Raw genomic sequence first — 52,673 nt, forward strand, 5'->3', positions numbered from 1 at the left:
TGGGACCGCTTGAGGCCCTTCGCCGAGGAGGGGCTCATCTACCACGAGGCCAGCGTCATGGCGGGCACCCCCGCCCTCTCCTTCCTGGAGACCTTGAGGGGAAGCGAGCTCTTGGAGCTGCACGGGATCCTGAACGGCACCACCCTCTACATCCTCCAGGAGATGGAGAAGGGCCGGACCTACGCCGAGGCCCTTACCGAGGCCCAGCGCCTGGGCTACGCCGAGGCCGACCCCACCTTGGACGTAGAAGGGATAGACGCCGCCCACAAGCTCACCCTCCTCGCCCGGCTCCTGGTGGACCCCGCCTTCCCCTTCGGGGAGGTGGAGGCCCGGGGGATCGCCCGCCTCACCCCGGAGGCCCTGAAGGAGGCGGAGGCCCGGGGAGAGAGGGTCCGCCTGGTGGCGAGCCTCTTCGGGGAAGGAGGGAGGTGGCGGGCCCGGGTGGCCCCGGTGCGGCTTCCCCAGGACCACCCCCTGGCGAGGGCGCAGGGGAACGCCCTCCACGTGCGGGCGAGGCCCTTGGGGGAGGCCTTCGTGGCGGGGCCCGGGGCGGGGGGCGGGGCCACGGCCAGCGGCCTCTTCGCCGACCTCCTCCGCTTCCTCTCCGGGGCCCCGGGGCACCTGCCCGCTCCCCGGGCGAGGCCCCCTTTGGAGGAGGGAAGCCCCTGGCCGGGGGTAGAATGAGGCCGTGCCCCTTTTGGACCTCCTGCGCCCCGTGAGCGATGAGGAACTCCGCCTCCTTTCTGAGCGGAACCCCGGCTGGCAGTTTGAGCGCCTGGCCGACGGGAGGCTAGCCGTGTCCCCTACAGGTGGCGAGAGCGGGCGCATCAGCGCCGCCGTTCTCGGGCAGCTTTACCGCTGGAACGAGGCGCGGGGCTTAGGGGTGGTCTTTGACGCCTCCACGGGGTTCAAGCTCCCCGACGGCGCGGTCCTCTCCCCGGACGCCGCCTTCCTCCGGGGCGAAAGGTGGCGGGCCCTCTCCCCGGAGGAGCGGGAAGGGTTTCCTCCCTTAGCCCCGGAGGCGGTCTTTGAGGTACGCTCCCGGAGCCAAAGCCTGGAGGAGCTGCGGGAGAAGGGGGCTTGGTACCTGAAAAACGGGGTGCGCCTCGTGGTCCTTTTGGACCCTTACGCCCACGGGGTGGAGGTCTTCCGCCCGGGGGGGGTGGAGCGCCACCGGGGGCCGGAACGGGTGCCTTTGGACCCCGAGCTTCCCGGCTTCGTCCTGGAAACCCGGGGCCTTTTCCTCCCTTGACGGCGGGGCCTGGGAGCCGGAGCATAGGGCCATGCGGCTGCCCCTCATAGAGCGCTACCGCAACCTCCTCCCGGTCTCGGAGAGAACACCGGTCATAAGCCTCCTGGAGGGCTCCACCCCCCTCATCCCCCTGAAGGGCCCCGAGGAGGCGAGGAGGTGGGGCATCCGCCTCTACGCCAAGTACGAGGGCCTGAACCCCACGGGGAGCTTCAAGGACCGGGGGATGACCCTGGCCGTCTCCAAGGCGGTGGAGGCGGGGGCGAAGGCCATCGCCTGCGCCAGCACCGGGAACACCGCCGCCTCCGCCGCCGCCTACGCCGCAAGGGCCGGGATCCGGGCCATCGTGGTCCTCCCGGCGGGGTACGTGGCCCTGGGCAAGGTGGCCCAGAGCCTGGTGCACGGGGCCAGGATCGTCCAGGTGGAGGGGAGCTTTGACGACGCCCTCCGCCTCACCCGAAAGCTCACGGAGGCCTACCCCGTGGCCCTGGTGAACTCGGTGAACCCCCATCGCCTGGAGGGCCAGAAGACCCTGGCCTTTGAGGTGGTGGACGAACTGGGCGATGCCCCGCACTACCACGCCCTTCCCGTGGGGAACGCCGGGAACATCACCGCCCACTGGATGGGGTACAAGGAGTACTTCGCCCTGGGGAGGGCCACAAGGCTTCCCAAGATGCTGGGCTTCCAGGCGGCGGGGGCGGCGCCCCTCGTCCTCGGGCGCCCGGTGGAACGGCCCGAGACCTTGGCCACCGCCATCCGCATCGGCAACCCGGCCAGCTGGCAGGGGGCCATTCGGGCCAAGGAGGAGTCGGGGGGGCTCATAGAGGCGGTGACGGACGAGGAGATCCTCGAGGCCTACCGCTACCTGGCCCGGGAGGAAGGGATCTTTTGCGAGCCCGCCAGCGCCGCCGCCATGGCCGGGGTCCTCAGGCTCCTCCGGGAGGAGAGGCTTGGGCCGGAGAGCACCGTGGTCCTCACCCTCACGGGCCACGGCCTCAAGGACCCGGCCACCGCCGAGCGGGTTGCCGAGATGGTCCCGCCGGTTCCGGCAAGCCTGGAGAGGGTGGCCGAGGCCGCCGGGCTTTTGTGATAGCCTTGGGGCATGGCAGAGGCCAAGCGCACCCGCAAAAAGGTTCCCGAGCCCTTCCCCGGGGCCTACTACCTGGCCGGGGCCATCACCATCGCCCTCATGCTCCTCTTCCTGGCCCTGGGGGCGAGCCTCTCCCCGGGGGTGGCGGGGTTTCTGGTGGCCTTCGTCCTGGGCCTCACCGTGAGTCCCAGGTACGTGCCCTTCTTCCTCCTGGCCGGGGTCTTCTCGGCGGCCATGGGCTTTTTGGGGCGGGAGCCCCAGGTGGCCTGGGGGGGCGTGGCCTTGGTCCTTTCCCAGCTCCTGGTGGCCCGCTTCGTGAAGGCGTGATGGACCCCAACCGCCTGGCCCAGGCCCTCTCCCTCCTCGGGGTGGCGGGGTACGTGTACTTCCTCTGGCTTCGCCCCCACCAGGAGGGCATCGCCTTGGCCTTGGGCCTGGCCCTGGGGGGGGCGGGCCTGGCCTACGGGGAGAGGCCCTTCCCCGTGCCCCTCTTCCTGGGGCTCTTGGCCCTTTACCTCCTCCTGCAGGTCTTCTTCGGCTACCCCCTCCACGCCCTTCTGGGAGGGGCCTTGGGCCTCGGGCTACCCTACCTGGCCTACCGCCTGCGGAAGCCCGCCAGGTAAAGGAGGGCCCCCAGGAGCAGGCCTTCCCCCATGGCGGGGAGGTAGAGGACGAACTCCTTTAGGTCCAGGCGCAGGTAGAGGAGAAGGGGCCAGGGAGTGAGGGCCCAGGCGAGGCCCGGCCTGCCGTAGCCCGCCGCCAGGAAGAGGCCCGCCCCCAGGCCCCGAAGATAGGCCAGCCACCCGGAGCCCCACTGGTTTTGGTAAACGAACCAGAGAAAGTTGATCCACACCCCCAGGACCCAGAGGGGAAGGCGCCTTTCCAGCCGGAAGGCCAGGGCCATGAGGAGGGGGAAGACCAGGGCCTCAAGCACGGGCCGCCTCCGGGCTTTGGGCCTCGAGGTAGGCCACCAGCACCTCCAGGGCCTTTTCCACCGCCTCGTCCAGGTCCTCCCCGGGGATGACCGGGGTCCCCTCCTCCTGGGCCAGGAGGAGAAGGTGGTCTTGGATGAGGCGGATCTCGGGGAAGTGCCTCAGGTACTTTTCCTGGGGGCGGGCGTGGCCCGTTTCCCGGTCGCGCAGGAGGAAGCGGTCCCGGTGGAGCTTCTCGTCGTGGAGGACCACCAGCATGGGCACGGTAAGGACCCTCTCCCGGTGGGGATGGTCCAGGTAACGGGGCACCACGTGAACCCCCTCCAGGACTATGGAGGTGCCCTCCAGGGCGCTTCGTTCCTGGATGGCCCTGAGGCCCACCGCCACCCGGGCCACCTGGTCCAGGAACCCCCTTAGGACCCGGGCCTCGTGGCCTTCCTCGGTGAGGAGGTCCGGGGTGAGGGCCTTCCAGGCCTCAAAGGTGGAGAGGTGGAGGGTGGGGAGGAGGTCCCGGGAGAGGCTGGCCCGGAAGACCTCCCGCACCGCGTCCGAGGGGACGATGTGGGTGATGCCCAGCCTGTAGGCCAGGGCCGAGGCGAGGACGCTTTTCCCCACCCCCGTGACCCCCCCGATGAGGATGTGGACCGGCCGGGCGCTCCTCCGGAGGCTCCGCAAGAGGAGGTAGCGGCGGGCCGCCTCCTCCCCCACCTCCTTGAGGAGGGCCTGGTATACCCGTTCCCTGAGCTCCGTGCGCCCCACCACCCGCCTTCCCTCCTGGCGCAAGGCCCGTTCCATCTCCCGGGCCAGGCGGTAGGCCTGCTCCGGGGAGAGGCCGATGCCCATGAGGGACTGGGCCAGGATGCCCTTGGAAAAGGGCATGCGGGGCTCGCCGCCCTCCTCCTCTACGAAGAGTTCCCCGGCGAAGGCCTGGCGCTCTAGGTAGCGCTGGCCGGCACCCTTGCCCTTGGCCCGGGCCACCTCCTCCGCCACCACCTGTTCCAGGCGACGGGCGGAGATCCTCCGCACCCCCTCCTCCCTCAGGCGGCGCTCCACCGCCTTGGCCAGGGCGTGGGCCTCCTTTAGGGGAAGCCCGGCCTCCTCCAGGCTCTGGGCCAGGAGCCCCTTGGAAAAGGGCCTCTGCCGCCTTCCCCGCAGGACGAGGATCTCTTCAAAGGGAAGGGTCTGCCGCGAGAGCCTTTCCGCCATCCCCTGGCCCAGGGCCTTGGCCACCTCCTCCAGGAAGACCTGCCGCAAGGCCTTGGGCCCCACCTCCTTGCGCCCTTCCTCCTTGAGGCGCTCCTCCACGGTGTGGGCCACGGCCTGGGCGGCCTCCAGGGACACCCCTAAAGGCAGGAGGGCCTCCACCAAAAGCCCCTTGGAAAGGGGCCAGCGGCCCCGCCTTAAGCGCACGAAGACCTCGCCCATTGCCTGGCATCATAGCATTTCCCGCTGGGAAAGGGCTTTCCTTGACAGGGCTTCCTTCCCGTGCTACCATACCTTACGGCTTGGCGCCGTAGCCAAGGGGTAAGGCAGAGGTCTGCAAAACCTCCATTCGCCGGTTCGAATCCGGCCGGCGCCTCCAAAGGCAAGGGCGCGTAGCTCAGGTGGCCAGAGCACTACCTTGACACGGTAGGGGTCGGTGGTTCAAGTCCACTCGCGCCCACCAGGAAGCCCCGGGAACCCCCGGGGTTTTGCCCCTTCTGGCCGGGGCCCCGGGGCGGAGCCCCCTTAGCCTTGAGCCACCTCTATCCGGATCTCCCCCGCTTCGGCCTGGAACCCCAGGGTCTTGTGGGTGCCATCGCAGAAGGGCTTCCTCTGGGAACCGCCGCAGCGGCAAAGGGCCAGGTTGCCCTTAGGAAGGGGAATCTCTTCCCCGTTGAGGCGCACCTTGGCCCCCGGGGGGAGCTCCACCACGTAGGGCCCGTTTTCCCGAAAGCGGATCCGCATGCCCCCAGTCTATCGTAGACTGGACCCATGCGGGGTGTGGCGGTGGGGCTGGAAAGGGCAGGCCGCCCGATCCCGCTCTGGGTTGCTGGAGGCGTGATGCCACCCCATGCTGGCTTGGGCCAGCAGGGGGGCCCCTAGGCGGGCTTCCCCAAGCCGGCGGGGTGAGGGAAAGGGGGAGAAGGGGTATTGGGCTTGCTTCCCCTCGAGGCCGCCTTTAGAGAGCGCCTGGAGCGGCTTGCCCCCAGGGACCCCTTGGTCCTGGCCGTCTCGGGGGGCGGGGACTCGGTGGCCCTGGCCTACCTGGTCCGGCGGGCCGGGAGAGGGGGGGTGGTGGCCCACCTGGACCACGGCCTCCGCCCTGAAAGCCCCGAGGACCTGGCCTTCGTGCGGGCCTTGGCGGAGAAGCTGGGCTTTCCCTTCTTCGCCGAGCGGGTGGAGGTGGGAAGGATCGCCGGGAGGCGGGGGGAGAACCTGGAGGCCTTGGCCCGGGAGGTGCGTTACGCCTTTCTCCACCGGGTGGCCCGGGAAGTGGGGGCCAAGGCCATCCTCACCGCCCACACCCTGGACGACCAGGCGGAAACCCTTCTCCTCAAGCTCCTCCAGGGCACGGCCAGGGGTCTTGGCATCCGGGAGAAGGAGGGGCTCGTGGTCCGCCCCCTCCTTCCCTTTCCCCGGGAGGACCTGAGGGCTTACCTGCGGGCCCTGGGAGAGGCCTGGCGGGAGGACCCCAGTAACCGGGACCTCTCCCTGGACCGGAACTACCTGCGCCTCGTGGTCTTCCCCCTCCTCCTGGAGCGCTTTCCCCGGGCCCGGGAGGCCTTCTTCCGCTTCGCCCAGGTGCGGGAGGCCGAGGACCCCCTCCTGGAGCGGGAAGCCCAGGCCCGCCTCCTCCCCGATGCCCGCTTCTTCGTCCCCGCCTACCGGGCGGCCCCCCTCCTCCACGCCCCCCAGGCCCTGCGCCACCGGGCGTTGCGCCAGGTGCTGGAGGCCTTGGACCTCCGCCCCGAACACCGGCTGGTCCTCCTCCTAGAGGAGGCCTTGAGGGGAAAGGCGGGCACCCTCCCAGGCGGGCACACCGCCCGCAGGCAGGGGGGGACGCTCTTCCTCATCCCTCCCACCCCCAAGGTGCCCCTTCCCCCGGGCTTCCGCCGGGCGGCGCCCGGGGACTACCTGGCCCTGCCCTTTGGAAGGAAGCGGCTGGTGGAGTTCCTGGCGGAGAAGGGGGTGCCTAAGGAGCTCAGGCCCCTCTGGCCCGTGCGGGGGGAGGGGAGGCAGGTGGAGGAGGTCTTGGGGCTCTTCCCGCCCTCCGAGGCCGAGGGCCTCATGGGGCTCGCCCTGGAGGAGGCCAGGCGGGCCTTTGCGGAGGGCGAGGTGCCCGTGGGGGCCGTTCTGGTGGTGGGGGGGGAGGTCCACGCCGCCCACAACCGGGTGGAGGCCACCGGGGACCCCACGGCCCATGCGGAGATGCTCCTCCTCCGGAACCTGGGCCGGGGGGCGCGGGGCGGGAGGCTTTATGTCACCCTGGAGCCCTGCCGCATGTGCCACCACGCCCTTCTCGAGGCCGGGGTGGAGGTGGTCTACGGGACGGAGAACCTCAAGGAAGGGGCCCTCACCCGCTTCGGGGACGGGCGGAGGATGGCGGGTGGTGTTCGGGAAGGGGAGTGTGCTAAGCTCTTAAGGGACTTCTTCTCCCGGCTCAGGGAGGGGTGCCGGAGCGGTTGAACGGGCCGGTCTCGAAAACCGGTAGGCCCTAAGAGGGGCCTCGCGGGTTCGAATCCCGCCCCCTCCGCCAAAGGGCGGCCTGCGGGCCGCTTTTCCTTTCGCCCCAAGCGCCCACGCCAGGGCGGGGTACCTAGACCAGCTGGTACCCCCACCTCCCCCCCAGGACCCCCAAGGCCTCCAGGGCCTCCTCCACCCCCGCCCGCTCCCGGGGGAGGCCCTGGAGGAGGAGGTAGAGGAGGCCCGCAAGCTCCCCCAGGAGGACGAAGCCGTAGCGCTTCCTCTCCTCCTCCCAGAGGGCTTCCATGCGCAGGCGGGCCATGCGCCAGGGCACGGGGAGGAAGTGGCCCTCGGGGGCCTCGGCCTCGGGAAGGCAGAGGTGGGGGCTTCCCGCCGTGAGGAGGCCCCGGCAGGCCAGGGGCCTCCGGGGGTAGACCCCGCATAGGCCCCCTTCCAGGAGGGGGCAGGGGGTGCGGGTCCGGAAGTGGCGGCCGGGAAACCCGGGGTCGTCCTTGCCTTCCTGCAAAAGGGCAAGCCGCCTCGGGCCTTCCTCCAGGAGGCGGGCCTTCTGGGCGGGGGTGAGGTGGGGGAGGAGGGCCAGGGCCTCGAGGCGGGAGAGGGTGACCCAGCCGAAGCAGCAGGCGAAGCACCCCGCCCGGCAGGAGGGCCGCACCCCCTTTTTCTCCAGGTAATCGGCGAGGTCCCGGTCAAAGGCCTGGTGGGTTTCCTCTACCCTCATCGGCGCTCTCGGTAACCCCCCGCCTGGGGCCGAAGGGGCAGGCGCGGACGGCCACATGGGGGCAGAAGCGCTGGTAACGGGCCGCCTGTGCCGCCAAGCCCCGGGGGAGGCCGCAGGCGGGGCAGGCTTTTGGGGGCCTTCGCCGAAGGAGGAAGGGAAGGGGAGGGAGGACCAGGCCTTCCATACCCTACCCAGTCTAGGGGTTGGGGTAGCATAGGGGCATGCCCGCGCCCTTTTTGGAACCCTTGGTGCCGGGGGTGCCCCCGGCGGTCTCGGCCTGGGTCCAGGGCCTGAAGGAGGTGGCCCTGCACCTGGAAAAGTGGGCCTTTGACCTCCCCGAGGAAGGCTTCTGGTGGCGGCCCAAGGAGGGGGTGAACCCCATCGGCGGCCTGGTGCGCCACATCGCGGGAAGCTCCCTGCGCCTCGGCTCCTACGCCCTCCCCCTCCACCTCCCCGAGTGGGCGAGGCGGGGGAGGGAGTGGGAGCTTTTGGGCGGGGCCGAGCCCAAAGAGGTGGTGGTGGCCCGCTTCCGGGAGGCTTGGGAGGCCCTCTTCCCCGCCCTCCAGGGCCTGAAGGAGGAGGACCTGGGGAAGCCGGTTCCCGTGGGGAGCCAGGGGGTGGAGGCCCCCCGGGCCCATGTGCTCCACCACCTGGTGGAGCACGCCCAGCACCACGCCGGGCAGGTGATCTACGCCCGGAAGCTCCTGGGGAACTTTGCCCCTACCTCCAGGGAATAAGATGGGGATATGGAACGCGTGGGCATGCGCGCCGCGCCCCGGGTGAGCCTCGAGGCCCTGAGGGCGGCCCTGGGCGGGATGAAGCTCTCCGAGACCAAGGTCTACCTCATCACCGACTGGCAGGACCGAAGGGACCGGGCCCGCTACGCCCTCCTCCTCCACGGGGGCAAGAAGGACGTCCTGGTGCCTGACGCCTTTGGCCCCGCCTTCCCCGGCGGGGAGGAGGCCCTTTCCGAGCTGGTGGGCCTTCTCCTGGAGCGGGGGGCCCGGAGGTTTTACGAGGCCGTGGTCTCCCCCGGGGAGCTCACCGCCCTCCTTGGCTACCCTTCGGAGGAGGTGCTTAGGCGGGTGCAGGCCGTGGCCAACCCCACGGACCCCGGGATCTACCTCAAGCGGGCGGCCTAGGCGTAGCGGGCCTTAAGCCGCGCCGCCTCCTCCGCGAGAAGGGGGAGGCGGCTTAGGTCCACCCCGGTGGCGAGGCCCTTCCTTTCCAGGTGGGGGAGGACCGTCTCGGTGGGGAGGTTCCCCACCAGCTCGTCCCCCGCGAAGGGGCACCCCCCCACCCCCGCCAGGGCCCCCTCCAGCCAGGTGACGCCCGCCTCCAGCACCGCCTCCACCTTCTCCAAGACCCCCTCGGGCCTGGCGTGGAGGTGGGCCCCTAGGCCCTCGGGGCCAAAGCGCTCCACCGCGGCCTTCAGGACCTCGAGGATGCGCCTTGCGTCCGCCACCCCGTAGGTGTCGGCCAGGGCGATCTCCCTCACGCCCAGGTCCCGCAGCCTGGCCATGGCCTCCAGAACCCCCTCCACGCTCCAGGGGTCCCCGTAGGGGTTGCCGAAGGCCATGGAGAGGTAGACCACGAGGCCGAGCTTCCCCTGGGTCTCCTCCACCATCTCCGCTACCAGGGGCCAGGACTCCTCTATGGAGCGGTTCGTGTTCTTGCGCTGGAAGGTTTCGGAGAGGGAAAAGGGGTAGCCCACGTGGGTGAGGTTGGGGGCGGAAAGGGCCCTCTCCAGGCCCCGCTCGTTGGCCACGATGGCGAGGTAGGTGCGCTCCCCCGGGGGTGGGAGGGCCTTAAGCACCTCCTCGGCGTCCGCCATCTGGGGCACCCACCTGGGGGAGACGAAGCTCGTGAGGTCCAGGTGGCGGAAGCCCGCTCCCAAAAGCTCCCTCAAAAAGGCCACCTTCTCCTCGGTGGGGATGAAGCGGGAAAACCCTTGCCAGGCGTCCCTGGGGCACTCCACCCATCTGGCCTCGGCCACCTCGCCCTCCTACACCTGGAAGACCCCCACCCGGAAGGGCTCCCGCTCGGGGTTCAGGGCGCAGGCCTCCAGGGCCTTGATGAGCCACTTCCGGGTCTCGTGGGGGAAGATCACCCCGTCCACCCAGAGCCTGGCGGCGGCGTACCGGGGGTCCAGGGTCTCCTCGTAGCGGCCCTTGATGCGCTCGTAGAGCTCCTTTAACTCCTCATCCGAGGGTTCCTTACCCTCCCGCCTGAGCTTTTCCACCTCCAGCTCCAGAAGGGTCTTCGCCGCCTGGGCCCCGCCCATCACGGCGTACTTGGCGCTGGGCCAGGCGAAGAGGAACCGGGGGGCGTAGGCCTTGCCCGAAAGGGCGTAGTTTCCCGCCCCGAAGGAACCCCCCAGGATCAGGGTGATCTTGGGCACCACCGAGTTGCTGACGGCGTTCACCAGCTTCGCTCCCCGCCTGATGATCCCCGCCTGCTCCGACTCCTTCCCCACCATAAAGCCCGTCACGTCCTGGAGGAAGAGAAGGGGAATATTCATCTGGTTCACCTCCAGGATGAACCGGGCGGCCTTGTCGGCGGCCTCGGCGTAGATGACCCCGCCCACCTCAATCCGCCCTCGCTTCTTGAGGACGAGGCGCTGGTTGCCCACAATGCCCACCGGGTACCCCCCGATGCGGGCGAAGCCCGTGACCAGGGTCTCCCCATAGCCCCCCTTGTACTCCAGGAACTCCGAGCCGTCCACCAGGCGGGCAATCACCTCCCGGAGGTCGTAGGGGCGGCTTCCGTCCGGGGAGACCAGGCCGTAGAGGTCCTCCACGGGGTAGAGGGGCTCCTTGGGCTCCTTGCGCCCCTCCGCCCAGGGGGCGGGGCGGGGGGGTGGGTAGAGGGCGGCGAGCTCTCTTATGCGCTCCAGGGCCGCCTCGTCCGTGGGCTCGTAAAAGTCCACGGTCCCGGAGACCTCGTAGTGCATCCTCGCTCCCCCCAGCTCCTCCGAGGAGACCTCCTGGCCGATGGCCGCCTTCACCAGGGCGGGGCCCGCCAGGTAGAGCCCGCTCCCCTCGGTCATGAGGAGGACGTCGGTCATCACCGGCAGGTAGGCCCCCCCGGCCACGCAGTTCCCCATAATGGCCGAGATCTGGGGGATCCCCAGGGCGGACATGCGGGCGTTCAGGTAGAAGATGCGGCCGAAGTCGTCCTGGTCGGGGAAGACCTCGTCCTGAAGGGGCAGGAAGACCCCGGCGGAGTCCACCAGGTAGACCGTGGGGATGCGGTTCTCCAGGGCGATGGTCTGGGCCCGGATGACCTTCTTGGCGGTGATGGGGAAGAAGGCCCCCGCTTTCACCGTGGCGTCGTTGGCGATGATCATCCAGTCCCGCCCCTGGATGCGGCCGATTCCCGCGACCACCCCTCCCGCCGGGGCCCCGCCCCACTCCTCGTACATCCCCCAGCCGGCGAAGGCCATGAGCTCGTAGAACTCCGTCCCCGGGTCTATGAGCCTCTGGATGCGTTCCCTTGCGGTGAGGCGGCCCTTCTGGTGCTGGCGCTCAATGGCCCTGGGGCCCCCTCCCTGGCGGACCTTCTCCAGGCTCTCCTTGAAGTCCCGCACCAGGGCCACCCAGGCGTCCTTGTTGGCCTTGAAGGTGGGGCTTTCCCGGTCCTCGGGGCGGAGGGCGGTTTCCAGCATGCCCCGATTATAACGCTTTTATGCCTACTGGTGGAAAAGCGTGGAGGGCCGGGGCGGGCAGGGCGCCTTGGGCTGGGCCCGGGCCTGGCGCCTGGCCTCCCGGTCCACCCTTTCGTTTTCCGGGTGGCCGGCGTGCCCCTCCACGAAGTGGAGGTGCACCCGGTGGGGGGCCATGGCCTGCAGGAGGGCCTCCCAGAGGTCGCGGTTCTTCACCGGCCTGCCCTCCGCCGTCCGCCAGCCCCTCTTCTGCCAGCCTTCCAGCCAGCCCTCGGTGAAGGCCTTCTTCAGGTACTGGCTGTCGGTGTAGAGGTCTACCTGGCAGGGCTCCTTGAGGGCTTTCAGGCCCTCTATGGCCGCCTTCAGCTCCATGCGGTTGTTGGTGGTGCAGAGCTCCCCGCCGGAGAGGAGCTTCTCGTGGGCACCGTGGCGCAAAAGGGCCGCCCAGCCCCCGGGGCCGGGGTTTCCCAGGCAGGCCCCGTCGGTGAAGAGCTCCACCCGCTTCATGCCAAGGAGAGGGAAGCCCTGGATCAGGGAAGCCTGCGGGCCTCCCTGGACAGGAGGGCCATGCTTAGGGCGATGAGGAGGAAGGCGAGGAGGGCCTGCAAGGGAATGGGGAACTGGGGGATGTATTCCGCGCTGCAGGGCACCGGGGGCTTGCAGGCCAGGGTGAAGAGGTGGGGAAACCTCTGCTCCAGGAGGTGGAGGGTGCTGATGCTCCCGCCCACCAGGGAAAGGGCCAGGCTGTAGGGCCAGACGCCGAAGTCCTGCCGCCAGAGGGCCATGGCCAGCAGGACCGCCTGGGGATACATGAAGATCCGCTGGTACCAGCAGAGCTCGCAGGGCAGGAAAAGCCGCACCTCCGAGTAGTAGAGGCTTCCTAAGGTGGCCACCAGGGCCACCACCCAGGCGAAGGCGAGGAGGAGGGAGGCGCGCTTCATGGGGAGGAGCATACCTCTAAACTGGAGGCCATGGAGGAGGAGGCGCCCCGGGAGCTCCAAGAGGGAGAGGACTTCTACTGGGAGGAGGGGCGGGTGGTCTTCACCGAGGCCTACCACCGCAAGCGGGGCTACTGCTGCGGCTTTGGGTGCCGCCACTGCCCCTGGAGGGGGGAGGAGAAGGGTTAAGCGCCCCGCAACGAGGTGCTTAGGCCTCCAGCAGGGCCTCCACGAAGGCCTCGGGATCGAAGGGCTGGAGGTCCTCCGCCCCTTCCCCTACCCCCACGAAGCGGATGGGCACCCGGAGGGTGCGCACCATGGGGACCAGCACCCCTCCCTTGGCCGTGCCGTCCAGCTTGGTGACGATGACCCCGGTGAGGCCCAAGGCCTCGTGGAAGCGCCTGGCCTGCTCCAGGCCGTTTTGGCCGGTGACGGCGTCCAGCACCAGCCACACCTCCCCGGGCTCCCCGGGATCGGCCTTGGCGATGGCCCGCTTCACCTTCTTCAGCTCCTCCATAAGGCCCTGCTTGGTGTGCAGGCGCCCGGCGGTGTCCACCAGGAGGAGGTCAAAGCCCCGTGCCTTCCGGGCCTGGGCGGCGTCAAAGGCCAGGGCGGCGGGGTCGGCGCCTTCCGCCCCCTGGATCACGGGGATCCCCAGGCGCTTTCCCCACTCGGCGAGCTGGGCGCTGCCGGCGGCGCGGAAGGTGTCCCCGGCGCAGAGGAGCACCTTCTTGCCCAGGCCCTGGTAGTAACGGCCCAGCTTGGCCAGGGTGGTGGTCTTGCCCACCCCGTTCACCCCCACCACCAGGACCACGTGGCCCTTGGGTTCCACGGCCTTGGGCCTTTGCGGGTTGAAGCCCAGCTTCCTCAGGCTGGCCCGCCGCTCGTCCGGCTCCAGCATCTGGACGAGCTTTTCCTTCACCGCTTCCTTTAGGTCCTTGCGGCCCGAGGCCCGCACCTCCTCTAAGAGCTCCTCCGTGGCCTCGAGGCCCACGTCGGCGGCGAGGAGGGCCACCTCCAGCTCCTCCAGCACCGCCTCGGGGTTGGCCCCCCAGGGGATGCCCTTGAGGAAGCGCTCCCGGGTCTTGGCAAGGCCCGCCTTTAGGCGCTCAAAGAAACCGGCCATGTTCCTTTAGCGGAAGTTCACCCCCAGGGCCAGGCGCCAGACCTTGGGGAACTGGGCGAAGCCGTAGACGTAGGTGCCCTCGGCGAAGAGGCCGGTGTAGGGGTCCAGAAGCCCTTCCAGCCCTAGGGTGAAGCCCACCCCCAGGGTGGGCGTGGGCCCCACCAGGCCGCTCAGGCCCCCGCCGAAGTAGGGGAGGGTCCCGGCCAGGGTGGGGTCGTACTGGCCCAGGTCCGGCTTGAAGAGGAGGCTGGCCTCCAGGACCACCCCGGGGGCTGCCGGGGAGAGCTCCGCCAGGAGGCGGCCCGAGAGGTTCTGCCGCAGGCGGTTTTCCACCCCGGCCCCGAAGGTGAGGCCCAAGCCTTCCCCGTAGCCAAAGCGCATCCCTATGGCGCTTTGGGCGCTAGCCAGGCCCAGAAAAAGGGCGAGGGCGAGAAGAAGCCTCTTCATCCCTCTAAGTATACGGAAGCTTGCGGCCTCTTTCACGAGAGGACCCTTGCCAGGCGGGAAAGCACCCGGGCCTTCCCCAAGAGGGCCAGGATCTCAAAGAGGCCCGGGGTCTCCAGGCTCCCCGTGAGGGCCGCCCGCAGGGGCTGGGCCACCTGGGAAAGCTTCAGCCCTCTCTCCTCTGCGAATCCCCTAAGGAGGACCTCCAGGGCGGTTTCCGTCCACTCCTCCTGCCTTTCCAAGAGGGGCTTGAGCTCGAGGAGTAGGGGAAGCCCCTCGGCGAGCTTCGCCCGGGCCTTTTCGGAAAAAGGGTAGTCCTCGGTGAAGAGGTAGGGGGCCTTCTCGGGAAGCTCCTTCAGGGTGTCCAACCGGGGGCGCATGAGCTCCACTGCCCGCCTTAGGTAGGCCTCGCTTTCCCAGGAAAGCCCCGCCTCCCGGAGGAAAGGCTTGACCCTCTCGGCCACCTCCTCCAGGGAGAGCACCTCCCGGAGGTACTTCCCGTTCATCCAGCGGAGCTTCTCCAGGTCAAAGACGGGGCCCCCGAGGGAGACCCTCTCCCAGGTGAAGGCGGCGATGAACTCCTCCAGGGTGAAGATCTCCCGCCCATCGGGCATGGAGAAGCCCATGAGGCAGAGGTAGTTCCGCAAGGCCTCGGGCAAGAACCCCTCCGCCTTGTACCACTCCAGGGAGGTGTGGCTCTTGCGCTTGGAGATCTTGGTCTTGTCGGGGTTGCGCAGGAGGGGCATGTGGTAGAAGCGGGGCACCTCCCAGCCGAAGGCCCGGTAGAGGAGGACGTGGATGGGGGTGGAGACCAGCCACTCCTCGGCCCGGATCACGTGGGTGACCCCCATGAGGTGGTCGTCCACCACGTTGGCCAGGTGGTAGGTGGGGTAGCCGTCGGACTTCAGGAGGACCACGTCGGGGATCTCCCCGTTGTCGTAGGCCACCACCCCCCTGAGCTCGTCCTTGACCTCGGTGGTGCCCGGGCGGGGGACCTTCAGGCGGATCACGTGGGGCTCCCCCCGCCTCGCCCTTTCCTCGGCCTCCTCGGGGGGGATGTTCCGGGCCCTCCCGTCGTAGCCGCCCTTCTCCTTCCGGATTCTCTCCAGCTCCTCTGGGGTCTCAAAGGCCCGGTAGGCCCACCCCCGCCTCAAGAGCTCCTCGGCGTGCGCCCGATAGATGGGAAGCCGTTCCGACTGGCGGTAAGGCCCGTGGGGGCCGCCGATGTCGGGCCCCTCGTCGTAGGTGAGGCCGAGCCACCTGAGTGCGGCGAGGATCCTCTCCTCGGCCCCGGGGACGTAGCGCGCCCGGTCGGTGTCCTCAATGCGCACGAGAAAGCGGCCCCCGTTTTTCCTGGCCCAGACGTAGTTGAAGAGGGCGATGTAGGCCGTGCCCACGTGGGGGTCCCCCGTGGGGCTCGGGGCGATGCGGGTCACCACCATACCGTGCCCATTATCTCACCCGGGCCTAAAGGTTGGGCCTTAGGCTTGAGGGTAATGGACGGGGAGCTCTTGGCCCAAGGACTCCGCAAGCGCTTCGGCCCCAAGGAGGTGGTGCGGGGGGTGGACCTTCACCTGAGGCGGGGCGAGATCGTGGCCCTCTTCGGCCCTAACGGGGCGGGGAAGACCACCACCTTCTACATGGTGGTGGGCTTCATAAAGCCCACGGCGGGGCGGATCTTCCTCAAAGGCCAGGAGATCGGCCGCCTGCCCATGTACAAAAGGGCCCGCCTGGGCCTAGGCTACCTCCCCCAGGAGCCCAGCGCCTTCCGGCGCATGACCGTGCTGGAGAACCTCCTGGCCATCCTGGAATTCCAGCCCCTCTCCAAAAGGGAGCGGTTGGAGAAGGCCAAGGCCCTCCTGGAAGAGCTCGCCATCTACCACCTAAAAGACCGCATGGCCTACGCCCTCTCCGGGGGGGAAAGGCGGCGGCTGGAGATGGCCCGGGCCCTGGCCACCGACCCCGACTTCATCCTTCTGGACGAGCCCTTCACCGGGGTGGACCCGAAGAACGTCAAGGAGATCCAGAAGGTCATCGCCGAGCTCCGGGAGAGGCGGGGGGTGGGGGTGTTCATCACCGACCACGCCGTGCGGGAGACCTTGGCCATCACCGACCGGGTCTACGTGATGTACGACGGCCAGATCCTCTTCCACGGGGACCCCGGGACCTTCGCTAAGGACCAGGGGGTGAGGCGGCACTACCTGGGCGAGGACTACGAGCTGTGACCTTCTGGGCGCTTCTTGTCCTCATTCTCCTCCTTTCCGCCTGGGTGGCCTACCTGGGGGACAGGGTGGCCAAGTGGGCGGGGAAGCGCCACTACCGCCTCTTCGGCCTAAGGCCCCGGCAGACGGCCACCCTGGTGGCGGTGTTCACCGGGGTGGGGATCGCCCTCTTCAGCTATCTGGGCTTCCTCCTGGTCTTCCGCGAGGCCCGGGAGACCATCCTGGAGGCCGAGGCCATCCGCCAAGAGAGGGACCGGCTTAGGGTGGAGCGGGAGGTTCTCCTGCGCGCCAAGGAGGCCCTGGAGGCCGAGGGCGCCCGGACCCTGGCCGAGGTGACGGCCTTGCGGAAGGAGCGAAAGGAGATGGCCCAGGCCCTGGCCGAGGCGGAGGCCCTGAGGAAGCGCCTCGAGGCCGAGACCCAGGCCCTGGAGGCCCAGGTGGTGGCCTTGGAAGGGGAGAAGCGGAGGCTTTCTGCCCTCCTGGAGGAAAGGGAGAGGGCTTTGGCGGAGAAGGAAAGGCTCCTTCTGGAAAGGACCCAGGCCCTGAAGGCCCTGGAGGCGCGCCTTCGGGGCCTTAAGGAGGAAGGGCAGAAGGCGGAGGCGGAGCGGGACCGGCTCGGAAGGGAGAAGGCCCGCCTCGAGGCCGACCTGGCCCTCCTGCAGGCCAGGCTGGGGGAGGTCCAGCGGGAGCGCCAGGCCCTGAAGGCCGAGGCCGAGGCCGCGCGGGCCCGCCTAGAGGAGGTCCGGGCCGAGCTGCGCCGGGCCGAGGAGCGGGTGCGCGCCCTTTTGCAGCAGGCGGAGGTGCTCCAGGGGGAGAGGGGCCAGCTTGCGGACCGCCTGGCCCGCCTGAGCCAGGGGCTCTACCTGGGGGAGGTGCGCCTGGGGCCCGAGGAGGGGCGGGTGGCCCTAGAGCGGGCGGCGGAGCGCCGGGCCCTTTTGCAGGGCTTCCGGGGAGTGGAGCTCCTCCTGGAGGAGGAGGCGCGGGGGCCGGGGGTGGCCATCCTGGAGGGGGCGGGCTACCGGGAGGGGCGGCTCCTGGTGCGGGTGCGCTTCTACCCGGAGAAGCGGGCCTTCGCCGCCCGGGAGGTCCTGGCCAGCGCCACCTTCCGCCTCTCCACGCCCGCCCGCCACCGGGAGGTGCTGGAGAGCCTGGGGGAGGAGGCCCGCCGAAGGCTTATTGGGGCGGGCTTTCCCCCCGAGTACGCCACCTTCCCCTCCCCCGAGGAGCTGGCCCGGGGCCTGGCCCTCCTGGAGGGGCGGAAGGGGGTGGTGCGGGTGGGGGTGGTGGCCGTCCAGGACCTACGGACCAGCGAGCGGCCCCTCCTCGCCTTCCAGCTCCTCGGGGGGCCTCCGGGCCCGGAGGTACCGGTCCCGACCCGTGAGGTCCGGTAGCGCCTCCACCGCCTCCCAGCCCCTCCCCTTAAGCTCCTCCCCCAGGAGGCGGACGTTCTCGGGGGCGAGCTCCAAGAGGAGGAAGCCCCCGGGCCTAAGGGCCCAAAAGGCCTCCGCCGCCAGGGGGCGGGCCACGGAAAGGCCCTCGGGCCCGGCGTAGAGGGCCAGGGGGTTCTCAAAGGCGAGCTCCTTGGGAGCCACCCCCCGGTAGGCCTCGGGCAGGTAGGGGGGGTTGGCCACCACCAGGTCCAGCCCCCGGAGCCCCCCGGTGAGGGGGGCCGGGAGGAAGGCCACGGAAAGCCCCAGGCGCCTGGCGTTCTCCTGGGCCAGGGCCAAGGCCTTGGGGTCCACCTCGGTGGCGTGGACCTCCGCTTCGGGCAGGTGCCGCTTCAGGGCCAAGGCGATGGTCCCCGTGCCCGTGCCCACGTCCAGGATCCGGGGCCTCGAGGGGAGGGGAAGCCCCAGGGCCAGGGCCACAAGCCCCTCCGTCTCGGGGCGGGGGATGAGGACCCCCTCGGCCACCTTCAGGGGCAGGCCGAAGAACTCCACCTCCCCCAGGAGGTACTGGAGGGGGTAGCCGGAGAGGCGCTTTTCCAAAAGGGCCCGGGCCCTTTCCTCGCTCCCCGGGGGCGGGGGCTCCTTGAGCCCGAGGAAAAGGGCCTTGCGGGGAAGGCCCGTGGCCAGGCCGAGAAGGTCCCAGGCCTCTCCCTTGGGGAGGCCCGCGGCCTCAAGCCTCCCTTCCAGTTCCCGGAGGAGCCTTATCACGGGGGTAGACCACCACGTGCCGCTCCTCCCCCTCCCCCTGGCTCTCCGTGGTGACCTTGGGATGGTTCTTGAGGAGCATGTGCACCATGCGCCGCTGCGAGGGGGGCATGGGGGGGAGGGGCAGGGGCTCGCCCGTGAGCTCCACGGTGAGGGCGGCGTCCTCGGCCAGCTTGCGGATCTTCTCCTCCTGGCGCCTGCGGTAGCCGGCGGCGTCCAGCACCACCCGGTACTCCCCGCCGAAGTGCTTGGCCAGGACCACCCCGGCCAGGTACTCCACCGCCTTCAGGGTCCGCCCTTCCTTGCCGATGAAGCGGCCCAGGTCCCCGCCCTTGACCTCGGCCTTCAGGAGGTTCCCCTCCTGGCGCACCTCCACGTAGTGGGCCGGGTCCAGGCGCAGCAGAAGGCCCACCAGGAAGGCCTCCAGGACCTCCTTGGGGCCCTTGGGCTTCTCCTCCTTTCCCGCCTCCTTGAGCCCCACCTCCATCGGGGCCTCTTCCAGCACCCCGAGGTCGGCGAGGAGATCGTCAATGTTCTTTTTCTTCTCCTCCATAAGCGTAGTTTACGCCGCCAGGGGCTTCAGGCTCTTGTTGATGAGCCACTGCTGGAAGAGCCCGATGAGGTTGGAGAGCACCCAGTAGAGGGTGACCCCGGAGGGGAACTGCAGGACCAGGAAGATGAAGAGGAGGTTCATGAAGAGGCTCTGGCGGATGAGGTCCTTGTTGCCGTGGGCGGAAATCCAGGTGGAGAGGAAGGTGGTGGCCACGTAGAGGGCCGGGAGGACGTAGAAGGGGTCGGGGAGGGCGAGGTCGGGGATCCAGAGGAGGCCCTGGCCGAACTCGTAGTTGGCGATGACCTTCCAGAGGATGAAGAGGATGGGCATTTGGATGAAAAGGGGCAGGCACCCGGAGGCGGGGTTCACCTTGTGTTCCTGGTAGAGCTTCATGGTGGCCTCGGCCCGCTTGTTGGGGTCGTCCCTGTACTTCTCGTTGATCTTCTGGATGAGTGGCTGGAGGCGTTGCATCTCCGCCATGCTCTTGAACTGCTGGTGCATGAGGGGCCAGAGGAGGAGGCGGACCACCAGGGTGAGGAAGAGGATGGCCAGGCCCCAGCTTCCCGTGTAGCGGAAGGCCGTTTCCATGAGCCAGAGAAGCCCTAAGGAGAGCTGGCCCCAGAGGTTGGGGGCAAAGAGGCCCGGCAAGGAGAGGAGGCCCTCCACGTGGAAGCGGACCAGCTCGTTCTGGCCGCCGTAGACCTTGAGGACCTCTCCCGGGGGGAGGAAGACCTCCCCTTCCTTGCCCAGGAGCTTGGCCCTAAAGGGCTTCTCGGCGAAGGCCACCAGGGCGTAGCCCGCCTTGGGCCGGGTCTGCCAGGCCAGGTAGAGGGCCTGGCCTTCCCCGCTGGGCAGGGGTTCCTTCTGCCCCTCCAGGAGGATCTTGGGGGTGCCTTGGGGGGCGAGCCTTAAGGTGAGGGGGAAGTCGGCGGCCACCTCCACGGTGTACCGCCCCTTGGCGATGCGGTAGGTGAGGGTGCCCTGGGGCCCTTGGAAGCGGGCCAGGAGCCGGCCGTCCTCCACCTGAAAGGCCGCCTTTTCCGGGCGGAAGCCCACGGGGGAGAGGATGGGGCCTCCGGCTGCGAGGCTTGGGGCCCGGGTGTAGTCGCCGATCTGGGTGCCCTTGTAGGTCTTCACGTACCAGCCCACCACCTGGCCCTGGGCGTCAAAGGCCAGGTCCATGAGGTTGGTGACGGCCAGCTTTTCCGGTTTGCCGTCCCCGCTCAAGTCCAGGTCCTTGAAGGTGGCCTCCAGGGCCAAGGCGGGCACCAGGAGAAGGGCCAGGGCAAGGAGCCGCTTCATCGCACCCCCTCCTTGGCCCGCCTGGGCGGGAAGACCAGGGGCACGGGGTCCAGTCCCCCTGGGTGGAGGGGGTGGCACCGGAGGAGGCGCCTCGCCGCCAGGTAGCTACCCCAGAAGGCCCCGTGCCGTTCTAGGGCCTCGAGGGCGTAGGCCGAGCAGGTGGGATGGAAGCGGCAGGTCCGGGGCTTGAGGGGGGAGAGGAAGCGCCGGTAGGCTTTCACCAAAAGGATCAGGAAGCCACGCACGCCGCCTATTGTATCAGCCCGCTTTTCCTCAAGGCGCGCACCAGGTCCTGGAAGAGGGCGGCGAAGTCCGCCTCCCGGGCCTCGGGGGTGGCCACCAGGAGGAGGTGGGCCCCCGGGAGGTGGAGGCGGCGGAGGATCTCCCTAAGCCGCCTTTTGATGCGGTTCCGCACCACCGCCTTGCCCACCTTCTTGGAGACCACGATCCCCACGCGCAGCTCTGGGGCGGGGAGCCACTTCACGCTCACGTACCGGCCCCTTCCCGCCCTCCCCTTCCGGAGGCGCTGGAAGGCCCGGTCTCCCTTTAAGGAAAGGAGCTTGCCCCCCGGGGTGGGGGGCTTGGGGCCTAGCGCTTCCGCACCGCGGGGGTCAGGCGCCAGCGGCCCTTCTGCCGCCTGCGCTTCAGCACCCTCCTGCCGCCTGGGGTCCGCATGCGGGCCCGGAAGCCGTGGGTCTTGGCCCGCTTCCTCCGGTTGGGCTGCCAGGTCCTTTTCATTCATTTCCCTCCCTGGGGCCTGGGGCCCCCGATACCCTAAAGAGTGTAGCACAAGGGAAGGGGAACCTGGTCTAACGGTTTTTTGCAGGCAGGCGGCCTGGCGTTGACAACTCCCGCCCGGCTCCCCTATACTCCCCGGTAAACGGTCGTTAGGGAGGGACCCGTGGCCCAACTGGCGGTGGAGAACATCACCCTCACCTTTGGCGGCGTGGCGGCCCTTTCGGCGGTCTCCTTGCAGGTGGCCCGGGGGGAGCTGGTTTCGGTGATCGGGCCCAACGGGGCGGGGAAGACGAGCCTCTTGAACTGCATCTCCGGCTTCTACCACCCCGAGCGAGGACGCATCCTCTTTGAAGGGCAGGAGATCACCCGCTCAAGCCCCCACGAGATCACCAGGCGGGGGATCGCCCGCGCCTTTCAGAACATAGAGCTCTTCTCCGGCCTCACCGTGCTGGAGAACCTCATGCTGGCCAGGCACACCCACCTGCGTTACGGCCTTTTGCAGGCGGGCCTGTTCTACGGCCGGGCCTTGCGGGAGGAGGTGGAGAACCGCAAGGCGGTGGAGGAGGTCATAGACTTCATGGAGCTGGAGCCTTACCGCAAGGCCCTGGTGGGGAACCTCCCCTATGGGGTGAGGAAGCGGGTGGAGGTGGCCCGGGCCCTTTCCCTCTCCCCCAGGCTCCTCCTCTTGGACGAGCCCATGGCGGGGATGACCCTGGAGGAAAAGGAGGACATGGTGCGCTTCATCCTGGAGATCCGGGCCCGGGGCACCACGGTCATCCTCATAGAGCACGACCTGGGGGTGGTCATGGACATCTCCGACCGGGTCTACGTCCTGGACTTCGGCCAGGTCATCGCCGAGGGCAGGCCGGAGGAGGTGGCCAGGAACCCCAGGGTGCAGGAGGCCTACCTGGGGGTGGAGGCGTGAAGGCCTTGAGGCCCACCTACGAGATGAAGCGCTACACCCTGCCCCAGCTCCTCAGGCTTCGCGCCCAGGAGGAGGGGGACCGGGTGGCCCTCCGGGAAAAGGACTACGGAATCTGGAACGAGATCACCTACGCCCAGTACTACGAGAACGTCCTCCTCTTCGCCCACGGCCTCCTGGCCTTGGGTTTCGGGCCGGGGGAGAGGCTTGCCATCATCGCCGACAACATCCCCGAGTGGCTTTACGCCGAGCTCGGGGCCCAGGCGGTGCGGGGCATCAGCGTGGGGGTCTACCAGAGTAGCCTCCCCCAGGAGATCGCCTACATGCTCACCTACACCGGGGCCAGCGTGGTCCTGGCCGAGGACCAGGAGCAGGTGGACAAGCTCTACGAGATCCGGAACGAGATCCCCCACGTGCGCCACGTGATCTACGAGGACGAGAAGGGGATGCGGGGCTACAGGGACCCCTGGCTCCTCTCCTTCGCCGAGGTGCTGGAGCGGGGGCGGGAGCACCGGAGGAAGCACCCGGATGCGGTGGAGAGGCTTCTCCTCGAGGCCAGCCCGGAGGAGGTCTGCCACCTCTCCTCCACCTCCGGCACCACGGGAAGGCCCAAGGCGGCCATGCTCCGCCACCGCAACCTGATCCACATGGGGGTGGCCCTGCAGGAGGTGGACCCCCTTCTGCCCACGGACGACTACCTCTCCTTCCTGCCCCTGGCCTGGATCGGGGAGCAGATGATGTCCGTGGCCATGGCCCTCACCGGGGGGTTCGCCGTCAACTTCCCCGAGGCGGTGGAAACCGCCATGCAGGACCTGAAGGAGATCGGCCCCCACGTGATGTTTAGCCCTCCCCGGGTCTGGGAAAGCATCCAGAGCCAGATCTGGGTGCGCATCTCGGAAAGCTACGCCCTCAACCGCTTCGTCTACGAGAGGCTCCTTAGGGTGGGCTACCGGGCGGCGGAGTACCGCATGCGGGGGAAGCCCATGCCCCCTGCCCTCCGCTTCGCCTACGGGCTTGCCGACCGGGTCCTTTTCCGGCCCCTAAGGGACCAGCTCGGCTTCCTGCGCCTTCGGCGGGCTTACACCGGGGGTGCGGCTTTGGGTCCCGATGTCTTCCGCTTCTTCCACGCCATCGGGGTCAACCTCAAGCAGATCTACGGCCAGACGGAGATCATCGGCATCGCCTTCGTCCACCGGGACGGGGACGTGCGCCACGACACCGTGGGCCTGCCCATCCCCGGCACCGAGGTCAGGATCAGCGAGGAGGGGGAGATCCTCTGCCGCTCCGACGCCGTCTGCGCCGGGTACTGGGAAAGGCCCGAGGCCACCGCCGAGACCTTCCGGGAGGGCTGGCTCCACACCGGGGATGCGGGCTACCTCACGGAGGACGGGCACCTGGTGGTCATTGACCGCCTCTCCGACGTGATGCGCACCGAGAGGGGCACCCTCTTCAGCCCCCAGTTCGTGGAGAACAAGCTGAAGTTCTCCCCCTACATCAAGGAGGCCGTGGTCTTCGGCCATGGGAAGCCCTTTTTGGCGGCCTTCCTCAACATAGACCCCCAGACCGTGGGCAAGTGGGCCGAGGACCGGGGCCTGGCCTACACCACCTACCTGGACCTCTCCCTGAAGCCCGAGGTGGCCGAGCTGGTCCGCAAGGAGGTGGAGAAGGCCAACGCCGAGCTTCCCGAGGAGCTAAGGGTCCGCCGCTTCGTCCTCCTCTACAAGCTCCTGGACGCCGACGACGAGGAGCTCACCCGCACGGGCAAGGTGCGCCGGGGCCTCATCGCCAAGAAGTACGCCCCCCTGGTGGAGGCCCTCTACTCGGGGGCGCGGGAGGTGGAGGTGGAGGCGGAGTACCGCTACCAGGACGGCACCGTTCAGCGGGTGCGGGCCGGGGTGCCGGTGTGGGACCTGGGAGAGGGGGTGTTGGTGTGAGCTTCTTCCTGCAGCTTTTCTTCTCCGGGGTGGTGCTGGGGCTGGTCTACGCCCTGGCGGCCTTGGGGTTCGTCCTCATCTACAAGGCGAGCCGGGTGGTGAACTTCGCCCAGGGGCAGTTCATCGCCATCGGGGCCTTCTTGGCCTACTGGGCCATGACGGCCCTGGGCGCCCCCTTCTTGCTGGCGGCGGCCTTGGCCCTGGCCCTGACCGCCCTCTTGGGCTTCGGGGTGGAACGGGTGTTCCTGAAGCGCTTGGTGGGGCAGCCCGTCATCTCCGTCATCATGGCCACCATCGGCCTGGCCTCCTTGCTGGACGGGCTCATCCACCTTACCCCCTTTGGGGCGGGCAACTTTAGCTACCCAAGCTTCCTCCCCGCCGGGGGGGTGAACCTTTTGGGGGTGCAGGTCTCCTACGCCCAGCTTCTGGCCACGGTCTTTACCCTGGGCTTTCTCGCCCTCTTCACCTGGTTCTTCCAGCGCTCCACCTTGGGCGTCGCCATGCGCTCGGTGGCCGATGACCAGATGGCGGCCATGAGCCTCGGGGTTTCCGTGGAGCGGGTCTTCGCCTTGGCCTGGGCGGCCGCCGGGCTCACGGCGGCGGCGGCGGGGATGGTGGTGGGCACCATCTCCGGCCTGAACCTGGACGGGCTGGTGCACATCGGCCTTCGGGTCTTCCCCGTGGTCATCCTGGGGGGGTTGGACTCCATCCCCGGGGCGGTGGCGGCGGGCATCCTGATGGGCGTTTTGGAAAACCTGGCGGCGGGCTACCTGGACCCCTTTGTGCCCGGCGGGGGCACCCGGGACGTCTTCCCCTTCCTGGTCCTCCTGTTGGTCCTTTGGTTTAAGCCCCATGGTCTTTTCGGCACGGAGGAGATTGAGCGCGTATGAGGAACCCTTGGGCGCAGACCGGCAACTACCGCACCAGCTACCGGCAGGACACCAGCCTCTTCGCCACCCATCGGGAGCTGGTCTCCTTGCTCTTCTTCCTGGCCTTTCTCCTGCTCCTCCCCCAGTTCCTTTCCCGCACCCAGGTGTTTATCCTGGACCTCATCCTGGTGTACAGCGTGGCGGTCCTGGGCCTCAACATCACCACCGGATACGCTGGGCTCATCAACATCGGCCAGGCGGCCTTCATGGGGGTGGGGGCCTACACTGCGGCCCTTCTCGCTCCCCAGGGCCTGCCCTTTTGGCTGGTGATTCCCCTAGGGGGCCTGGTGGCGGCCCTCTTCGGCTTCCTGGTGGGCATCCCGAGCCTGAGGGTGAAGCACCTCTACCTGGCCATGGCCACCCTGGCCTTTCAGGTGGTCTTCGAGTGGGCGGTGGGGCACACGCCCCTTCTCCGGCAGGGCGGGGCCATGGACATGCCCCGGGCGAGCCTTTGGGGCTACGAGGCGGGCTTTCGCAACCACTTCCACTTCTGGTACTACGTGAGCCTCGCTGTGTTGGTCTTACTCGCCCTCTTCTGGCGCAACCTTTTGCGCACCAAATACGGGAGGGCCCTGGTGGCCGTACGGGACAACGACCGGGCGGCGGACGCCATGGGCATGGACCCGGGCCGCACCAAGCTCTTTGCCTTCGCCCTGGGGGCCTTCTACGCCGGGGTGGCGGGGGTGCTCTACGCTTACCTTTCCCGGGCGGTGGTCATAGAGGACTACACCTTCGCCATCTCCATCAAGCTCCTGGCCATGGCCATCGTGGGGGGCCTCGGTACCCTGGTGGGAAGCTTTCTGGGGCCTGCTTTTCTGGAGCTTTTGGACGTGAACATGGAGGCCCTTTCCAACCTCATCAAGGCCTTGGGCTTCAGCGTGGCCGGGGTGGACGTGGCGAGCGCCCTAAGGCCCTTCGCCTTCGGGTTGGTGATCGTCCTTTTCCTGGTGTTTGAGCCCCGGGGGCTTTACAACTGGTGGCGTTTGGTGCGAAGCTACTTCCGCACCTGGCCTTTCAAGTACTAGGCAACCCCCCGCACGGGGTTAGCGAAGGGAGGGAAGCGCATGAGGAGGACACTGGTAGGCGTAGCGGCGGTCTTAGGGTTGGCCATGGGCCAGCAGCAGGTGACCCTCTTCTGGTCGGGGGCCATCACCGGGCCCACCTCGGACGCCGGGGCCCCTTATGGGGCGGCGGTGGAGGACTACTGCAAGTACGCCAACGAGCGGAAGCTGGTGCCGGGGGTGGTCTTCAACTGCGTGGTGCGGGACGACCAGTACAACAACGCCAACACCCAGCGCTTCTTTGAGGAGGCGGTGGACCGCTTCAAGATCCCCCTTTTCCTCTCCTACGCCACCGGGGCCAACCTGCAGCTCAAGGCCCTGATCCAGGAGCTCAAGATCCCCACCATCCCTGCTTCCATGCACGTGGAGCTCATTGACCCCCCCAACAACGATTACTTCTTTATCCCCACCTCCACCTACTCCGAGCAGGTGGTGGCCCTTCTGGAGTACATCGCCAAGCAGAAGAAGGGGGCCAGGGTGGCCCTGGTGGTGCACCCCTCTCCCTTTGGCCGGGCCCCCGTGGCGGACGCCAGGAAGGCCGCCCAGCTGCTTGGCCTGCAGATCGTGGACGTGCAGGAGGTGGGCTCGGGCAACCTGGACAACACCGCTCTTCTCAAGCGCTTTGAGCAGGCGGGGGTGGAGTACATCATCCACCAGAACGTGGCGGGTCCCGTGGCCAACATCCTTAAGGACGCCAAGCGCCTGGGCTTGGACAAGAAGATGCGGCAGCTGGGAGCCCACTACACGGGTGGCCCCGACCTCATCAAGCTGGCCGGGGATGCGGCGGAGGGCTTCCTCTGGGCCACCAGCTTCTACATGTACCACGAGGAGGCCCCGGGCATCCGCCTGCAGAAGGAGCTGGCCCAGAAGTACGGCCGTCCCCAGGCCATCGCCGAGAGCACCAACTACACCAACGGGATGCTGGCGGCGGCCATCGCCGTGGAGGCCGTCCGCCGGGCCCAGGAGCGCTTCAAGCGGGTCAGCAACGAGACGGTCTACCAGGCCCTCGTGGGCATGAACGGGCCTAACGCCTTCAAGCCGGGCTTCGCCGTCTCCACCAAGCAGGGTATTGAGATTGACTTCACCAAGAGCGAGCACACGGGGGCCGAGGGCCTCCGGATCCTCGAGGCCAAGGAGGGCCGCTTCGTGCCCGTCACCGAGCCCTTCACCTCGGCCCTCTTCCGCAAGGTGCACTACGGCAAGTAGCCCTCTTCCCGGGGCCCGGGGCATCCCGGGCCCCCTTCCTAGGCGCCATGGACACCCTGAACCCCACCCGCCCGGAGGACCTCGGCCCCGTCCTCCTTTTGGTCAACAACATTGAGGTGGTCTACCACGACATCATCCAGGTGCTCCGCGGGGTCTCCCTCAAGGTCCCCGAAGGAAGGATCACCGCCCTCCTAGGCCCCAACGGGGCGGGGAAGACCACCACCCTTCGGGCCATCTCCGGCCTCCTCATCCCCGAGGACGGGGAGGTGGTGCGGGGGGAGATCCTCTACCAGGGAAAGCCCATCCAAAACCGCCCCCCCGAGGAGATCGTGAAGCAGGGCATCGTGCAGGTGCTGGAGGGCCGGAGGGTCTTCAAGCACCTCACGGTGGAGGAAAACCTCAAGGTGGGGACCCTGACCCAGGGGAGCCGGCACCTTAAGGAGGAGCTGGAGCGCATCTACCACTACTTCCCCCGTCTGGCCGACCTCAGGCACCGGCTCGCGGGGTACTGCTCGGGCGGGGAGCAGCAGATGATCGCCATCGGGCGGGCCCTCCTCGCCAGGCCCCGGCTTCTCCTCCTGGACGAGCCTTCCCTGGGCCTCGCCCCCCTTCTGGTGCGGGAGATCTTTGACATCGTGGCCCGGGTGAACGCCGAGGAGGGGGTCACGGTCCTGGTGGTGGAGCAGAACGCCCGGATGGCCCTCTCCGTGGCCCACTACGGCTACATCATGGAGACGGGGCGCATCGTCCTGGAGGGGGACCGGGACAGCCTCCTGGAAAACCCCGACGTGCAGGAGTTTTACCTGGGGGTGGCCAAGGGAGGGGGACGGAAAAGCTTCAAGGAGGTCAAGGCCTACAAGCGCAGGAAGCGGTTCATGTAGGGCTTCCCCGTGCGCCGGGCCGGGGGTTGCGGGTGGCCTGGCCCGCGCGGGGGTGCGTATCATGGGAGGCGTGGTGCGCTTCCGCAAGGAGGGTCTTCGCCTGGACCAGGCCGTGGCCGAGGCCTTAGGGGTGAGCCGGGCCCGGGCCCAGGCTTGGATCGCCCAGGGCCGGGTGCGGGTGGGGGAGAGGGTGGTCTCCAAGCCCGCCTACCGCCTCAAGGGGGAGGAGGTGGTGGTAGCCCCTCCCGAGGAAAGGCCCTGGGTGGTGCCGGAGGACCTGCCTTTGGCCGTCCTCTACGAGGACGAGGACATGCTGGTCCTCAACAAGCCCCCGGGCCTCCTCACCCACCCTGCCCCCGGGGTCTACACCGGCACGGTGGTGAACGCTCTTTTGGGCCGCTACTTCCCCTTGGAGGAGGCCTTGGTCACGGGCGGAGCCCCCGAGCTCCTGCGCCCTGGCATCGTCCACCGCCTGGACAAGGACACGAGCGGGGTGCTGGTGGTGGCCAAGCACGGGGGGGCCCTCGAGGCCCTCTCCCAGGCCTTCCGCGACCGCCTGGTGATGAAGCGCTACCTGGCCCTCACCGAGGGCCATCCCAGGGAGGGCACCCTCATCGCCCCCATTGGCCGCCACCCCGTGGAGCGCCACAAGATGCACGTGGGGGGCATCGCCCCGCGCTACGCCGAAACGGACTTTGCCCTCCTCGGGGTCTCCGGCCCCTACGCCCTGGTGGAGGCGAGGCCCCACACGGGGCGCACCCACCAGATCCGGGTGCACCTCAAGCACCTCGGGGCTCCCATCCTGGGGGACGAGGTCTACGGACGGAAAAGCCCCCACATTTCCCGGCAGGCCCTGCACGCCTACGAGCTCCGCCTTCCCCACCCCCGCACGGGGCGCATCCTGGAGTTCCTGGCCCCGGTGCCCCGGGACATGGTGGCGGCCTGGCGCGCCCTCGGGGGGGAGTGGCCTCAAGGGATTGCGTTGGCGGAAGACCCCGTATAATCGCTCCTAATGAGGCACGCTCCGGTTCCTCCGGCGCAAGGCGCGGGCGAAGCCCGTGGCCCGTCCTCGGGGGCTTCCTACGTCCTCCACGTGGGGGACGCCCGGGAGGTGCTGGCCTCCTTCCCCGAGGCCTCGGTCCACCTGGTGGTGACCTCCCCGCCCTACTGGACCCTGAAGCGCTACGAGGCGGTCCCGGGCCAGCTGGGGCACATAGAGGACTATGAGGCCTTCCTGGACGAGCTGGACCGGGTGTGGCGGGAAGTCTTTCGCCTCCTGGTCCCGGGCGGAAGGCTCGTGGTCGTGGTGGGGGACGTGGCCGTGGCCCGGAGGCGCTTCGGGCGGCACCTGGTCTTTCCCCTGCACGCCGACATCCAGGTCCGGTGCCGCAAGCTGGGGTTTGACAACCTGAACCCCATCCTCTGGCACAAGAAGACCAACGCCAGCCTCGAGGTGGAGGGGAGGGGGGTCTTCCTGGGCAAGCCCTACGAGCCCGGGGCCATCATCAAGACCGAGGTGGAGTACGTTCTGATGCAACGTAAGCCCGGGGGCTACCGCAAGCCCACCCCCGAGCAGCGGGAGAAGAGCCGCCTTCCCAAGGAGGACTTCCACCGCTTTTTCCGGCAGATCTGGGACGACATCCCCGGGGAGAGCACCAAGAGCCATCCGGCCCCCTTTCCTCTGGAGCTGGCCGAGCGTTTGGTGCGCATGTTCAGCTTCGTGGGGGACGTGGTCTTAGACCCCTTCGCCGGGACCGGGACCACCCTCATCGCCGCCGCCCGGTGGGGAAGGCGGGCCTTGGGGGTGGAGCTCGTGCCGGGCTACGCCGCCCTGGCCCGGGAGCGCTTCGCCCGGGAGGTGCCCGGGGAGGTGTTGGAGGTGAGGGGGCTAGGGGAGCTTGAAACCCTTTCCTTCACTTTCCACGTGCAAAGAGAAGGACGGTATCTTTAGGTCATATAAAAGTTCCTTAAGTTTTCTGAGAATAATTTTAGTTGAGCGACGAACAAACAAATACTCCCCAGAGCTTAGCGCTTTGAATGCGTTGTTGTCGTAGGGCTCTCCGCTTTTTTTCTCTCGGGAGGGCGTGGGTGCCATGTCTCCCTTTTTCCGGAGCTTTTCTATCACGTCCCCTTTATCCAGGCGTATGGCGGTTTCTACCAAGGCCCAGTAGAGCTCGCGCCAGCTTTTTATAGAGAACTTTTCCCCCTTCACCTCAACGGTCAAGTGGGAGGCTGTGGGATTGTGGATGCTTTTTAAGACTTCTTGCACTTTTTCTGCAAAATCCTGGATTGACCCCACGAAATCTTGGTCTAACAATTTTTGTGCAAGCTCCTCAAAATGCCTCTTCGCAAGCTCCTGCTCATTGGCGGAAAGTTCTTTTTCTATGGCTTTTCGAAGACCTTTTTCGCTGCGCTCATATCCTTCTTCAAGAGCTTTGGAGAGTTTTGTAGTGATTTCGGTGAGGTCTTGTTGGGTTTCGATCTCTTTTTGGATCTCCTTAGCGATATTTTCAAGTTTCAAAGAAGCATTTTCCTCTTCCCAGAAGGACCTGGAAAGAAGGCGCTCTAAGTACCTGGCGGCGTGGAGGTTGTCTAGTTGGAAGTAAAGGACGCGTTTCTCCGATGCCTTGGCTTGAACGTTGTTGTCAAAAAACTCCCACAGCTTCCCCGTGGTCAGTATGGACCAACGGATGCCTTGGCTGTTGGCGTAGTTCACCACTTGCGTGCGGTCTTCCTCAGTGGGCGCCTTATCTAGAGCTTTGACCTCTAAAACCAAAACGGGCTCGTTCTCCCTTGCGCAGAGTAGAAAATCCGGCCGGTAGTTTTTATTCCCCGTGTCTTGGGGAACCACTTCGTAGGGATCCCATATATTCCAGCCGAGGGCTTGGAGAACCCGCAAGATTATGGCTTGAGCTGTTTGTGCCTCCTTTAGGCCACTCCAGTTTTTTAGCTTATGGGTGATCTCCCTCACGACTGTGGCCAGAGTTTCGTTCCCGCCCATTACGAGAAACTATACCGCAACACCCCGCTCCGGGGAAAGGACCGGGGCTCGGGAGCGGGTTAGGGGGCTAGACCGCGGCCAAAAGCCCCTTTAGCGCCCGCCCCAGGCGGCGCACGCCCTCCCCGATTCCCTCCCGGTCCAGGGTGGCGTAGGAGAGCCTCAGGGTGTTCTCCCCGCCTCCATTCGCGAAGAAGGGCCCCCCGGGCACGAAGGCCACGTTCTCGGCCATGGCCCTTTGGAAGAGGGCCTCGGCGGAAACCCCTTTGGGAAGCTCCATCCAGACAAACATCCCCCCCTTGGGCCTGGTGTAGCGCACCCCTTGGGGCATCTCCCGGTCCAGGGCCTGGAGCATGGCCTCCGCCTTCTCCCGGTAGACCCGGCGGACGCGCTCCAGGCGCCCGGCCAAGCCTTCCTTCAGGAGCTCGTGGACCAGGATCTGGTTGAGGACGGGGGTGTGCAGGTCGGCCCCCTGTTTGGCCTGGACGAGCTTCTGCAGGGCCTCGAGGGGGCCCACGGCGAAGGCCACGCGAAGCCCTGGGGCGAGGATTTTGGAGAAGCTTCCCAGGTAGATGACCCCGGGATACCCTGCCTCCCGGGCGAGCTCAAAGAGGCTTTTGAGGCGGGCTTCGCCGAAGTAGAGCTCCCTATAGGCGTCGTCTTCCACCACCACGAGGCCCCGTTCCATGACCATCCCCAAAAGCCTTTCCCGAGCCCGGAGGGGCATGAGGCCCCCCGTGGGGTTCTGGAAGGAGGGGATGAGGTAGAGGAAGCGGGGGCGTTCCCGCTTGAGGGCCTCCTCCAGGGCCGGGAGGTCCGGCCCCTCCTCCCCGGCGGGCACGGTGAGGAAGCGGGGGCCGTAGGCCCGGAAGGCCTGGATGGCCCCCAGGTAGCTGGGGGCCTCCAGGAGGAGGGGGCTTCCCTCGTCCAGAAAGACCTTGCCCACCAGGTCCAGGGCCTGCTGGCTTCCCGTGGTGATGAGGACCTCCTCCGGGGCCACCCCAAGCCATTCCGCCACGAAGGCCCGCAAGGGGAAGTAGCCCTCGGTGGGGCCGTACTGCAGGGCCACGTGCCCCTTTTCCCTTAGGATCCTGGCCGCAAGCTCCGCCGCCTCCTCCCTGGGGAAAAGCTCCGGGGCGGGCAGCCCGCCGGCGAAGCTCAAGACCCCGGGGCGCTGGGTGAGCTTGAGGAGCTCGCGGATGGTGGAGGCCTGGAGGCGCTCCGCCCGCTGGCCGAAAAGGGTACTCCAGTCCAGGGTTTTCACCGCACCATTTTACCCCCGGGCCCGGGGCCCTTAGGGAAAGAGCTTACGGTAGGCCTCCAGGGCGTAGCGGTCGGTCATCCCCGCCAGGTAGTCGCACACCGCCCGCTCCAGCCCCTCTTCCCCAAGCCGCCCCTGCACCCCTTTGGGGAGGAGCCTGGGGTCGCGGGTGTAGGTGCGGAAGAGCTCCTCCAGGACGGTTTCCGCCTTGCGCCTTTCCCTCAGGACCTCGGGGTGGCGGTAGAGCCTCTCCATGAGGAAGGTCTTGAGTTCCCGGTGGGCCTTTCCCGCCTCCGGGGAAAGGGCGGCCAGGCGCTCCGGGTGGTGGCGCACGGCCTCGGCGCTCGCCACCCCGGCCTCTTCCACCCGCCGGTGGGTGGCCAGGGTGGCCTCGGTGATGAGGTAGCCCAAAAGCTGGCGCACCAGGACCCTCCGTCCCAGCTCGGTGAGCCTTTCCAGGTCCAGGCCCTCCTCCCGGGCCAGGTCCCTGAGGAAGGAGACCTCGGCCAGCTCTCCCGGGCTTAGAAGCCCCGAGCGCAGGCCGTCGTCCAGGTCGTGGGCGGCGTAGGCGATGGCGTCGGAGAGGTCCACCACCTGGGCCTCGAGGGTCCCCTGTCCCTCGTAGAGGGGCTTGAAGCTGGGGGCGTAAGGGGTCTCGTGGGTGGCGATGCCCTCCAGCACCTCGTAGGTGAGGTTGAGGCCTTTGAACCCGGGGTAGCGCTCCTCCAGGTGGGTGAGGATCCTCAAGGCCTGGGCGTTGTGCTCAAACCCCCCGTGGTCCCGCATGAGTTCGTCCAGGATCCGCTCCCCGGTGTGGCCGAAGGGGGGGTGGCCCAGGTCGTGGGAGAGGGCGATGGCCTCGGTGAGGTCCTCGTTGAGGCCCAGGGCGCGGGCGATGGAGCGAGAAACCTGGACCACCTCCAGGGTATGGGTGAGGCGGGTGCGGTAGTAGTCCCCGGCCCAGTTGGGAAAGACCTGGGTCTTGTACTCCAGGCGGCGGAAGGCGGTGGTGTGGAGGATCCGGTCCCGGTCCTTCTGGTAGGGGGTGCGGTAGGGGGACTCGGGCTCAGGGTGCTCCCGCCCCCGGGTGTCCCGCGCTTTCTGGGCGTAGGGGGCAAGGCGCTCCGCTTCCAGCTCCAGAAGCCTTTCCCGGGGGAAGAGCATCTAGACCCTTTTGAAGAGGAGGACGGCGTTTTGCCCGCCGAAGGCGAAGGAGTTGGAGAGGGCGTAGTCCACCCGCGTTTCCCGGGGCTCGGGGACGAAGTCCAGGTCCAGCTCGGGGTCGGGGTCCTCCAGGTTCAGGGTGGGAGGGATGACCCCGTGGTGGAGGGCCTGCACCGTGGCGATGGCCTCCACCGCCCCCGCCGCCCCCAGGAGGTGGCCGATCATGCTCTTGGTGCTGGAGACCATGAGCTTCTTGGCGTGCTCCCCAAAGACCCGCTTGATGGCCAGCACCTCCGCCCGGTCCCCCACGGGGGTGGAGGTGCCGTGGGCGTTGATGTAGCCCACGGCCTCGGGGGGAACCCCGGCGTCCCTCAGGGCCCGCTCCATGGCCAAGGCCGCTCCCCGGCCTTCGGGGTGGGGCTCGGTGATGTGGTGGGCGTCGGCGCTCCGGCCAAAGCCCACGAGCTCGGCGTAGATGCGGGCACCCCGCCTCTTGGCGTGCTCGTACTCCTCCAGGACCAGAACCCCCGCCCCCTCCCCCATGACGAACCCGTCCCGGGAGAGGGTGAAGGGGCGGCTCGCCTTGGTGGGCTCCTCGTTCCTGGTGGAGAGGGCCCGCATCACGGCGAAGGCCCCGATGGCCATGGGGGTGATGGCGGCCTCCGTCCCCCCCGCCAGGACCAGGTCGGCCTCTCCCAGCTGGATCATGCGCATGGCGTTTCCCAGGGCGTCCGAGCCCGTGGCGCAGGCAGTGACGGCGGTCGAGGAGGGCCCCTGGAAGCCGTAGCGCATGGCGATGTGGGCCGAGGCCATGTTGGCGATCATCATGGGGATGAAGAAGGGGCTGATGCGGTTCGGGCCCCGTTCCAGGAAGACCTTGCTCTGGGCCTCCCAGGTCTCCATGCCCCCAATCCCTGTGCCCACCAGGGTCCCTACCCGCTCGGGGTCCAGCTCCCCGGGCTTTAGCCCGGCGTCCTCCAGGGCCAGGTGGGCGGCGATGAGGGCGTACTGGACGAAGCGGTCCAGGCGCCTGAGCTCCCTTTTGTCTATATAGGCCTCGGGGTCCACCTCCACCTCGGCGGCGATGCGCACGGGGAGAGCCGAGGCGTCAAAGCGGGTGATGGGCCTGACCCCGCTCTGCCCCGCAAGCTGGGCCTTGTGGAAGGCCTCCTGCCCCACGCCGATGGGGGTGAGGGCCCCTAGGCCGGTGACCACCACGCGTCGCATGGGGGTAGTATACCCGGGCCTCCCCGGGACAAAGGGAAGGTGGGGCGCTTTGGGCGCCCCACTCCCCAGGGCCCGGCTAGCCCAGCTTGGCCTTGATGTACTCCACTGCGTCCTTGACGGTGCGGATCTTCTCGGCCTCCTCGTCGGAGATCTCCAGGCCGAACTCATCCTCCAGGCCCATAATGAGCTCCACGGTGTCCAGGCTGTCCGCCCCCAGGTCCTCAATGAAGCGGGCCTCGAGGGTCACCTTATCCGGTTCCACCTGGAGCTTGTCCGCGATAACCGCCTGGACCTTTTCAAAGATCTCCTGCTCGGTCATGAAAAACCTCCTCTCGGGATTTTAGCACCAAGCCCTAGTGGGGCGTGAGCCCCCCGTCCACGCAGAGGGTCTGGCCGTTGATGTAGCCTGCCTTTTCCGAGACCAAGAAGGCCACGGCCTCGGCCACCTCCTCAGGTTTGCCAAAGCGCCCGGCGGGGATCTCCTTCAGGTAGGCCTCCTTGACCTCCTTGGGGAGGTTTGCGGTCATCTCCGTCTCTATGAACCCCGGGGCCACGGCGTTCACCGTGATGCCCCTTTGGGCGTACTCCCTGGCCACCGCCCGGGTGAAACCGATGAGCCCCGCCTTGGAGGCCACGTAGTTGGCCTGGCCCGGGTTGCCCAGGATCCCCACCACGCTGGCGATGTTGACGATGCGCCCGAAGCGGGCCTTCATCATGAGCTTCACCGCTTCCCGGGTGGTGCGGAAGGCGGCGGAGAGGTTGGCCTCTAGGACCGCCTCCCAGTCCTCGTCCTTCATGCGCACCAGGAGGGTGTCCCGGGTGATGCCGGCGTTGTTCACCAGGGTGTCCAGCCCCCCCAGGACCTCGGCGGCCTGGTGGACCAGGGCCGTGGCCGCCTCGGCCTCCAGGAGGTTGGCCCCGAGGACCGCCACCAGGGGGCTTCCTAAGCGGCGGGCCTCCTCCGCCACCTCCTCGGCCCTTTCCCGGTTTTGGCCGTAGTGGATGGCCAGGGCGAAGCCGTCCTGGGCGAGCCGCAAGGCGATGGCCCGCCCGATGCCCCGGCTTGCTCCGGTGATGAGGGCTTTACGCATGCGCCACCTCCAGGGCCTTTTTTAGACTCTCCGGGTCCTGCACGCTCAAGGCCTCCGCCTCCTTCAGGGTGCGGAGGACGAGGCCCTTGAGCACCTCGCCGCTTCCGAACTCCAGAAAACGCCTCGCGCCCCGGGCCTCCATGTCCTTCAGGATCTCCACCCAGCGCACCGGGGCGGTGATCTGCTCCAGGAGGAGGCTTCGGATCCTCTCGGGGTCCTCCTCGGGCCTTGCGGTTACGTTGCTGTAGACGGGGAAGCGGGGCCTCCTTAGGGGGACCTGGGCCAGGTCTTGGGCGAGCCTCTCACGGGCCTTGGCCATGAGGGAGGAGTGGAAGGGGGCGGAGACGGGCAGGAAGACCACCCGGGCCCGCTTGAGCTTCAGGCGCTCGGCGGCCGCCTCCACCGCCTCCTTCCTCCCGGAGATCACCGTCTGCTCGGGGGCGTTAAGGTTGGCCACCTCCACCCCCTCCAGGCCCTCCAAAGCGGCCCGGATCTCCTCCGGGGGGAGCTTCAGGATGGCGGCCATGGCCCCTTCCCCTGGGGGGACGGCCTCCTGCATGTACCGCCCCCTTAGGCGCACCAGGCGGAGGGCCTCTTCCAGCTCCAGGGTCCCCGCCGCCACGTGGGCCGTCCACTCCCCCAGGGAGTGCCCGGCGGCCAGGGCGGGCAGGCCCCCCCCCGCTTCCAGGAAGGCCCGGTAGGCGGCGTAGCCCACGGCCAGGAGGGCGGGCTGCTGGTTCTCCGTGAGGGTGAGGGCCTCCTCGGGGCCCTCCCACAGGAGCTTGAGGAGGCCGGGGAGGGCGGCCTCGGCCCGGTCCAGGACCTCCTTGGCGGCGGGGGAGGCCTCGTAGAGCGCTTTTCCCATCCCCACCCTCTGGGAGCCCTGCCCGGGGAAGAGGGCGGCGTACATCAGGCCCCTCCCCAGGTGAGGACGGCCGCGGCCCAGGTGAGCCCGGCCCCGAAGGAGACCAAAAGGACGTGGTCCCCCTCCCGGATGCGCCCCGCGTCCACCGCCTCCTGGAGGGCCAGGGGGATGGAGGCGGTGGAGGTGTTGCCGTACCGGTCCACGTTCACCGCCACCCGCTCCCAGGGGAGGCCCAGGCGCTCCCGGGCGGCGTCAATGATCCGGAGGTTGGCCTGGTGAGGGACGAAGAGCGCGATGTCCTCGGGGGCGAGGCCCGCCTTCTCTATGGCCTCGAGGGTGGCGGTGTTCATCACCCGCACGGCGAACTTGAAGACCTCGCGGCCGTTCATGTAGAGGCGGTTTCGCATGGAGGTGCCGTCGGGGAGCCTGGGGGCCACGCAGGCGTGGAAGAGCTCCTTGGCCCCGGTGCCGTCCGCCCCCAGGACGAAGGATTTAAAGCCAAAACCCTCCCGCACCCTCCCCACCACCGCCGCGCCCCCGGCGTCCCCGAAGAGGACGGCGGTGGCCCGGTCGTTCCAGTCCAGGATCTTGGAAAGCGCCTCCGCCCCCACGGCGAGCACTTTTCGGGCTAGGCCCGCCTCCACCAGGGCGTGGGCCTGGGCCAGGGCGTAGAGCCACCCGGGGCAGCCCGCCAGGAGGTCGTAGGCGAAGGCCTGGAGGCCGAAGCGGGCCTGAACCAGGGCGGCGGTGTCGGGGAAGAGGGCGTCCGGGGTGTTGGTGGCCACGATGACCCCGTCCACCCCTTCCAGGGCGCCGGGGTGGCGCCTTAGGAGGTCCTCCACCGCTTTAAAGGCCAGGTCCGAGGTGTACTCGTCCTCGGCGGCGATGCGCCTCTCCCGGATCCCCGTGCGGGTTACGATCCACTCGTCGGAGGTGTCCAGGTAGGCCTCAAACTCCTCGTTTTTCATGACCCTCTGGGGCACGTAGGTCCCCAGGGCCAGGATGCCGCTCATGCCCGACCTCCCGTCATGGGCCCCACTATACCCGGGGCGCCGGGGAAGGTTAAAGCCCCGGGGGCCGGGGCCTCAGGTCAGACCTCCAGGACCTTGCGCCCGTCGTAGTAGCCGCACTCCGGGCAGACGGTGTGGGGAGGCCTCATCGCCTTGCACTCCGGGCAGGGGACCAGGGTGGGGGGGGTGAGGGCGTGGTGGCTTCTGCGGGCATCGCGCCGCGCCTTAGAGGTCTTCTTCTTGGGTACTGGGTGCTTGGCCATCTCCCATCCTCCGCGCGGGGCCTTGGGCCCCGCTAAACCCTTGGCAGTATAGCAGAAGGGCTAGAGTTCGGGAAGGAGGTTCTTGAGGCCCAGGAGGGGGTGGGGGGTTTCCACCTCGTGGCCGCAGTCCACCAGGTTGCGGTCGGCCCCGCACACCGGGCATAGCCCCTTGCACCCTTCCTCGCAGAGCACGGTGAAGGGCATCTCGGTCACGAAGGCCTCGGTGAGGAAGGGCAATAGGTCCAGGTCGGGCTCGCCGAAGGCGTAGTACTCGTCCTCGTCCTCCTCGTGAAAGACCACCCCGGCAAGGCCCGGTTCGTAGCGGAGCAGGTGCTGGAAATGGGCCCGCACGTGGGTAGGGGTGGGCTTGAGGCAGCGCCGGCACTCCATGTACACCACCCCCTCCACCTCTCCGGAAAGCCAGTACTCCTTCCCCCCCACGGAGGAGACGGCCACCTTCCAGCTGGCCTCCCCGGCCAGGGGGAACCGCTCCTCCCCCACCTGGAAGGCCTCCTCCACCACCCCCGAGGCGCGGGCGGTCCCCCCTTCCTTCAAAAGCCGGGCCAGGTTAATGCTCACCACCTTGCCGTAATCCATCCTTACAAGTATAGCGCGGAAGCCTGGCTTTTCCTAGGGCATAAACTTCCCGAGCAACGCATAGGGGTTTTTGCTACCCTCAGGCCCATGGAGCGCGTGGCCGTCTTGGGCGTACCCATGGACCTGGGGGCGGGAAGGCGAGGGGTGGACATGGGGCCTTCCGCCCTGCGCTACGCCCGGCTTCTGGAGGAGCTGGAGGCCCTGGGGCTTTCCGTGGAGGACCTGGGGGACGTGCGGGTTCCCCTGGCCGAGACCCTGAGGGCGAAAAAGGGACCTTACCTGGAAGAGATCCGCCAAGCGGCCCGGGAGCTCCAGGAACGCCTCAGGGGCCTTCCCGAAGGGGTGTTCCCCATCCTCCTCGGGGGGGACCACTCCCTTTCCATGGGCTCGGTCTCCGGGGTGGCCCGGGGGCGGACGGGGGTCATCTGGGTGGACGCCCACGCGGACTTCAACACCCCCGAGACCAGCCCCTCCGGCAACATCCACGGCATGCCCTTGGCGGTGCTTTGCGGCCTGGGCCACCCGCGGCTTACCGAGGCCTTCCAGGCGGTGGACCCAAGGGACGTGGTGCTCATTGGGGTGCGGAGCCTGGACCCGGGGGAGAGGCGCCTCCTTAAGGAGATGGGGGTCAGGGTCTACACCATGCACGAGGTGGACCGTCTGGGCATCGCCCGCATCGCCGAGGAAACCCTGGCCTACCTGGAGGGGCTTCCCCTGCACGTCTCCCTGGACGCCGACGTCCTGGACCCCGCCCTGGCCCCGGGGGTGGGCACCCCGGTGCCCGGGGGGCTCACTTACCGGGAGGCCCACCTGCTCATGGAGGTTTTGGCCCAGTCGGGGAGGGTGCGGAGCCTGGACCTGGTGGAGGTGAACCCCATTCTGGACGAAAAGAACCGCACGGCGGAGATGATGGTGGGGCTTACCTTGAGCCTTCTCGGGAAACGGATCCTCTAGGGCTAGGGAAGCCCCTGGCGCACCCTTCTCCCCAGGGCGAGGCCCTGGGCGAAGGCCCCGTGCAGGGAGGGGTAGGGGGGAAGGCGCTTGCGGTGGAGGAGGGGCTCGAGGGCCTCACGGGCCCACTCGCTCACCAGGAGGGGAAAGTCCAGGCCCGTTTCCAGGAAGTATTCCTCCGCCTCCCGCCAGGCCCCCTCGAGGCGGCGGAAGAGGGCCTCGGGGTCCTGGGGGGGCGGGGCCTCGGGCCAGAGGAAGCCGCTCGCCACGCCCAAAAGCCAGCTCCCCCGCAGCTCCTGGCGCCACACCTGGGCCCCCAGGCGCACGTAGGCCAGGGGGTCCCTGCGCAGAAGGGCCTTGGGGAGATGGGCCAGGGGGTCTTCCATGGGTCTGCCTGGTCAACCAAAGCGCACATTACTACGCGCCGGCCCCCCACCAGGATGAGGACCTAGGCCAACCCTCCACCCCTCCCACGGTCCCAGAGCTGGCGGAGCCAGGTTCAGGACGGGCTTGAGGGGAGAGAGGTCCCTCGGCACCTCGCGCCCGAGGAGGGGAAGGGTCAGGCCCGTAGGGCCTATCTTGCAGAGGCCTACCCTCAGGACCCGCCAGGGATTAACGCCGAAAGAGTTCCTTCCATAGGTCAACCCCTTCTGGCTCCCTGGAGAACCCTGAAGGCTTGAAAGCAAGGACAGGAAAGCGCGGGCCTTTCTCAGCTCACGAGAAAGCCTCCTCTTGAGGTAGGGGTTGCGCTCAGCCCCGTGCCTGGCCCCGAGTTCCTGGACCCTGGAGGCGTAGAAGCTTTGAGCGTGGCTCCTGAAACTCTCGTCCTGGAAAAGCCGCTGGTAGCCCTTAGGAAGCCTCTCCTGGAATCCCAAGGCACGCCTACCGATGACGAGGGCGGCGGCCACGTCCTTGGAGAGGGAAAGCTGTGGAGCGTACTTGAGCATCCCTATCGTGGAGGTGTCCTGGGGGTTCACCTCCAACACCTCCACGCCCCGCTTCCTGGCGAGGGAGTGGACCTTCCTCAGGAGGGAACGGTAGGCGAAGCGGTGCGCTTTCCTCCGGAAGGCCCTGCCAGAGCCATCGCCCCTCATCGTCTTGCGGAGGTATCTGAGGCGTTCCGTGGCGATGGCCACCCCGCGCTCCTCGGCCAGGGAGACCACCTGGTGGGCCACCTTCCAGAGGACCAGTTCCTTCGCCCCCCTGTTCTCTGCCCGGTCCACCTCCTCCAGGGAGAGGGTGAGGTGGCGCCTCAGGTTCCCGTCAGGGGAGACGAGGGCCAAGGCAAGATGGTAAGGGTCCGAGTTCACGTCCAGGGCGAGGACGCCGTTCTCCTTCGTGGCCACGAGGGGCGCGGGCTCCTCCTCCCAGGCGAAGGTGGCGTAGACCTTGCCCCCCTTGAGGGTGAGCTCCACGTTGTAGGGAAGCGAGGCGTACACCCTCTGGAGGAGGGCGTTAAGGTTCGGGTGGCCCGTCTTCACCAGGGCGTGGGCGTAGCTCCCGTCCCCCAGGTTGATCCGGAGCCACAAGCTCCCGTCCTTGACGAGGAGCCTCAGGTTCAGGTTGCCCCCCTTGGTCCTGTCCCCGCGGGAGTAGAGAAGGCCCTGACGCCTTTCCCGCCACTCCCGTTTGAGTTTCTTGAGGGCTTCGCCGGAGAGGTGCTTCCGCTTCAGTTGCTCAAAGAGCTTCCTTCCCCCGAAGACGACTTTGCGGGGGTCTTCTCCTCTCTCCCTGGTGGAGTCCAGGATGGCCCCGGCCTTCACGATGGCGTCGTCCGCGTGGCGGGTGTTGAGGCGGAAGAGGGTACAGAGGGGGCCGTCCTGTCGTTTGAGCTCCTCCCGGTCCTTTCCTTCCAGAAGGCGGTTGTAGGCGAACCTCACCGCACTAGAGAAGCGGCGCATGAGGTCCAGGGTGGCTTTCCGGCCTTCTTCAGAAGGGAAGGCGAGGAGGGCCTGGGCCCCGGTGAAGGCCTTCTCCTTCTTCCTTTTCCTGGACCTTCCCCGCGAGGTAGCTCCGCTGACCACCGACGGCCTCCTGTGAGGGAGTATAGCCCTTCCGGGGCTTTTCATCGTACGGGACTCGCTCGGGTGAGGCGGAAGGATGCGAAGGCGTGCGAGCGCTTGGGTAAAGAGGTGTGCGCTATGTCCCAACTGTTTGCACCTCCACTTTAGGCCCAGGGGCCTTCCCGGGGCAAGGGGGAGGCGGGCCAGCTTAAATACCCCGTTGCGGCGCAAGCCGCAACGGGGCCCCAGAAGGGCTCCCAGTGGCCTTCATACCCTTTCTCGGCCTACCGGCCCGGGGAGCCTGCCTAGGGGCCCCTATGCTGGCCCAAGCCAGCATGGGGTGGTATCAGCCTCCCGCCGCCAGGGCGGGGAGGACGCTTCCCGGCAAAAGCCCCAGGAGAAGGAGGGCCAGGGCCACCAGGAGGGCCACGCCCCGGGCCAGGGGGCGGGGCCTGGCCTCGGCCTCTCCCCGCCCGAAGACGGAAAGCCCCAGGGCCAGGTAGTAGTAGGCGCTCACGGCGCTGGTGACCAGGGCCAGGACCAGAAGCCCCCACTGGCCCGCCTTGGCAGCCTCGGTGAAGACCAGGTACTTGCCCCAAAAGCCCGCCAGGGGCGGAAGGCCCAGGAGGGAGAGGGCGGCGAGGAAGAGGGCCAGGCCCAGGAGGGGGTCCCGGTGGAAGAGCCCCCGGAGGGCCTCTAAGGGCACCCGGTCGGGGGAGATCTCCGAGAGCACGGCGAAGGCCAGGCCGGTGGCCAGGACGTAGGTGAGGAGGTAGAAGCCCAGGGCCTGGGCGTTCCCGGTGTAGAGGGCCAGGGCCATGTAGCCGGCGTGGGCCACGGAGCTATAGGCGAGAAGCCTTTTGGCCTCCCTTTGGGCCAGGGCGGCCAGGTTGCCCACCACCACGGAAAGGGCGATGAGGAGGGCCAAGGCCTCGGGTGTCCCGGGGGCCACCACCCGGAGGAGGGCGGCGAAGGCGGCGGCCTTTACCGAGGTGGCCATGAAGAGGACCACCGGGGTGGGGCTTCCCTGGTAGACGTCGGGGGTCCAGAAGTGGAAGGGGGCGAGGGCCGCTTTAAAGCCCAGGCCCACCAGGAGGAGGCCCAGGGCCAGGGCGTAGAGGGGGCCTTGGCCGGGGGTGCCCGCCAGGAAGCTTCCCGTAGCCCCGAAGTGGAAGGCCGCCCCGTAGAGGAAGAAGGCGGCGGCCAAAGCCCCCAGGAGGAAGTACTTGAGGGCGGCCTCGAGGCCCTGCCCCTTGCGCCAGGTGGCCAGGGCATAGAGGGGGAGGGAGAGGGCCTCGAGGGCCACCAGCATCAGGATGAGGTTCTTGGTGGAGGCCAGGAGGTGCATCCCCAAGGCGGCGTAGAGCACGAGGAGGTAAAACTCAAACCGCCCGCTCCGCACCAGGCCCACCGTCCACAAAGCCCCCAGGAGGGCGAGGAGGGTGAAGGTCTGGGAGAGGGCGTCCACCTGGTAAGGCCCCATGGCCAAGGGCCTCCCCCAGGTGGCGAGGAGGGAGAGGAGGGCGAGGCTTAAGCCCAGGATGGTGAGCCGCTTGAACAGGGGCACGGGCAGGAAAAAGCCCAGGAGGGTAAGGGCTACCGAGAACAGGGCGAGGACCAAAAGGGTCATGCGCCACCTCCGAGGATCTTGGCGAAGGCCTCCGCCAGGGGCCTAAGCCCCTGGAGGAAGTACCCGGGGAAAACCCCCATGAGAACCAGGGCCAGCCCCACCAGGAGGGCGAAGCCCCACTCCCCTGCCTTCAGGTCCTCCACGGGCCTGCCCTCCTCCTCCCAGAAGGTCTTCTGGAAGGCGGTGAGGGCGTAGGCCGCGGAGGCGATGACCGAGAGGAAGGCCAAAGCGGCAAGCCAGGGGCTGGCCTTGTAGGCCCCGAGCAGGGTCAAAAACTCCCCGGGGAAGCCGGAAAGCCCGGGGAGGCCTACCATGGCCAGGAAGAGGAGGAGGGCCAGGGCGGCGAGGCCCGGGGCGCTTTGGGCCAGGCCCCGGTAGCGCCCGATCTCTAGGGTGTGGAGCCTTTCGTAAAGCCTCCCGAAAAGCAGGAAAAGCCCCCCGGTGTAGACGCCGCTGGCCGAAAGGAGGTAAAGCCCCCCCGTGGCCCCCTCCGGCGTGCCCGAGAAGACGCCCAGGGCGGCCACCCCCATGTGGGAAACCCCGGCGTAGGCCAGGAGGCTCTTGGCGTCCCTGGCGGCGAAGGCCACCCAGGCCCCGTAGAGGGCGGAGAGGGCGGCGAGGAAGAGAAGGAGGCCCTGGAGCCCGGAGAAGCCCTCGGGGGCCAGGGGGATGGCGTAGCGGAAGAAGGCGAAGACCCCCACCTTGTAGAGGGTGCCCAGGGCGTCGGCAAGCCCTGAGGGGTGGTTCTCCCGGTGGAAGAGGGGGAGCCAGGCGTGCACCGGGAAAAGGGGCGTCTTGATGGCGAAGGCCAGGGCGAAGCCCAGGAAGATCCAGAAGGCGGCCTGTCCCCGGACGGGGTGGGCCAGGAGGTCCTGAAGGAGGAAGCTCGGGCTTCCTCCCAGGGCCTTCACCGCCAGGATGGCGGCCAGCATGGGCAGGCTCCCGGCCAGGGTGAAGAGGAGGAAGGTGTAAAGGGCCCGGAGGCGCCCTTCTCCCCCGTAGAAGAGGAGCATGAGGAGGGCGGGGATGAGGGCCGCTTCGAAGAAGAGGTAGAAGACGAGGAGGTCCCGGGCGGCGAAGAGGCCGAGGAGGAGCCCCTCCATGAGGAGGGCGAGGCCCAGGAAGCGCCCCTCCACCCTCGCCACCAGAGCCCCCAGGAAGACGGTGAGGGCGATGGTGAGGAAGAAGAGGGCGGAAAGCCCGTCCAGTCCGAAGGCCCAGTACACCCCGGCCCCGGGAAGGAGGGGGGCCTGGAAGGCGTGGGCCACCCCGCCCGGGTGGGTCAGGAAGAGGTAGAGGTTAAGGAGCAGGGAAAGCCCCGCCCCCCAAGGCCCCAGGCCTCGAGGCAGGCCCAGAAGGAGGAGGATCCCGAAGAGGATGGGTAAAAGGATCGCCAGGACTACCACCGCATCACCCCCAGAAGCACCAAAGCGCCCAGCACAAAGAGCAGGGCGTAAAGCCTGAGGTAACCCGTCTGCAGGCGGCCCAAGGTCTGGCCCAGGCCCCGCACCCCTCCCCCTAGGCCCACGTACCCCCGGAGGAGGCCGTTGTCCCCGTAAAAGAGGGCTTCCGCCAGGGCCTTCAGGGGGTTCACCACCAGGGCGTTGTAGACCTGGTCCACGTAAAAGCTCTCCCGGCTCCAGGCCTCAAAGGCCAGGTACCAGGCGGGGAGGGCCTTCCTTTGGAAGAAGGTGTAGCCGAACCAAAGCCCAAAGACCGCCACCGCCGCCGAGAGGGCGATGAGGCCCCACTCCGCCCCTAAGGAGAGGTGGTGGGCCTCCACCTCCGCCAAAGCGGGCTTCAAGAAGGGCTCCAGGAGGTTGGGCAGGGGGTGGGGCAGGGCCAGGTAGCCGGCGAGGACCGCTCCTAAGGCCAGGAGGTGGTTGGGCCAGAGCATCACCGGCGGGGCCTCGTGGGGATGGCCGTGGCCCCGTTCCTCCCCCAGGAAGACCAGGACGAACCAGCGCATGGCGTACATGGCGGTGAGGACCGCCACGAGGAGCGCCCCCACGTAGAAGCCCACGCCGCCGAAGGGGTAGGTGAGGGTGGCGGTGAGGATGGCGTCCTTGGAAAAGAAGCCGGAAAGGAGGGGAAGGCCTCCCAGGGCCAGGGCCCCGATGAGGCCGTGCCAGCGGGTCTTTGGCAGGTGCTTCCAGAGGCCCCCCATCCTGCGCACGTCCTGCTCGCCCCCCAGGGCGTGAATCACGCTCCCCGAGGCCAGGAAGAGGAGGGCCTTGAAGAAGGCGTGGGTGAAGACGTGGAAGAGGGCGGCCCAGTAGGCCCCCACCCCCGCCGCCAGGAACATGTACCCCAGCTGGCTGATGGTGGAGTAGGCCACGATCTTCTTGATATCGGTCTGGCCGAAGGCGGAAAGGGCCCCGTAGGCCGCCGTGAGGAGCCCGATCACGGCGATGGCGTAGGAGACCTCGGGGAGGGCGCTGTAGAGGAAGGAGCTCCGGGTGATGAGGTAGACCCCCGCCGTCACCATGGTGGCCGCGTGGATCAGGGCGGAGACGGGGGTGGGGCCGGCCATGGCGTCGGGGAGCCAGACCATGAGGGGCACCTGGGCGCTTTTTCCCACCGCTCCCAGGAAGAGGAGGAACCCCGCCAGGGCCAGGAGGCTGGGGTTCCTCAGGGGGCCTTCCAGGGCCTCCTTGAGCTCGCTGATGGAGAGGGTGCCGTAGAGGGCCCAGAGGATGGCCATGCCCAGCATGAAGCCCAGGTCGCCGATGCGGTTCACGATGAAGGCCTTGCGGGCGCTGTCGGCGTACCGGGGGTTCTTGTACCAGAAGCCGATGAGGAGGAAGCTCGCCAGGCCCACCCCCTCCCAGCCGATGAACATCACCGGGTAGCTGTCGGCGAGGACCAGGGTGAGCATCATGGCGATGAAGAAGTTGAAGTAGGCGAAGAAGCGGCTGTAGCCGGGGTCTTTCGCCATGTAGCCGATGGCGTACACGTGGATGAGGAAGCCCACCCCGGTGACGATGATCAGCATGAGACCGGAGAGGTTGTCCAGAAGGAGGCTAAAGGGGATCCCGGGAAGCCACTCCGCCTTAAAATGGGCCCCGCCCGAGAGGAGAAGCCCCACCCCCACCAAAAAGGAGGCCAGGACGAGCCCCGAGGCCAGGACCCCGGGAAGGGGTTCCCGCATCCTTTTGCCAAAAAGCCCCATAAGGGCGAAGCCCAAGAGGGGCAGGAGGATGGTGGAGAGAAGCGCCATGTTCACCCCCTAAGCTCGGAGAGGTCGTCCACCGCGGTGCTTTCCCGGTGGCGGAAGATGGCCACGATGAGCCCCAGGCCCACGGCCACCTCGGCGGCGGCGATGGCGATGACCATGAGGGCGGCCACCTGGCCTTCCAGGCCATGGGCCCGGGCGAAGCCCACCAGGGAGAGGTTGGCCGCGTTCAGCATGAGCTCAACGGAGAGGAAGACCAGGATGGCGGTCCTGCGGGTGAGGACCCCGTAGACCCCCAGGGCGAAGAGGAGGGCGGAGGCCAAGAGGAAGCTCACCGCACCACCTCCTTTTCCCGCTCTTCCCGGGGAAGGGCGTCCAAGGGGCGGGAGGGCTGGACCAGGGCCACGGCCACCACCGTGGCGGCCATGAGGAGGAAGCCCACGGCGAGGAGCACAAAGACCCAGTCCCCGTAGAGGAGGGGTCCCAGGGCCTGGGGAAGCCCGCCCTGGAGGTCCTGGGTGAAGGCGAGGTTCAGCCCCCCAAGCCCCGAAAGGAGCATCCCCGCCACCCCCAGGGCCAGGAGGGCCGCCAGGGGCTTGGAGCGCACCAGGGGGTCAAAGCCCACCTCTCCCTGGGCGGCGAAGAGAAGCATGATGACGAAGAGGAAGAGGACCACGATGGCCCCGGCGTAGACGATGATCTGGATAAAGCCCAAAAAGCGTGCGTCCAGGGCCATGTAGACCCCCGCCAGGACCAGAAAGTTCAGGATGAGGGCCAGGGCGGCGTGGATGGCGTTCCTGAGGGTGACCACCAGCACCCCGCTCAGAAGGAGCAGGGCCACCGCCAGGCCTTCAAAGAGGCTCACGGTTTCCTCCTTTCCGTGGGGGCTTGGAAGCCCTCCAGCTCGGGCCGCACGTAAGGCACCACGTAGCCGGGCTTGACCGCCTTGCCGGTGATCTTGGCCTCCCGGCGCTGGGGCTTGGTGCCCACCACGTCCACCAGCATGTCCTCCTTGCCGTAGACGAGGTCGGAGTACTGGTAGTCGGCCATCTCAAAGTCGTACCCCAACACGATGGCCCCCGTGGGGCAGGCCTCCTCGCAGAGGCCGCAGAAGATGCACCGGAGCATGTTGATCTCGTAGACCTTGGCGTACCGCTCCCCCGCGGAGACCGGGTTTTCCGGGTCGTTCTCCGCCGGCTCCACGTAGATGGCGTAGGCGGGGCAGGCGGCGGCGCAGAGGGAGCAGCCGATGCACTTCTCCAGGCCGTTCGGGTGCCGGGTGAGGACGTGCCGCCCGTGGAAGCGGGGCTTGAGGGCCACGGGGGCGTCGGGGTAGGGGACGGTCACCGGTTTGGAGAAGAGGTACTTGAGGGTGATGCCGAGGCTTTGGGCCAGGGCCTTCAGGGTCATGCGCCACCTCCTTTGCGGGCAGGCTTAGGGGTGTAGAGGACCGCCCCCATGAGGACGAGGAAGCTTAGGGCGGAGAGGTAGAGGAGGTAGGTCCTGGGGAGGTCCAGGGCCACCACCAGGGCGGTCAGGAGGAACCAGAGAAGGGCCCCGGGGAAGAGGAAGCCCCAGCCGAAGCGGAGGAGCTGGTCGTAGCGCAGGCGGAACCAGGTGGCCCGGATCCAGATGAAGAGGAAGAGGAAGAAGGCGATTTTGAGGAACATCCAGAGGTAGGGGACCTCGAGGAAGGGCATGGTCCAGCCTCCCAGGAAGAGGGTGGGGATGAGGGCACTGGCGGTGATGAAGTGGATGTACTCGGTCATCTGGAAAAGGGCCCACTTGATGGAGCTGTACTCGGTGTGGTAGCCCCCCACCAGCTCCTGCTCGGCCTCGGGGAGGTCAAAGGGGGTGCGGGCGGCCTCGGCCAGGGCGGCGATGGCGTAGATCAGGAAGGCGGGGAAGGCGTAGAGGAAGAGCCAGCCGTGCTCCTTCTGCCAGTTCACGATGTCGTTCAGGTTGAGGCTCCCCACCAGAAGCACCGGGGAGAGGAGGGCGATGCCCAGGCCGAGCTCGTAGGAGATGAGGCTCGCCGAGGAGCGCAAGGAGCCAAGGAGGCTGTACTTGCTCCCCGAGGCCCAGCCCGCCAGGAAGATGCCGTAGATGGCCATCTCGCTCACGGCGAAGAGGTAGAGGAGGCCCAGGTCCAGGTTCAGCACCCAGGGGCTATAGCCGAAGAAGCTCCCCGGGGGGCCGAAGGGGATGGCCCCAAAGGCCAGGAGGGCGAAGACCACGCCGATGAGGGGGGCCAGCACGAAGAGGACCTTGTCGGCCCTCTCCACCACCAGGTCTTCCTTGAAGATGCTCTTGATGGCATCGGCCATGGGCTGGAAGAGGCCCATGGGCCCCACCCGGTTGGGACCCAGGCGGATCTGGAAGCGGGCGAGGAGCCTCCTTTCAATGAGGGTCATGAAGGCGAAGGCGGTGAGGAGGCCGATGACAACCAAGAGGGCCTTCAAGGCCACCATCCAGTAGGGGTCCAGGGGGTAGCTCACGCTTCACCTCCTGTGGGAACCAGAACCCGGCCTTCCAAGAGGCGCCCGGCGGCCGCTCCCAGGCCCGAGAGGTAGAGGAACCCCTTGGGGAGGTCCTCCCGGTGGACCACCCGGGCCTCGAGGCGGCCCAGGGGGGTTTCCACGGCCACCCGGGCCCCCTCGGGCAGGGCCTCGGATTTGGCCGTTTCCGGGTGGGCCCAAAGCTCGGGGCTCGCCGCCTCTTGGGCCTTGCCCACGGCCTGGTGCGCCTTCCACATGCTGGGCCGGAGGTAGAGCCCACCCCCTTGGGGCCTGGGCCTCAGGGCCTGGGTGCGGAAGGCCAGGAGGCCCAAGGCCCCGGGCACCTTGCGGGACTTGAGCTCCCGCTCGGCCTCCAGGTGGAGGCGGAAGGGGGGCCGCACCCCCAGGGCCTCGGCCAGGAGGGCGAGGACCTGGAGGGCACCCTCCGCCTCCCCGTTCTCTATGGGGGCGGGGGAGAGGGGAAGGACGCGGCCTTCCAGGTTTGCCAGGTGCCCCCGCTTCTCGTAGAAGGTGGGGGCGGGGAAGACCACGTGGGCGTACCGCTCCGCCAAGGGGTGGAGGTGGGAGAGGTGCATGGCCACGAAGCGCTTCCCCTTGAGGGCCCCTTCCGGGGGCACGAAGCCGTAGTAGGCGTAGGGGGCCCCGGGCTCGTCCCAGGCGGCGCCCCTTTCCCCCGGCCATACCCCCATGGCCTCGAGGCCCCGGGCGTTGGCCGCAGGGGTCATGGCGAGGACCTTGGCCCCCTTGCGCTCGGCGAGGAGCCTCGCCCTCTCGGCGGCCACGGTGTCCTGGAGGACGGCGGCTCCCAGGATGAGCACCGGGTTTTGCGCCTTCTCCCAGGCCTCCCTGGCCTTGCGCGCCGCCTCGCTCCCCTCCTTCTCCCCGAGGAGGGCGAGGAGGATCTCCCGCTCCTCCCCGGGGCGGTGGACCTCCTGGATGGCGGCCCACCTCATGAGGGGGGCGCGGTAGGGGGCGAAGAGGGCCATCTTGTCCGCGCGCCGGGGCATCCTCTCCTTGATGGAGAGGTCGGCGAAGGGGATGCCGTGGGCAAAGCGGTGGGGGGGCTTGAGGTCCCGCACGAACTCGGAGAGGCGGAGGTGGAGGATGGGGGCTTCCTCCGTGGGGTCCCCGAGGACCAGGGCGAAGTCTGCCCGCAGGAGGTCTTCCAGGGTGGCCGCCGGGAAGAGGCTCGCCGGGGCGGCGGTGCGGCCCTGGAAGTCCAGGTGGGGGGTCTTGAGGGCCTTGGCCAGCTCGGCCGCCAGGAGGCCCTCCTCCAGGGTGGCGTCGTGGGCGAGGTAAAGCCCCACCTCCTCGCCCCTCGCCTCCCTCAGGCCCTCCTTGAGGGCCAGGAAGGCCTCCTCCCAGGTGGCCTCCACGAGCCTCCCCTCCTTCCGCACCAGGGGGGTCTTGAGGCGGTTTTGGTCCGCCCACTCGTGCCCGAAGCGGCCCGCGTCGCAAAGCCAGATCTCGTTGACCTCGGGGACCTCCCGGGCCCGGACCCTGAGGAGCTCGCCGCTACGGGTGTCGGCGGTGATCCCGCACCCCACGGGGCAGAGGGCGCAAGTTGTGGGGGTTTCCTCCATCTCCCAGTTGCGGGCGCGGAAGCGGGCGGTGAGGTCCAGAAGGGCCCCCACCGGGCAGATGTCCGTGATGTTCCCGGAGAAGCCCGAGGGGAGGCCGAAGTCCATGGTGCCGATGAAGGTGTGCACCCCCCTTTCTATGAAGTCCAGCACCTCGTCCCCGGGCACCTCTTCAAAGTAGCGCACGCACCTTTTGCAGTGGATGCACCGCTCCCGGTCCAGGATGACGAAGGGGGAGAGGGGGTGGTGCTTGTCCACGTGGCGGCGGGTGAACTCAAAGCGGGTGTAGACGGGCAGGGAGAGGGGGTCCTTCTGGTAGTACTTCTCGTAGAGCCCGTACTCCACGGTGCGGTCCTGGAGCTCGCAGGCCCCCCCCTTGTCGCAGGTGGGGCAGTCCAGGGGGTGGTTCAAGAGGGTGAACTCCACCATCCCCGCCTGGGCCTCCCTGACCACCTCGGAGAGGGTGTCCACCACCATCCCCTCCGCCACCGCCGTCACGCAGCTTGCGGCGAGCTTGGGCTGCCAGGCGATCTCGGGCTCGCCTTTCTCGTCCAGAACGGGCTTCCCGTCGGGGCCTTTCTTGGGAAGGCCGATCCTGACCAGGCACATGCGGCAGGCCCCGATGGGGGAGAGGTGCTTCTCCGAGCAGAAGAGGGGCACGTCGTACCCCGCGTGGAAGATGGCGTCCATGACGCTGGTGCCCGGGGGCACCTCCACCGTGCGGTCGTTGACCTTGACCCTCACCATGTCACCTCCAAAGAGCGGGCCTGGGCACGGGGCGCTTCTCCCGCGCCAGGGCCAGGTACTGGTCCTTGAAGTGCTTCAAGGAGCCCTTCACCGGCCACACCGCCGCGTCCGCCAGGGGGCAGAAGCTCCGGCCCTCGATGAGGGGGAGGAGGGCCTCGAGGTTCTCCACGTCCTTCTCCTCGCCCTCGCCCTGGCCGATCTTGGCGAAGAGGTTCACCATGAAGCCCGCCACCCCCTCGCGGCAGGGGGTGCACTTGCCGCAGGACTCGTGGGCGTAGAAGCGGGTGATGTTCCACATGGCGTCCACCATGCTCACCCGCTCGGGGATGAGGATCACCCCCCCGGTCCCCAGCATGGAGCCCTTGGCCTGCAGGTGCTCGTAGCTCATGGGGGTGTCCAGGATCTCCTCGGTGAAGGGCAAGGGCGGGGTGGAGGAACCGCCCGGGATGAGGGCCTGGATGGGCTCCAAGGGCCCCCCCGCCCACTCGTAGATGAGCTCGCGGAAGGTGGTGCCCATGGGAAGCTCGTAGACCCCGGGGCGCCTCACGGGCCCGGAGATCTGGTAGAGCTTCATCCCCTTGGACTGCTCCGTGCCCATCTGGGCGAACCAATGGGCGCCCCGCTCCAGGATGGGCACCACCGCCGCCAGGGTCTCCACGTTGTTGATGGTGGTGGGCATGCCCCATAGCCCCGCCTGGGCGGGGAAGGGGGGCTTCAGCCGGGGGTTGGCCCGGAGGCCCTCCAGGGAGTTCATGAGGGCCGTCTCCTCCCCGCAGATGTAGGCCCCGGCCCCCCGGTGGACGAAGAGGTCAAAGGAAAAGTCCGTGCCGAAGAGGTTCTTCCCCAAATAGCCCCGCGCCCGGGCCTCCCCTATGGCCGCCTCGAGGCGGTCCGCCGCCCTGCGGTACTCCCCGCGGACGTAGATGTAGCCCACCGTGGCCCGAATGGCGTACCCGGCGATGATCATCCCCTCGATGAGGAGGTGGGGGACGTCCTCCAGGATGTAGCGGTCCTTGAAGCTCCCGGGCTCGGACTCGTCGGCGTTGCAGATGAGGTAGTGCTGCTTCCCGTCCTTGGGCATGAAGCTCCACTTGACCCCGGTGGGGAAGCCCGCCCCGCCCCGGCCCCGTAGCCCCGAGCGCTTCACCTCCTCTATGACCTCCTCGGGGGTCTTCTCCTTCAGGACCCTTCGCGCCGTCTCGTACCCTCCCTGCCTCAGGTAGTAGTCCAGGGTCCAGGACCCCTCCTTGCCCACGTGGGCGTAGAGGGTCCGCTGGAAGCGGGGGTCCAGTCCGGAAAGGATGGGTCCGGTCATACCTCCACCTCGTGCACGTGGTGGCCGCACTTCCCGGGGAGTTCTATCTCCTCCAGGCGCTTGCCCGCCCGTAGGCCCTCGAGGAGGGCCGTAAGCCTCGCCCGGGTCACGCACTCCACATAGGGCTCGTCGTTCACCTGGATCACGGGAGCGGTGTGGCAACTCCCCAGGCACTCCACCTTCTGCACGCTGAAAAGCCCGTCCGGGGTCACCTCCCCGGGGCCGATGCCCAGGGTCTCGGTGAGGTGGTCCCAAAGCTCCTCCGCCCCGGCGAGCTTGCAGCTTAGGGTGGCGCAGACCTGGAGGTGGTAGCGCCCCGTGGGCACGAACTGGTAGTAGGAGTAGAAGCTCGCCACCCCCATCACCTCCGTGGGGGTGGTGCCCACCAGGCGGGCGATCTCCTCCACGCGTTCGGGCCGGATCCAGCCCTCCTCCTGCTGCACCCGCCTTAAGAGGGGCATGATGGCCGAGCGGCGCCCCTCGGGCGGGTACTTGGCGAAGGTCTCCTCCAGGAAGTCCTGCTTGTCG

General features: G+C 68.2%; 58 protein-coding genes, 3 tRNA genes and 1 pseudogene (2 of these 62 running past the window's edge). 23 read left to right on the forward strand and 39 right to left on the reverse strand.

What is annotated here, in order from left to right; translation table 11 throughout:
- The 5 genes and pseudogenes from ACZ5RK_RS05270 to ACZ5RK_RS05290 all read left to right on the forward strand — a co-directional run.
- Positions 1–684: pseudogene (locus tag ACZ5RK_RS05270) on the forward strand (homoserine dehydrogenase); it begins 314 nt to the left of the window's first position.
- A gap of 4 nt (positions 685–688) precedes the next feature.
- Positions 689–1,252 carry a Uma2 family endonuclease gene (locus ACZ5RK_RS05275; protein WP_464909937.1) on the forward strand — a complete coding sequence of 188 codons (564 nt, stop codon included), beginning with the start codon at positions 689–691 and terminating at the stop codon, positions 1,250–1,252.
- A 31-nt stretch (positions 1,253–1,283) separates the two neighbouring features.
- Positions 1,284–2,339 carry a threonine synthase gene (gene thrC, locus ACZ5RK_RS05280; RefSeq protein ID WP_464909938.1) on the forward strand — a complete coding sequence of 352 codons (1,056 nt, stop codon included), beginning with the start codon at positions 1,284–1,286 and terminating at the stop codon, positions 2,337–2,339.
- A gap of 12 nt (positions 2,340–2,351) precedes the next feature.
- Positions 2,352–2,666, forward strand: coding sequence for a hypothetical protein (locus tag ACZ5RK_RS05285; RefSeq protein ID WP_464909939.1), 315 nt, complete (start codon positions 2,352–2,354; stop codon positions 2,664–2,666).
- Positions 2,666–2,962, forward strand: coding sequence for a hypothetical protein (locus tag ACZ5RK_RS05290; protein ID WP_054647566.1), 297 nt, complete (start codon positions 2,666–2,668; stop codon positions 2,960–2,962). Before ACZ5RK_RS05285 ends, ACZ5RK_RS05290 begins: the two co-directional genes overlap by 1 nt.
- On the opposite strand, the gene ACZ5RK_RS05295 is transcribed toward ACZ5RK_RS05290, so the two are convergent.
- Positions 2,935–3,273: a hypothetical protein gene (locus tag ACZ5RK_RS05295; RefSeq protein ID WP_464909940.1), complete on the reverse strand. Its 339-nt coding sequence runs from the start codon at positions 3,271–3,273 to the stop codon at positions 2,935–2,937. The two genes, ACZ5RK_RS05290 and ACZ5RK_RS05295, sit on opposite strands and share 28 nt — an antisense overlap.
- Positions 3,266–4,696: an ATP cone domain-containing protein gene (locus ACZ5RK_RS05300; protein ID WP_464909941.1), complete on the reverse strand. Its 1,431-nt coding sequence runs from the start codon at positions 4,694–4,696 to the stop codon at positions 3,266–3,268. Before ACZ5RK_RS05300 ends, ACZ5RK_RS05295 begins: the two co-directional genes overlap by 8 nt.
- A gap of 82 nt (positions 4,697–4,778) precedes the next feature.
- Here ACZ5RK_RS05300 and ACZ5RK_RS05305 point away from each other — a divergent pair.
- A tRNA-Cys gene (locus tag ACZ5RK_RS05305) sits at positions 4,779–4,853 on the forward strand.
- A 7-nt stretch (positions 4,854–4,860) separates the two neighbouring features.
- A tRNA-Val gene (locus tag ACZ5RK_RS05310) sits at positions 4,861–4,937 on the forward strand.
- Between the two features lie 62 nt (positions 4,938–4,999).
- Here the strand turns inward: ACZ5RK_RS05310 and ACZ5RK_RS05315 are convergent.
- Positions 5,000–5,218 carry a CDGSH iron-sulfur domain-containing protein gene (locus ACZ5RK_RS05315; protein ID WP_464909942.1) on the reverse strand — a complete coding sequence of 73 codons (219 nt, stop codon included), beginning with the start codon at positions 5,216–5,218 and terminating at the stop codon, positions 5,000–5,002.
- 192 nt (positions 5,219–5,410) lie between these two features.
- Between ACZ5RK_RS05315 and tilS the strand changes: the two genes are divergently transcribed.
- On the forward strand, positions 5,411–6,940 hold the full coding sequence (tilS, locus tag ACZ5RK_RS05320) for a tRNA lysidine(34) synthetase TilS (RefSeq protein WP_464910058.1): 1,530 nt from the start codon (positions 5,411–5,413) through the stop codon (positions 6,938–6,940).
- Positions 6,919–7,010: transfer RNA gene (locus ACZ5RK_RS05325), tRNA-Ser, on the forward strand. Before tilS ends, ACZ5RK_RS05325 begins: the two co-directional genes overlap by 22 nt.
- 60 nt (positions 7,011–7,070) lie before the next feature.
- Here the strand turns inward: ACZ5RK_RS05325 and ACZ5RK_RS05330 are convergent.
- On the reverse strand, positions 7,071–7,676 hold the full coding sequence (locus ACZ5RK_RS05330) for a YkgJ family cysteine cluster protein (RefSeq protein WP_464909943.1): 606 nt from the start codon (positions 7,674–7,676) through the stop codon (positions 7,071–7,073).
- A 221-nt stretch (positions 7,677–7,897) separates the two neighbouring features.
- Between ACZ5RK_RS05330 and ACZ5RK_RS05335 the strand changes: the two genes are divergently transcribed.
- The gene (locus ACZ5RK_RS05335; protein WP_054647857.1) at positions 7,898–8,413 is read left to right on the forward strand and encodes a DinB family protein; all 516 of its coding nucleotides are present in this window, start codon (positions 7,898–7,900) and stop codon (positions 8,411–8,413) included.
- A 9-nt stretch (positions 8,414–8,422) separates the two neighbouring features.
- Positions 8,423–8,818, forward strand: a complete 396-nt coding sequence (locus ACZ5RK_RS05340; RefSeq protein ID WP_054647856.1) for a DUF3197 domain-containing protein — start codon at positions 8,423–8,425, stop codon at positions 8,816–8,818.
- Here the strand turns inward: ACZ5RK_RS05340 and ACZ5RK_RS05345 are convergent.
- The 4 genes from ACZ5RK_RS05345 to ACZ5RK_RS05360 are packed head-to-tail and all read right to left on the reverse strand — an operon-like array spanning position 8,815 to position 12,281.
- Positions 8,815–9,672 (reverse strand): hydroxymethylglutaryl-CoA lyase, encoded by an 858-nt coding sequence (locus ACZ5RK_RS05345; protein WP_464909944.1) that lies wholly within the window; start codon positions 9,670–9,672, stop codon positions 8,815–8,817. The genes ACZ5RK_RS05340 and ACZ5RK_RS05345 overlap by 4 nt on opposite strands.
- A gap of 9 nt (positions 9,673–9,681) precedes the next feature.
- Positions 9,682–11,343 (reverse strand): acyl-CoA carboxylase subunit beta, encoded by a 1,662-nt coding sequence (locus ACZ5RK_RS05350; RefSeq protein WP_464909945.1) that lies wholly within the window; start codon positions 11,341–11,343, stop codon positions 9,682–9,684.
- 24 nt (positions 11,344–11,367) lie between these two features.
- Complete coding sequence (rnhA, locus tag ACZ5RK_RS05355) at positions 11,368–11,847, reverse strand: ribonuclease HI (protein WP_464909946.1); 480 nt, start codon at positions 11,845–11,847, stop codon at positions 11,368–11,370.
- Positions 11,848–11,870: 23 nt separating this feature from the next.
- A complete protein-coding gene (locus tag ACZ5RK_RS05360) occupies positions 11,871–12,281 on the reverse strand; it encodes a disulfide oxidoreductase (RefSeq protein WP_054647430.1) in 411 nt (136 codons plus the stop codon).
- 30 nt (positions 12,282–12,311) lie between these two features.
- On the opposite strand from ACZ5RK_RS05360, the gene ACZ5RK_RS05365 reads away from it, so the two are divergent.
- On the forward strand, positions 12,312–12,467 hold the full coding sequence (locus ACZ5RK_RS05365; RefSeq protein WP_464909947.1) for a DUF5522 domain-containing protein: 156 nt from the start codon (positions 12,312–12,314) through the stop codon (positions 12,465–12,467).
- A gap of 19 nt (positions 12,468–12,486) precedes the next feature.
- Here the strand turns inward: ACZ5RK_RS05365 and ftsY are convergent, their stop codons facing one another.
- From ftsY to gltX, 3 genes are read right to left on the reverse strand one after another with little or no spacing between them, the layout of a single operon-like run.
- Entirely contained in the window at positions 12,487–13,404 is a 918-nt protein-coding gene (gene ftsY, locus ACZ5RK_RS05370) for a signal recognition particle-docking protein FtsY (RefSeq protein WP_464909948.1), read from the reverse strand.
- 6 nt (positions 13,405–13,410) lie between these two features.
- Positions 13,411–13,851, reverse strand: a complete 441-nt coding sequence (locus tag ACZ5RK_RS05375; protein WP_464909949.1) for a hypothetical protein — start codon at positions 13,849–13,851, stop codon at positions 13,411–13,413.
- A 32-nt stretch (positions 13,852–13,883) separates the two neighbouring features.
- A complete protein-coding gene (gltX, locus tag ACZ5RK_RS05380) occupies positions 13,884–15,290 on the reverse strand; it encodes a glutamate--tRNA ligase (RefSeq protein WP_464909950.1) in 1,407 nt (468 codons plus the stop codon).
- Between the two features lie 54 nt (positions 15,291–15,344).
- Here gltX and lptB point away from each other — a divergent pair, with 54 nt between their 5' ends.
- Both lptB and ACZ5RK_RS05390 read left to right on the forward strand, forming a co-directional pair.
- On the forward strand, positions 15,345–16,073 hold the full coding sequence (gene lptB, locus ACZ5RK_RS05385) for an LPS export ABC transporter ATP-binding protein (RefSeq protein ID WP_464909951.1): 729 nt from the start codon (positions 15,345–15,347) through the stop codon (positions 16,071–16,073).
- Positions 16,070–17,461 carry a DUF3084 domain-containing protein gene (locus tag ACZ5RK_RS05390; RefSeq protein WP_464909952.1) on the forward strand — a complete coding sequence of 464 codons (1,392 nt, stop codon included), beginning with the start codon at positions 16,070–16,072 and terminating at the stop codon, positions 17,459–17,461. The genes lptB and ACZ5RK_RS05390 overlap by 4 nt, the downstream gene beginning before the upstream one ends.
- Here the strand turns inward: ACZ5RK_RS05390 and prmC are convergent.
- The 6 genes from prmC to rpmH are packed head-to-tail and all read right to left on the reverse strand — an operon-like array spanning position 17,369 to position 20,816.
- The gene (gene prmC / locus ACZ5RK_RS05395; protein ID WP_464909953.1) at positions 17,369–18,226 is read right to left on the reverse strand and encodes a peptide chain release factor N(5)-glutamine methyltransferase; all 858 of its coding nucleotides are present in this window, start codon (positions 18,224–18,226) and stop codon (positions 17,369–17,371) included. The genes ACZ5RK_RS05390 and prmC overlap by 93 nt on opposite strands.
- A complete protein-coding gene (locus ACZ5RK_RS05400) occupies positions 18,189–18,776 on the reverse strand; it encodes a Jag family protein (RefSeq protein WP_464909954.1) in 588 nt (195 codons plus the stop codon). Before ACZ5RK_RS05400 ends, prmC begins: the two co-directional genes overlap by 38 nt.
- A 9-nt stretch (positions 18,777–18,785) precedes the next feature.
- Entirely contained in the window at positions 18,786–20,078 is a 1,293-nt protein-coding gene (locus ACZ5RK_RS05405) for a YidC/Oxa1 family membrane protein insertase (protein WP_464909955.1), read from the reverse strand.
- Complete coding sequence (yidD, locus tag ACZ5RK_RS05410; RefSeq protein WP_054647315.1) at positions 20,075–20,323, reverse strand: membrane protein insertion efficiency factor YidD; 249 nt, start codon at positions 20,321–20,323, stop codon at positions 20,075–20,077. The genes ACZ5RK_RS05405 and yidD overlap by 4 nt, the downstream gene beginning before the upstream one ends.
- Before the next feature lie 5 nt (positions 20,324–20,328).
- Positions 20,329–20,700 (reverse strand): ribonuclease P protein component, encoded by a 372-nt coding sequence (gene rnpA, locus ACZ5RK_RS05415; protein WP_464910059.1) that lies wholly within the window; start codon positions 20,698–20,700, stop codon positions 20,329–20,331.
- Positions 20,667–20,816, reverse strand: a complete 150-nt coding sequence (gene rpmH, locus ACZ5RK_RS05420; protein WP_054647317.1) for a 50S ribosomal protein L34 — start codon at positions 20,814–20,816, stop codon at positions 20,667–20,669. The genes rnpA and rpmH overlap by 34 nt, the downstream gene beginning before the upstream one ends.
- Positions 20,817–20,979: 163 nt before the next feature.
- Between rpmH and ACZ5RK_RS05425 the strand changes: the two genes are divergently transcribed.
- The 8 genes from ACZ5RK_RS05425 to ACZ5RK_RS05460 all read left to right on the forward strand — a co-directional run bounded on the left by ACZ5RK_RS05425 (position 20,980) and on the right by ACZ5RK_RS05460 (position 29,700).
- Complete coding sequence (locus tag ACZ5RK_RS05425; RefSeq protein ID WP_054647318.1) at positions 20,980–21,741, forward strand: ABC transporter ATP-binding protein; 762 nt, start codon at positions 20,980–20,982, stop codon at positions 21,739–21,741.
- Positions 21,738–23,672, forward strand: coding sequence for an AMP-binding protein (locus ACZ5RK_RS05430; protein ID WP_464909956.1), 1,935 nt, complete (start codon positions 21,738–21,740; stop codon positions 23,670–23,672). Before ACZ5RK_RS05425 ends, ACZ5RK_RS05430 begins: the two co-directional genes overlap by 4 nt.
- The gene (locus ACZ5RK_RS05435) at positions 23,669–24,562 is read left to right on the forward strand and encodes a branched-chain amino acid ABC transporter permease (RefSeq protein WP_464909957.1); all 894 of its coding nucleotides are present in this window, start codon (positions 23,669–23,671) and stop codon (positions 24,560–24,562) included. Before ACZ5RK_RS05430 ends, ACZ5RK_RS05435 begins: the two co-directional genes overlap by 4 nt.
- Complete coding sequence (locus ACZ5RK_RS05440; protein WP_464909958.1) at positions 24,559–25,626, forward strand: branched-chain amino acid ABC transporter permease; 1,068 nt, start codon at positions 24,559–24,561, stop codon at positions 25,624–25,626. The genes ACZ5RK_RS05435 and ACZ5RK_RS05440 overlap by 4 nt, the downstream gene beginning before the upstream one ends.
- 39 nt (positions 25,627–25,665) lie before the next feature.
- On the forward strand, positions 25,666–26,868 hold the full coding sequence (locus tag ACZ5RK_RS05445) for an ABC transporter substrate-binding protein (protein WP_054647259.1): 1,203 nt from the start codon (positions 25,666–25,668) through the stop codon (positions 26,866–26,868).
- A gap of 47 nt (positions 26,869–26,915) precedes the next feature.
- The gene (locus tag ACZ5RK_RS05450) at positions 26,916–27,749 is read left to right on the forward strand and encodes an ABC transporter ATP-binding protein (protein ID WP_464909959.1); all 834 of its coding nucleotides are present in this window, start codon (positions 26,916–26,918) and stop codon (positions 27,747–27,749) included.
- 70 nt (positions 27,750–27,819) lie between these two features.
- Entirely contained in the window at positions 27,820–28,752 is a 933-nt protein-coding gene (locus ACZ5RK_RS05455; protein ID WP_464909960.1) for an RluA family pseudouridine synthase, read from the forward strand.
- A gap of 9 nt (positions 28,753–28,761) precedes the next feature.
- Positions 28,762–29,700, forward strand: a complete 939-nt coding sequence (locus ACZ5RK_RS05460) for a DNA-methyltransferase (RefSeq protein ID WP_464909961.1) — start codon at positions 28,762–28,764, stop codon at positions 29,698–29,700.
- Here the strand turns inward: ACZ5RK_RS05460 and ACZ5RK_RS05465 are convergent.
- From ACZ5RK_RS05465 to ACZ5RK_RS05510, 10 genes are all read right to left on the reverse strand, one after another.
- Positions 29,638–30,750 carry a hypothetical protein gene (locus ACZ5RK_RS05465; protein WP_464909962.1) on the reverse strand — a complete coding sequence of 371 codons (1,113 nt, stop codon included), beginning with the start codon at positions 30,748–30,750 and terminating at the stop codon, positions 29,638–29,640. The two genes, ACZ5RK_RS05460 and ACZ5RK_RS05465, sit on opposite strands and share 63 nt — an antisense overlap.
- Before the next feature lie 67 nt (positions 30,751–30,817).
- Positions 30,818–32,011, reverse strand: a complete 1,194-nt coding sequence (gene lysN / locus ACZ5RK_RS05470; protein WP_464909963.1) for a 2-aminoadipate transaminase — start codon at positions 32,009–32,011, stop codon at positions 30,818–30,820.
- Positions 32,012–32,041: 30 nt separating this feature from the next.
- A complete protein-coding gene (locus ACZ5RK_RS05475) occupies positions 32,042–33,172 on the reverse strand; it encodes a deoxyguanosinetriphosphate triphosphohydrolase (RefSeq protein ID WP_464909964.1) in 1,131 nt (376 codons plus the stop codon).
- Positions 33,173–34,399 carry a beta-ketoacyl-ACP synthase II gene (gene fabF / locus ACZ5RK_RS05480; RefSeq protein ID WP_464909965.1) on the reverse strand — a complete coding sequence of 409 codons (1,227 nt, stop codon included), beginning with the start codon at positions 34,397–34,399 and terminating at the stop codon, positions 33,173–33,175. It abuts the gene before it with no gap.
- Positions 34,400–34,475: 76 nt separating this feature from the next.
- Positions 34,476–34,718, reverse strand: a complete 243-nt coding sequence (gene acpP / locus ACZ5RK_RS05485) for an acyl carrier protein (RefSeq protein WP_054647526.1) — start codon at positions 34,716–34,718, stop codon at positions 34,476–34,478.
- Positions 34,719–34,752: 34 nt separating this feature from the next.
- A complete protein-coding gene (gene fabG / locus ACZ5RK_RS05490; protein WP_464909966.1) occupies positions 34,753–35,490 on the reverse strand; it encodes a 3-oxoacyl-[acyl-carrier-protein] reductase in 738 nt (245 codons plus the stop codon).
- Positions 35,483–36,400 carry an ACP S-malonyltransferase gene (gene fabD, locus ACZ5RK_RS05495; RefSeq protein WP_464909967.1) on the reverse strand — a complete coding sequence of 306 codons (918 nt, stop codon included), beginning with the start codon at positions 36,398–36,400 and terminating at the stop codon, positions 35,483–35,485. The genes fabG and fabD overlap by 8 nt, the downstream gene beginning before the upstream one ends.
- A complete protein-coding gene (locus ACZ5RK_RS05500; RefSeq protein ID WP_464909968.1) occupies positions 36,400–37,368 on the reverse strand; it encodes a beta-ketoacyl-ACP synthase III in 969 nt (322 codons plus the stop codon). The genes fabD and ACZ5RK_RS05500 overlap by 1 nt, the downstream gene beginning before the upstream one ends.
- Positions 37,369–37,445: 77 nt before the next feature.
- Entirely contained in the window at positions 37,446–37,628 is a 183-nt protein-coding gene (rpmF, locus tag ACZ5RK_RS05505) for a 50S ribosomal protein L32 (protein WP_014515146.1), read from the reverse strand.
- Between the two features lie 60 nt (positions 37,629–37,688).
- Entirely contained in the window at positions 37,689–38,225 is a 537-nt protein-coding gene (locus ACZ5RK_RS05510) for a YceD family protein (RefSeq protein WP_464909969.1), read from the reverse strand.
- 87 nt (positions 38,226–38,312) lie between these two features.
- On the opposite strand from ACZ5RK_RS05510, the gene rocF reads away from it, so the two are divergent.
- Positions 38,313–39,179, forward strand: coding sequence for an arginase (rocF, locus tag ACZ5RK_RS05515; protein WP_464909970.1), 867 nt, complete (start codon positions 38,313–38,315; stop codon positions 39,177–39,179).
- 2 nt (positions 39,180–39,181) lie between these two features.
- Here rocF and ACZ5RK_RS05520 read toward each other — a convergent pair whose 3' ends face one another.
- The 12 genes from ACZ5RK_RS05520 to nuoE all read right to left on the reverse strand — a co-directional run.
- A complete protein-coding gene (locus ACZ5RK_RS05520; protein ID WP_464909971.1) occupies positions 39,182–39,562 on the reverse strand; it encodes a hypothetical protein in 381 nt (126 codons plus the stop codon).
- Between the two features lie 12 nt (positions 39,563–39,574).
- Positions 39,575–41,200 (reverse strand): IS200/IS605 family accessory protein TnpB-related protein, encoded by a 1,626-nt coding sequence (locus ACZ5RK_RS05525; RefSeq protein ID WP_464909972.1) that lies wholly within the window; start codon positions 41,198–41,200, stop codon positions 39,575–39,577.
- Positions 41,201–41,525: 325 nt separating this feature from the next.
- Complete coding sequence (locus tag ACZ5RK_RS05530) at positions 41,526–42,809, reverse strand: NADH-quinone oxidoreductase subunit N (RefSeq protein ID WP_464909973.1); 1,284 nt, start codon at positions 42,807–42,809, stop codon at positions 41,526–41,528.
- Positions 42,806–44,215, reverse strand: coding sequence for a complex I subunit 4 family protein (locus ACZ5RK_RS05535; RefSeq protein WP_464909974.1), 1,410 nt, complete (start codon positions 44,213–44,215; stop codon positions 42,806–42,808). Before ACZ5RK_RS05535 ends, ACZ5RK_RS05530 begins: the two co-directional genes overlap by 4 nt.
- Positions 44,209–46,029, reverse strand: a complete 1,821-nt coding sequence (gene nuoL, locus ACZ5RK_RS05540) for an NADH-quinone oxidoreductase subunit L (RefSeq protein WP_464909975.1) — start codon at positions 46,027–46,029, stop codon at positions 44,209–44,211. The genes ACZ5RK_RS05535 and nuoL overlap by 7 nt, the downstream gene beginning before the upstream one ends.
- A 2-nt stretch (positions 46,030–46,031) precedes the next feature.
- A complete protein-coding gene (gene nuoK / locus ACZ5RK_RS05545) occupies positions 46,032–46,319 on the reverse strand; it encodes an NADH-quinone oxidoreductase subunit NuoK (RefSeq protein WP_054647249.1) in 288 nt (95 codons plus the stop codon).
- Complete coding sequence (locus ACZ5RK_RS05550; protein ID WP_464909976.1) at positions 46,316–46,849, reverse strand: NADH-quinone oxidoreductase subunit J family protein; 534 nt, start codon at positions 46,847–46,849, stop codon at positions 46,316–46,318. Before ACZ5RK_RS05550 ends, nuoK begins: the two co-directional genes overlap by 4 nt.
- Positions 46,846–47,394: an NADH-quinone oxidoreductase subunit NuoI gene (nuoI, locus tag ACZ5RK_RS05555; protein ID WP_347241572.1), complete on the reverse strand. Its 549-nt coding sequence runs from the start codon at positions 47,392–47,394 to the stop codon at positions 46,846–46,848. The genes ACZ5RK_RS05550 and nuoI overlap by 4 nt, the downstream gene beginning before the upstream one ends.
- The gene (gene nuoH / locus ACZ5RK_RS05560) at positions 47,391–48,455 is read right to left on the reverse strand and encodes an NADH-quinone oxidoreductase subunit NuoH (RefSeq protein ID WP_464910060.1); all 1,065 of its coding nucleotides are present in this window, start codon (positions 48,453–48,455) and stop codon (positions 47,391–47,393) included. The genes nuoI and nuoH overlap by 4 nt, the downstream gene beginning before the upstream one ends.
- Before the next feature lie 23 nt (positions 48,456–48,478).
- A complete protein-coding gene (gene nuoG / locus ACZ5RK_RS05565) occupies positions 48,479–50,830 on the reverse strand; it encodes an NADH-quinone oxidoreductase subunit NuoG (RefSeq protein ID WP_464909977.1) in 2,352 nt (783 codons plus the stop codon).
- Between the two features lies 1 nt (position 50,831).
- Entirely contained in the window at positions 50,832–52,145 is a 1,314-nt protein-coding gene (gene nuoF, locus ACZ5RK_RS05570) for an NADH-quinone oxidoreductase subunit NuoF (RefSeq protein ID WP_464909978.1), read from the reverse strand.
- Positions 52,142–52,673 carry the 3' portion of an NADH-quinone oxidoreductase subunit NuoE gene (gene nuoE / locus ACZ5RK_RS05575; RefSeq protein WP_054647134.1) on the reverse strand. Its footprint extends 14 nt past the window's final position, so the window shows 532 of its 546 coding nt (coding positions 15–546); the start codon falls outside the window, past its right edge; it ends in the stop codon at positions 52,142–52,144. The genes nuoF and nuoE overlap by 4 nt, the downstream gene beginning before the upstream one ends.

This window comes from Thermus kawarayensis JCM 12314, assembly GCF_055393575.1.

What these genes read in the sequence shown, in the direction of transcription:
- rocF (WP_464909970.1), top strand. Translation starts at nt 38,313, where the DNA reads ATGGAGCGCGTGGCCGTCTTGGGCGTACCCATGGACCTGGGGGCGGGA.
- fabD (WP_464909967.1), bottom strand. Translation starts at nt 36,400, where the DNA reads ATGTACGCCGCCCTCTTCCCCGGGCAGGGCTCCCAGAGGGTGGGGATG.
- ACZ5RK_RS05335 (WP_054647857.1), top strand. Translation starts at nt 7,898, where the DNA reads ATGCCCGCGCCCTTTTTGGAACCCTTGGTGCCGGGGGTGCCCCCGGCG.
- ACZ5RK_RS05530 (WP_464909973.1), bottom strand. Translation starts at nt 42,809, where the DNA reads ATGACCCTTTTGGTCCTCGCCCTGTTCTCGGTAGCCCTTACCCTCCTG.
- ACZ5RK_RS05450 (WP_464909959.1), top strand. Translation starts at nt 26,916, where the DNA reads ATGGACACCCTGAACCCCACCCGCCCGGAGGACCTCGGCCCCGTCCTC.
- nuoG (WP_464909977.1), bottom strand. Translation starts at nt 50,830, where the DNA reads ATGGTGAGGGTCAAGGTCAACGACCGCACGGTGGAGGTGCCCCCGGGC.
- ACZ5RK_RS05400 (WP_464909954.1), bottom strand. Translation starts at nt 18,776, where the DNA reads ATGGAGGAGAAGAAAAAGAACATTGACGATCTCCTCGCCGACCTCGGG.
- ACZ5RK_RS05340 (WP_054647856.1), top strand. Translation starts at nt 8,423, where the DNA reads ATGGAACGCGTGGGCATGCGCGCCGCGCCCCGGGTGAGCCTCGAGGCC.
- ftsY (WP_464909948.1), bottom strand. Translation starts at nt 13,404, where the DNA reads ATGGCCGGTTTCTTTGAGCGCCTAAAGGCGGGCCTTGCCAAGACCCGG.
- ACZ5RK_RS05405 (WP_464909955.1), bottom strand. Translation starts at nt 20,078, where the DNA reads ATGAAGCGGCTCCTTGCCCTGGCCCTTCTCCTGGTGCCCGCCTTGGCC.
- fabF (WP_464909965.1), bottom strand. Translation starts at nt 34,399, where the DNA reads ATGCGACGCGTGGTGGTCACCGGCCTAGGGGCCCTCACCCCCATCGGC.
- ACZ5RK_RS05330 (WP_464909943.1), bottom strand. Translation starts at nt 7,676, where the DNA reads ATGAGGGTAGAGGAAACCCACCAGGCCTTTGACCGGGACCTCGCCGAT.
- rpmF (WP_014515146.1), bottom strand. Translation starts at nt 37,628, where the DNA reads ATGGCCAAGCACCCAGTACCCAAGAAGAAGACCTCTAAGGCGCGGCGC.
- ACZ5RK_RS05440 (WP_464909958.1), top strand. Translation starts at nt 24,559, where the DNA reads ATGAGGAACCCTTGGGCGCAGACCGGCAACTACCGCACCAGCTACCGG.
- ACZ5RK_RS05285 (WP_464909939.1), top strand. Translation starts at nt 2,352, where the DNA reads ATGGCAGAGGCCAAGCGCACCCGCAAAAAGGTTCCCGAGCCCTTCCCC.
- ACZ5RK_RS05315 (WP_464909942.1), bottom strand. Translation starts at nt 5,218, where the DNA reads ATGCGGATCCGCTTTCGGGAAAACGGGCCCTACGTGGTGGAGCTCCCC.
- ACZ5RK_RS05360 (WP_054647430.1), bottom strand. Translation starts at nt 12,281, where the DNA reads ATGAAGCGCGCCTCCCTCCTCCTCGCCTTCGCCTGGGTGGTGGCCCTG.
- acpP (WP_054647526.1), bottom strand. Translation starts at nt 34,718, where the DNA reads ATGACCGAGCAGGAGATCTTTGAAAAGGTCCAGGCGGTTATCGCGGAC.
- nuoI (WP_347241572.1), bottom strand. Translation starts at nt 47,394, where the DNA reads ATGACCCTGAAGGCCCTGGCCCAAAGCCTCGGCATCACCCTCAAGTAC.
- ACZ5RK_RS05290 (WP_054647566.1), top strand. Translation starts at nt 2,666, where the DNA reads ATGGACCCCAACCGCCTGGCCCAGGCCCTCTCCCTCCTCGGGGTGGCG.
- rnhA (WP_464909946.1), bottom strand. Translation starts at nt 11,847, where the DNA reads ATGAAGCGGGTGGAGCTCTTCACCGACGGGGCCTGCCTGGGAAACCCC.
- ACZ5RK_RS05520 (WP_464909971.1), bottom strand. Translation starts at nt 39,562, where the DNA reads ATGGAAGACCCCCTGGCCCATCTCCCCAAGGCCCTTCTGCGCAGGGAC.
- nuoF (WP_464909978.1), bottom strand. Translation starts at nt 52,145, where the DNA reads ATGACCGGACCCATCCTTTCCGGACTGGACCCCCGCTTCCAGCGGACC.
- ACZ5RK_RS05510 (WP_464909969.1), bottom strand. Translation starts at nt 38,225, where the DNA reads ATGGATTACGGCAAGGTGGTGAGCATTAACCTGGCCCGGCTTTTGAAG.
- ACZ5RK_RS05365 (WP_464909947.1), top strand. Translation starts at nt 12,312, where the DNA reads ATGGAGGAGGAGGCGCCCCGGGAGCTCCAAGAGGGAGAGGACTTCTAC.
- lptB (WP_464909951.1), top strand. Translation starts at nt 15,345, where the DNA reads ATGGACGGGGAGCTCTTGGCCCAAGGACTCCGCAAGCGCTTCGGCCCC.
- nuoH (WP_464910060.1), bottom strand. Translation starts at nt 48,455, where the DNA reads ATGGTGGCCTTGAAGGCCCTCTTGGTTGTCATCGGCCTCCTCACCGCC.
- gltX (WP_464909950.1), bottom strand. Translation starts at nt 15,290, where the DNA reads ATGGTGGTGACCCGCATCGCCCCGAGCCCCACGGGGGACCCCCACGTG.
- thrC (WP_464909938.1), top strand. Translation starts at nt 1,284, where the DNA reads ATGCGGCTGCCCCTCATAGAGCGCTACCGCAACCTCCTCCCGGTCTCG.
- ACZ5RK_RS05475 (WP_464909964.1), bottom strand. Translation starts at nt 33,172, where the DNA reads ATGCTCTTCCCCCGGGAAAGGCTTCTGGAGCTGGAAGCGGAGCGCCTT.
- ACZ5RK_RS05500 (WP_464909968.1), bottom strand. Translation starts at nt 37,368, where the DNA reads ATGAGCGGCATCCTGGCCCTGGGGACCTACGTGCCCCAGAGGGTCATG.
- ACZ5RK_RS05445 (WP_054647259.1), top strand. Translation starts at nt 25,666, where the DNA reads ATGAGGAGGACACTGGTAGGCGTAGCGGCGGTCTTAGGGTTGGCCATG.
- ACZ5RK_RS05460 (WP_464909961.1), top strand. Translation starts at nt 28,762, where the DNA reads ATGAGGCACGCTCCGGTTCCTCCGGCGCAAGGCGCGGGCGAAGCCCGT.
- ACZ5RK_RS05375 (WP_464909949.1), bottom strand. Translation starts at nt 13,851, where the DNA reads ATGAAGAGGCTTCTTCTCGCCCTCGCCCTTTTTCTGGGCCTGGCTAGC.
- rpmH (WP_054647317.1), bottom strand. Translation starts at nt 20,816, where the DNA reads ATGAAAAGGACCTGGCAGCCCAACCGGAGGAAGCGGGCCAAGACCCAC.
- ACZ5RK_RS05300 (WP_464909941.1), bottom strand. Translation starts at nt 4,696, where the DNA reads ATGGGCGAGGTCTTCGTGCGCTTAAGGCGGGGCCGCTGGCCCCTTTCC.
- ACZ5RK_RS05465 (WP_464909962.1), bottom strand. Translation starts at nt 30,750, where the DNA reads ATGGGCGGGAACGAAACTCTGGCCACAGTCGTGAGGGAGATCACCCAT.
- ACZ5RK_RS05350 (WP_464909945.1), bottom strand. Translation starts at nt 11,343, where the DNA reads ATGCTGGAAACCGCCCTCCGCCCCGAGGACCGGGAAAGCCCCACCTTC.
- fabG (WP_464909966.1), bottom strand. Translation starts at nt 35,490, where the DNA reads ATGCGTAAAGCCCTCATCACCGGAGCAAGCCGGGGCATCGGGCGGGCC.
- nuoL (WP_464909975.1), bottom strand. Translation starts at nt 46,029, where the DNA reads ATGGCGCTTCTCTCCACCATCCTCCTGCCCCTCTTGGGCTTCGCCCTT.